At 60.0% G+C, this 56666-nt stretch carries 55 protein-coding genes and 1 pseudogene (1 of these 56 running past the window's edge); 33 read left to right on the top strand and 23 right to left on the bottom strand.

Annotation, left to right across the window (positions count from 1 at the left end; translation table 11 throughout):
• The 6 genes from B5V00_RS10295 to B5V00_RS10270 form a co-directional block, all read right to left on the bottom strand.
• Positions 1–104: the 5' portion of a complex I 24 kDa subunit family protein gene (locus tag B5V00_RS10295; protein WP_085010705.1), read on the bottom strand. Its footprint begins 361 nt before the window's first position; only the first 104 of its 465 coding nucleotides appear in the window; the start codon lies at positions 102–104; the stop codon falls past the left edge of the window.
• A gap of 183 nt (positions 105–287) precedes the next feature.
• Positions 288–1052 (bottom strand): hydrogenase iron-sulfur subunit, encoded by a 765-nt coding sequence (locus tag B5V00_RS10290; protein WP_085010704.1) that lies wholly within the window; start codon positions 1050–1052, stop codon positions 288–290.
• Between the two features lie 408 nt (positions 1053–1460).
• The gene (locus B5V00_RS10285) at positions 1461–4532 is read right to left on the bottom strand and encodes an FAD-dependent oxidoreductase (protein WP_085010703.1); all 3072 of its coding nucleotides are present in this window, start codon (positions 4530–4532) and stop codon (positions 1461–1463) included.
• Between the two features lie 15 nt (positions 4533–4547).
• A complete protein-coding gene (locus B5V00_RS10280) occupies positions 4548–5699 on the bottom strand; it encodes a (Fe-S)-binding protein (protein ID WP_172399707.1) in 1152 nt (383 codons plus the stop codon).
• Between the two features lie 179 nt (positions 5700–5878).
• Entirely contained in the window at positions 5879–6418 is a 540-nt protein-coding gene (locus B5V00_RS10275; protein ID WP_085010701.1) for a 4Fe-4S dicluster domain-containing protein, read from the bottom strand.
• A 17-nt stretch (positions 6419–6435) separates the two neighbouring features.
• Positions 6436–8442 carry an aldehyde ferredoxin oxidoreductase N-terminal domain-containing protein gene (locus B5V00_RS10270; RefSeq protein ID WP_085010780.1) on the bottom strand — a complete coding sequence of 669 codons (2007 nt, stop codon included), beginning with the start codon at positions 8440–8442 and terminating at the stop codon, positions 6436–6438.
• 331 nt (positions 8443–8773) lie between these two features.
• Between B5V00_RS10270 and B5V00_RS10265 the strand changes: the two genes are divergently transcribed.
• The 7 genes from B5V00_RS10265 to B5V00_RS10235 all read left to right on the top strand — a co-directional run bounded on the left by B5V00_RS10265 (position 8774) and on the right by B5V00_RS10235 (position 14910).
• A complete protein-coding gene (locus B5V00_RS10265; RefSeq protein ID WP_085010779.1) occupies positions 8774–9217 on the top strand; it encodes a GNAT family N-acetyltransferase in 444 nt (147 codons plus the stop codon).
• Entirely contained in the window at positions 9214–9675 is a 462-nt protein-coding gene (locus tag B5V00_RS10260) for an Rrf2 family transcriptional regulator (RefSeq protein WP_085010700.1), read from the top strand. The genes B5V00_RS10265 and B5V00_RS10260 overlap by 4 nt, the downstream gene beginning before the upstream one ends.
• Before the next feature lie 8 nt (positions 9676–9683).
• Positions 9684–10100, top strand: a complete 417-nt coding sequence (locus tag B5V00_RS10255) for a hypothetical protein (protein ID WP_085010699.1) — start codon at positions 9684–9686, stop codon at positions 10098–10100.
• Between the two features lie 191 nt (positions 10101–10291).
• Positions 10292–11113 (top strand): nitroreductase family protein, encoded by an 822-nt coding sequence (locus tag B5V00_RS10250; protein ID WP_085010698.1) that lies wholly within the window; start codon positions 10292–10294, stop codon positions 11111–11113.
• A gap of 569 nt (positions 11114–11682) precedes the next feature.
• Positions 11683–12588 carry a nitroreductase family protein gene (locus B5V00_RS10245; protein WP_085010697.1) on the top strand — a complete coding sequence of 302 codons (906 nt, stop codon included), beginning with the start codon at positions 11683–11685 and terminating at the stop codon, positions 12586–12588.
• A gap of 135 nt (positions 12589–12723) precedes the next feature.
• Positions 12724–12978 carry a hypothetical protein gene (locus tag B5V00_RS10240; RefSeq protein WP_085010696.1) on the top strand — a complete coding sequence of 85 codons (255 nt, stop codon included), beginning with the start codon at positions 12724–12726 and terminating at the stop codon, positions 12976–12978.
• A gap of 39 nt (positions 12979–13017) precedes the next feature.
• Positions 13018–14910: a deaminase gene (locus tag B5V00_RS10235; protein WP_139800734.1), complete on the top strand. Its 1893-nt coding sequence runs from the start codon at positions 13018–13020 to the stop codon at positions 14908–14910.
• Positions 14911–15101: 191 nt separating this feature from the next.
• Here the strand turns inward: B5V00_RS10235 and B5V00_RS10230 are convergent.
• Positions 15102–15726 (bottom strand): annotated as a pseudogene (locus B5V00_RS10230) (transposase).
• A gap of 254 nt (positions 15727–15980) precedes the next feature.
• Here B5V00_RS10230 and B5V00_RS10225 point away from each other — a divergent pair.
• Both B5V00_RS10225 and B5V00_RS10220 read left to right on the top strand, forming a co-directional pair.
• The gene (locus B5V00_RS10225; RefSeq protein ID WP_172399706.1) at positions 15981–17336 is read left to right on the top strand and encodes an MBL fold metallo-hydrolase; all 1356 of its coding nucleotides are present in this window, start codon (positions 15981–15983) and stop codon (positions 17334–17336) included.
• A gap of 132 nt (positions 17337–17468) precedes the next feature.
• The gene (locus tag B5V00_RS10220; protein ID WP_085010693.1) at positions 17469–17663 is read left to right on the top strand and encodes a hypothetical protein; all 195 of its coding nucleotides are present in this window, start codon (positions 17469–17471) and stop codon (positions 17661–17663) included.
• Positions 17664–17686: 23 nt separating this feature from the next.
• On the opposite strand, the gene B5V00_RS10215 is transcribed toward B5V00_RS10220, so the two are convergent.
• Together B5V00_RS10215 and B5V00_RS10210 are read right to left on the bottom strand one after the other, a co-directional pair.
• The gene (locus B5V00_RS10215; protein WP_085010692.1) at positions 17687–18271 is read right to left on the bottom strand and encodes a nitroreductase family protein; all 585 of its coding nucleotides are present in this window, start codon (positions 18269–18271) and stop codon (positions 17687–17689) included.
• Between the two features lie 77 nt (positions 18272–18348).
• Positions 18349–18723, bottom strand: coding sequence for an HVO_A0114 family putative DNA-binding protein (locus B5V00_RS10210; RefSeq protein WP_085010691.1), 375 nt, complete (start codon positions 18721–18723; stop codon positions 18349–18351).
• A gap of 150 nt (positions 18724–18873) precedes the next feature.
• Here B5V00_RS10210 and B5V00_RS17665 point away from each other — a divergent pair, with 150 nt between their 5' ends.
• Positions 18874–19098 (top strand): hypothetical protein, encoded by a 225-nt coding sequence (locus B5V00_RS17665; RefSeq protein WP_172399705.1) that lies wholly within the window; start codon positions 18874–18876, stop codon positions 19096–19098.
• A 345-nt stretch (positions 19099–19443) separates the two neighbouring features.
• Here the strand turns inward: B5V00_RS17665 and B5V00_RS10200 are convergent, their stop codons facing one another.
• The 13 genes from B5V00_RS10200 to B5V00_RS10140 all read right to left on the bottom strand — a co-directional run bounded on the left by B5V00_RS10200 (position 19444) and on the right by B5V00_RS10140 (position 33534).
• Positions 19444–20145, bottom strand: a complete 702-nt coding sequence (locus B5V00_RS10200; RefSeq protein ID WP_085010690.1) for a hypothetical protein — start codon at positions 20143–20145, stop codon at positions 19444–19446.
• Positions 20142–20690 carry a hypothetical protein gene (locus B5V00_RS10195; RefSeq protein ID WP_085010689.1) on the bottom strand — a complete coding sequence of 183 codons (549 nt, stop codon included), beginning with the start codon at positions 20688–20690 and terminating at the stop codon, positions 20142–20144. The genes B5V00_RS10200 and B5V00_RS10195 overlap by 4 nt, the downstream gene beginning before the upstream one ends.
• 185 nt (positions 20691–20875) lie before the next feature.
• A complete protein-coding gene (locus B5V00_RS10190) occupies positions 20876–22528 on the bottom strand; it encodes a thiamine pyrophosphate-binding protein (RefSeq protein ID WP_085010688.1) in 1653 nt (550 codons plus the stop codon).
• A complete protein-coding gene (locus B5V00_RS10185) occupies positions 22525–22941 on the bottom strand; it encodes a DUF488 domain-containing protein (RefSeq protein ID WP_085010687.1) in 417 nt (138 codons plus the stop codon). The genes B5V00_RS10190 and B5V00_RS10185 overlap by 4 nt, the downstream gene beginning before the upstream one ends.
• A gap of 46 nt (positions 22942–22987) precedes the next feature.
• Positions 22988–23848: an amidohydrolase family protein gene (locus B5V00_RS10180; protein WP_085010686.1), complete on the bottom strand. Its 861-nt coding sequence runs from the start codon at positions 23846–23848 to the stop codon at positions 22988–22990.
• 81 nt (positions 23849–23929) lie between these two features.
• The gene (locus tag B5V00_RS10175) at positions 23930–24700 is read right to left on the bottom strand and encodes a cyclohexa-1,5-dienecarbonyl-CoA hydratase (protein WP_085010685.1); all 771 of its coding nucleotides are present in this window, start codon (positions 24698–24700) and stop codon (positions 23930–23932) included.
• A 154-nt stretch (positions 24701–24854) separates the two neighbouring features.
• The gene (oah, locus tag B5V00_RS10170; RefSeq protein ID WP_085010684.1) at positions 24855–25994 is read right to left on the bottom strand and encodes a 6-oxocyclohex-1-ene-1-carbonyl-CoA hydratase; all 1140 of its coding nucleotides are present in this window, start codon (positions 25992–25994) and stop codon (positions 24855–24857) included.
• A gap of 129 nt (positions 25995–26123) precedes the next feature.
• Entirely contained in the window at positions 26124–27188 is a 1065-nt protein-coding gene (gene had, locus B5V00_RS10165; RefSeq protein ID WP_085010683.1) for a 6-hydroxycyclohex-1-ene-1-carbonyl-CoA dehydrogenase, read from the bottom strand.
• A 216-nt stretch (positions 27189–27404) separates the two neighbouring features.
• Positions 27405–27809: an acyl-CoA thioesterase gene (locus B5V00_RS10160; protein ID WP_085010682.1), complete on the bottom strand. Its 405-nt coding sequence runs from the start codon at positions 27807–27809 to the stop codon at positions 27405–27407.
• 5 nt (positions 27810–27814) lie between these two features.
• Complete coding sequence (locus B5V00_RS10155; protein ID WP_085010681.1) at positions 27815–28960, bottom strand: thiolase family protein; 1146 nt, start codon at positions 28958–28960, stop codon at positions 27815–27817.
• Positions 28961–29141: 181 nt separating this feature from the next.
• On the bottom strand, positions 29142–29906 hold the full coding sequence (locus B5V00_RS10150) for an SDR family NAD(P)-dependent oxidoreductase (protein WP_085010680.1): 765 nt from the start codon (positions 29904–29906) through the stop codon (positions 29142–29144).
• Positions 29906–31171, bottom strand: a complete 1266-nt coding sequence (locus B5V00_RS10145; protein ID WP_085010679.1) for a thiolase family protein — start codon at positions 31169–31171, stop codon at positions 29906–29908. Before B5V00_RS10145 ends, B5V00_RS10150 begins: the two co-directional genes overlap by 1 nt.
• A 350-nt stretch (positions 31172–31521) precedes the next feature.
• Positions 31522–33534 (bottom strand): 3-hydroxyacyl-CoA dehydrogenase/enoyl-CoA hydratase family protein, encoded by a 2013-nt coding sequence (locus B5V00_RS10140; protein ID WP_085010678.1) that lies wholly within the window; start codon positions 33532–33534, stop codon positions 31522–31524.
• 430 nt (positions 33535–33964) lie between these two features.
• On the opposite strand from B5V00_RS10140, the gene B5V00_RS10135 reads away from it, so the two are divergent.
• From B5V00_RS10135 to B5V00_RS10025, 23 genes are all read left to right on the top strand, one after another.
• Positions 33965–34822, top strand: coding sequence for an IclR family transcriptional regulator (locus B5V00_RS10135; protein WP_085010778.1), 858 nt, complete (start codon positions 33965–33967; stop codon positions 34820–34822).
• Positions 34823–34850: 28 nt separating this feature from the next.
• Positions 34851–35636, top strand: coding sequence for an acyl-CoA dehydratase activase (locus tag B5V00_RS10130; protein ID WP_085010677.1), 786 nt, complete (start codon positions 34851–34853; stop codon positions 35634–35636).
• Positions 35637–35812: 176 nt separating this feature from the next.
• Positions 35813–37069 (top strand): 2-hydroxyacyl-CoA dehydratase subunit D, encoded by a 1257-nt coding sequence (locus tag B5V00_RS10125; protein ID WP_085010676.1) that lies wholly within the window; start codon positions 35813–35815, stop codon positions 37067–37069.
• A complete protein-coding gene (locus B5V00_RS10120) occupies positions 37062–39149 on the top strand; it encodes an acetate--CoA ligase family protein (RefSeq protein ID WP_085010675.1) in 2088 nt (695 codons plus the stop codon). The genes B5V00_RS10125 and B5V00_RS10120 overlap by 8 nt, the downstream gene beginning before the upstream one ends.
• 76 nt (positions 39150–39225) lie before the next feature.
• On the top strand, positions 39226–40560 hold the full coding sequence (locus B5V00_RS10115) for an acetyl-CoA hydrolase/transferase family protein (RefSeq protein WP_139800732.1): 1335 nt from the start codon (positions 39226–39228) through the stop codon (positions 40558–40560).
• Positions 40561–40602: 42 nt separating this feature from the next.
• Positions 40603–41946 carry a phenylacetate--CoA ligase family protein gene (locus B5V00_RS10110; protein WP_085010673.1) on the top strand — a complete coding sequence of 448 codons (1344 nt, stop codon included), beginning with the start codon at positions 40603–40605 and terminating at the stop codon, positions 41944–41946.
• A gap of 190 nt (positions 41947–42136) precedes the next feature.
• Positions 42137–43903 carry an indolepyruvate ferredoxin oxidoreductase subunit alpha gene (iorA, locus tag B5V00_RS10105; RefSeq protein ID WP_085010672.1) on the top strand — a complete coding sequence of 589 codons (1767 nt, stop codon included), beginning with the start codon at positions 42137–42139 and terminating at the stop codon, positions 43901–43903.
• The gene (locus B5V00_RS10100; RefSeq protein WP_085010671.1) at positions 43890–44462 is read left to right on the top strand and encodes an indolepyruvate oxidoreductase subunit beta; all 573 of its coding nucleotides are present in this window, start codon (positions 43890–43892) and stop codon (positions 44460–44462) included. Before iorA ends, B5V00_RS10100 begins: the two co-directional genes overlap by 14 nt.
• 122 nt (positions 44463–44584) lie before the next feature.
• Positions 44585–45031: an amino acid-binding protein gene (locus B5V00_RS10095; RefSeq protein ID WP_085010777.1), complete on the top strand. Its 447-nt coding sequence runs from the start codon at positions 44585–44587 to the stop codon at positions 45029–45031.
• 45 nt (positions 45032–45076) lie between these two features.
• Complete coding sequence (locus tag B5V00_RS10090) at positions 45077–46018, top strand: ketopantoate reductase family protein (RefSeq protein ID WP_085010670.1); 942 nt, start codon at positions 45077–45079, stop codon at positions 46016–46018.
• Between the two features lie 217 nt (positions 46019–46235).
• On the top strand, positions 46236–46682 hold the full coding sequence (locus B5V00_RS10085; RefSeq protein ID WP_085010669.1) for an amino acid-binding protein: 447 nt from the start codon (positions 46236–46238) through the stop codon (positions 46680–46682).
• Positions 46683–46707: 25 nt separating this feature from the next.
• Positions 46708–47655 carry a ketopantoate reductase family protein gene (locus B5V00_RS10080; RefSeq protein WP_085010668.1) on the top strand — a complete coding sequence of 316 codons (948 nt, stop codon included), beginning with the start codon at positions 46708–46710 and terminating at the stop codon, positions 47653–47655.
• Between the two features lie 216 nt (positions 47656–47871).
• The gene (locus B5V00_RS10075; protein ID WP_085010667.1) at positions 47872–48915 is read left to right on the top strand and encodes a TRAP transporter substrate-binding protein; all 1044 of its coding nucleotides are present in this window, start codon (positions 47872–47874) and stop codon (positions 48913–48915) included.
• Between the two features lie 250 nt (positions 48916–49165).
• Positions 49166–49663 carry a TRAP transporter small permease gene (locus B5V00_RS10070; protein ID WP_085010666.1) on the top strand — a complete coding sequence of 166 codons (498 nt, stop codon included), beginning with the start codon at positions 49166–49168 and terminating at the stop codon, positions 49661–49663.
• Positions 49664–49717: 54 nt separating this feature from the next.
• The gene (locus B5V00_RS10065; protein WP_085010776.1) at positions 49718–51004 is read left to right on the top strand and encodes a TRAP transporter large permease; all 1287 of its coding nucleotides are present in this window, start codon (positions 49718–49720) and stop codon (positions 51002–51004) included.
• 54 nt (positions 51005–51058) lie between these two features.
• The gene (locus B5V00_RS10060) at positions 51059–51484 is read left to right on the top strand and encodes a universal stress protein (RefSeq protein WP_085010665.1); all 426 of its coding nucleotides are present in this window, start codon (positions 51059–51061) and stop codon (positions 51482–51484) included.
• A 4-nt stretch (positions 51485–51488) separates the two neighbouring features.
• Positions 51489–52145: a transglutaminase-like domain-containing protein gene (locus tag B5V00_RS10055; RefSeq protein WP_085010664.1), complete on the top strand. Its 657-nt coding sequence runs from the start codon at positions 51489–51491 to the stop codon at positions 52143–52145.
• Positions 52146–52168: 23 nt separating this feature from the next.
• Positions 52169–54493, top strand: a complete 2325-nt coding sequence (locus B5V00_RS10050) for an aldehyde ferredoxin oxidoreductase C-terminal domain-containing protein (protein ID WP_085010663.1) — start codon at positions 52169–52171, stop codon at positions 54491–54493.
• A gap of 6 nt (positions 54494–54499) precedes the next feature.
• Positions 54500–54712 (top strand): cysteine-rich CWC family protein, encoded by a 213-nt coding sequence (locus B5V00_RS10045; RefSeq protein ID WP_085010662.1) that lies wholly within the window; start codon positions 54500–54502, stop codon positions 54710–54712.
• Between the two features lie 83 nt (positions 54713–54795).
• The gene (locus B5V00_RS10040) at positions 54796–55044 is read left to right on the top strand and encodes an AbrB/MazE/SpoVT family DNA-binding domain-containing protein (RefSeq protein WP_085010661.1); all 249 of its coding nucleotides are present in this window, start codon (positions 54796–54798) and stop codon (positions 55042–55044) included.
• Positions 55029–55358: a type II toxin-antitoxin system PemK/MazF family toxin gene (locus tag B5V00_RS10035; protein ID WP_085010660.1), complete on the top strand. Its 330-nt coding sequence runs from the start codon at positions 55029–55031 to the stop codon at positions 55356–55358. The genes B5V00_RS10040 and B5V00_RS10035 overlap by 16 nt, the downstream gene beginning before the upstream one ends.
• Before the next feature lie 191 nt (positions 55359–55549).
• The gene (locus tag B5V00_RS10030) at positions 55550–55777 is read left to right on the top strand and encodes an AbrB/MazE/SpoVT family DNA-binding domain-containing protein (protein ID WP_085010659.1); all 228 of its coding nucleotides are present in this window, start codon (positions 55550–55552) and stop codon (positions 55775–55777) included.
• The gene (locus tag B5V00_RS10025) at positions 55774–56184 is read left to right on the top strand and encodes a type II toxin-antitoxin system VapC family toxin (protein WP_085010658.1); all 411 of its coding nucleotides are present in this window, start codon (positions 55774–55776) and stop codon (positions 56182–56184) included. Before B5V00_RS10030 ends, B5V00_RS10025 begins: the two co-directional genes overlap by 4 nt.
• A 92-nt stretch (positions 56185–56276) precedes the next feature.
• On the opposite strand, the gene B5V00_RS10020 is transcribed toward B5V00_RS10025, so the two are convergent.
• Positions 56277–56624 (bottom strand): hypothetical protein, encoded by a 348-nt coding sequence (locus B5V00_RS10020; RefSeq protein ID WP_085010657.1) that lies wholly within the window; start codon positions 56622–56624, stop codon positions 56277–56279.
• Positions 56625–56666 lie beyond the last annotated feature (42 nt).

The following is a 56666-nucleotide window of genomic DNA, read 5'->3' as shown; positions in this document are numbered from 1 at the left end:
GGCAGCCAGTTGTTCTGGCTCTGGATGTCCAGCAGCACCTGGATCAGCGATCCGGCCTCGCTCTGGTGCTTGTCAATAATCTGATCGACGGTTGCGATATCCATGGAGTTCCTCTTCATTGCGAATAATGATTTTCAGGTTCACCACAGGTATTGAGAACCTTTTCAACGCTGGGGTGCAGAGACGGAGGGGCGCAGAGAAACAGCTTTGATTTCTTGCTCCGCCTTCTTGTTTATCTCTCCGTCTCCGGTTCGTTTTCCTCTCCGCCTCTGCGTTAGGCCGGTTCCTCACGCCAGCGCGAAGCACTTCTGCTCGGCGTCGAAGCGGACCAGCCCCTGGGTGGTCGACTCCTTGAGGTGCCGCGACACGTCACCCGGCTCCAGGTCCAGGGCCCGGGCGATCTCCGCGCTGCTGAGCGGCTTCTGCCGCAGCAGCAGGGTCAGCTGGCTGATGGCCAGCTTGTCGACCAGCAGCTGGTCGAACAGCCGCGCAAAATCCTCGCTGGCGAAATAGTCGGCGTACTCCTCTTCGGTGGCAAACCGTGCTCGCAGCCGTTCCCGCTCCACCAGCTTGATGTAGGGAACCATCTTGTTGAGGGCCTCCAGCTTCAGCTTCAGGGTCTCGGGTTCGATCCCCTCGCCCTTGCCGAGCGGGCCGAAGCCCTTGAGCTGCTTGCCGAAGTCGTTCATCACCTCGGCGTAGCGGGCCCCTTCCGAGGCGGCGATCCATTCCAGCCGCAGGCGCAGCGGGTTGATGCCGATCCGCTGAAGCAGCTTGCGGCAGAGGTGCATGTTGAACAGGGCATCATAATTGCCCTCGGTCACGTAGTGGCATTCGCCCGGCCAGCAGCCGCCGATGAAGACCCCGTCCGCGCCCCTGGAAAAAGCGCGCAGGACAAAGGAGATGTCAACCCGGCCGGTACACATGACCCGGATAATCTTGGTTTCGGTACTATATTGTTGTCTGGAAACTCCAGACAGGTCCGCAGCCCCGTACGCTCACCAGGTGCACAAGAATCCGATGACGCTGGGCTTGTATTCAAATCCTGCCATGGTTTCCTCCTTTCTTATTGGGGCTGAGGAAAAACGCGCATCTGCGGCGTTGGCCTCATCCCTGCCAACGACGTACCTCTCGGTACGCCTTATTCCTCGGGATTTCGGCCGCCTTGCATCTGCACATTTTTACTCAGTCCTTGTCAGTCGTTTGAGGATGATGGTGAAAATCTTTGTCACCACCCGTTCGCTCTGCTCACTCGAGTCACGGAGGACACCGAGAAAATCTTTTATCTTTTTATCTGTTTTCGCTGCCAAGGCGCCAAGTTCGCCAAGAGAATCAAGGTAAAAGCTAAAACTGAATAAGCCTTTTTAAAATTGCCTTTCTTGGCGCTTCTGGCGTCCGCATTGCCTTTGTCTTTTTTCCGTGCCTCTGTGTCCTCTGTGTCTCTGTGGTGAACCCGTTATTCACGAAATCGCCTCGTCGATCTGGGCGAAGATTTCATCGTCGGTGTAGTGCTTCAGGTAGATTGCCCCGGTCGGGCACTTGGCGTTGCAGAGCCCGTCGCCCTTGCAGAGTACCGCTTCGACCCGGGCCTTGCGTCCCTGCGGGGTGTCAACGAAGCTGATCGCGTCGTAGTTGCAGGCGCTGATGCAGGCGCCGCAGGAGATGCAGGCGTATTCATCCACGTCGCAGACCGCGCCCGAGGCGGTGACCGTATCTCCCGAGAGGATGCCGACTGCCCGGCCGGCCGCGCCGTAGGCCTGGTTGATGGTCTCGTGGATATGCTTCGGGTACTGGGCGGTGCCGCAGAGGAAGACGCCGTCGGCGGCGAAGTCGACCGGTCGCAGCTTGACATGGGCCTCCTGGAAGAAACCGTCGGGATTCATCGAAACCTTGAACATTCGTCCCAGCTCCTGGCCGCTTTCGGCCGGGATCACGGCTGCCGACAGGGCCAGCAGGTCGGCTTCCAGCTCCAGCTGCTGACCCAGCACCGGGTCGGGGACGGTAATCTTCAGTCCGCTGCCGACCGCTTCGACCTGTGGTTTCTGTTCCGGCTCGAAGCGGATGAACTTGATGTCCCGCTCGGCGGCCTGGCGGTAGTAATCCTCCTTGAAGCCGTAGGTGCGCATGTCGCGGTAAAGGATGTGGATATCCATCTCCGGGTTGCGTTCCTTGAGCTTGAGGGCGTTCTTGACCGCCTGGCCGCAGCAGATCCGGCTGCAGTAGTTGCGGCCCTCTTCGCGACAGCCGACGCACTGGATCATCACCAGGCTGGAGGCGTTGGCGACCCGCTCGCTGTCGGTGACGATCTCTCCTTCCAGTTCCAGCTGGGTCAGCACCCGTTCGTTCTCGCCGTAGAGGTATTCGTCGGGGCGATGCTGTTCGGCCCCGGTGGCGACGACGGCGATGCCGTGGGCGATCTTCTGCAGTCGCCCGCCGCGATCGACGGTGGTGACGAAGTTGCCGATATAGCCGGAGACCTCGCGGATCTCGGCGTCGGTGGCGACGTGGATCAGCGGATTGCGGTAGACCTTGCGGATCAGCTGCTGCAGGTGGGCCTGGACATCCATTCCTTCGAGGGTGTAGTGGAGCCGGCGGGCCATGCCGCCGAGGTCGGAGTCCTTCTCCACCAGGTAGACCTCGAAACCCTGATCGGCCATGTTCAGGGCGCTGGTCATGCCGGCCAGGCCGCCGCCGATGACCAGCGCCGCCTTGTTGACCGGCAGATCGAACTCCTGCAGCGGTTCCAGGTGCGCGGCCCGCGCCACCGACATGCGGATGATGTCCTTGGCTTTCTGGGTGGCGTTCTCCTTCTCCTTGGAGTGAACCCAGGAACAGTGTTCGCGGATGTTGGCGAACTCGAAGAAGTACTGGTTGAGGCCGGCTTCGCGGCAGGTGTCGCGGAACAGCGGCTCATGGGTGCGCGGGGTACACGCCGCCAGCACCACCCGGTTGAGGCCCTTTTCGACGATGGCGTCGGAGATCTGCTTGGCGTTCTCGGTGGAGCAGGCGAACAGGTTTTCGCCCGCCCAGGAGACGTTCTTCAGGGTCGAGGCGTACTCGACTACCGCCGGGATGTCGACCACCCGGCCGATGTTGGCGCCGCAGTGACAGACCACCACCCCGATCTTCAGTTCTTCCTCGGAGACATCCCGTTCCGGCGGGTAGACCCGTTCGCGGCTCAGTTTGTCGCGGCGGTAGCTGAGTAGCCGGCCGCAGAGGGCATCGGCACCGCTGGCGGTGACCACCGCCTCGGGGATGTCCATCGGGCCCTGGAAGGCGCCGCTGACGAACACTCCCTTGCGGCTGGTCAGGATCGGGTTGGCCGGGTCGGTCTTGCAGAAGCCGTGCTCGTTCAGTTCGATGTCGAAGGTCCGCGCCAGGCGCTCGGCATCGGCCGGGGGATTCAGTCCGACCGAAAGCACCACCAGGTCGAACTCCTCCTCCTTGACCCCGCCGTCGAAGGTCGCGTAGCGGATGGTGACGTTCTTGCTCTCCGGGATCTCCCGGCCGACCGTGACATAGCTGCGGATGAAGCGCACGTCGTCGAGCTTCGCGGCGCGCTGGTAGAAGCGTTCGAAATCCTTGCCGTAGGCGCGGATATCATTGTGGAAGATGGTGGCGTCGAGCCCGCTGTCATGGTCCTTGGCGAGAATCACCTGCTTCTGGGTGTAGGTGCAGCAGACCGCCGAGCAGTAGCTGTTGCCGCCTTCGATCACCTGTCGCGAACCGACGCACTGGATCCAGGCGATCTTCTTCGGGTGAGTATGGTCGGACGGTCGCAGCACCTCGCCTTCGAAGGGGCCGGTGGAGCAGAGCAGCCGCTCGAAATCGAGACTGGTGACGACGTTCTCCATCTGCCCGTAGCCGAAGTCGTTGCGCAGTTTCGGATCGAAGGTGTCGTAGCCGGGTGAGAGCAGGATCGCCCCGACTTCGACCTCGAACTGTTCCGGCCGCTGGTGCAGGTCAATGGCGTTGGTCTTGCAGGCGCCGACGCAGATCTGGCACTTGTCTTCCTTGAGGTAGAGGCAGGTCTCGGGATCGACGTAGGTGACCAGCGGCACCGCCTGGGAGAAGTGGATGTGCACCGCCTTGTTGTTCGACAACCCCTGGTTGAAGGGATCGGGGATTTCGACCGGGCAGTAATCGACACAGATGTTGCAGCCGGTGCATTTCTCCTCGACGATGTAGCGCGGTTTCTTGGTCAGCGTGACCCGGAAATCGCCCGCCTCGCCGTCGACCCGGTCGACCTCGGTGTAGGTCATGATCTCGATGTTGGGATTGCGCGAGCATTCGATGAACTTGGGCGACTCGATGCACATCGAGCAGTCATTGGTGGGGAAGGTCTTGTCCAGCTGCGACATCTTGCCGCCGAGGGCCGGTGACTTGTCGACCAGGAAAACCCGGAATCCCGATTCGGCGAGGTCGAGGGAGGCCTGGATGCCGCTGATGCCGCCGCCGACGATCAGCACGTCGCCCCGGTTTCTGTCCGCGGAATGATTCAAAGCCGGTCTTTCGACTGCAGTGTTTGCCATGATTCTTCCTTTATCTCAGAGCACCGCCTGAATGATTTCGGTGAGGTCCCTGATCTCCAGGGCCTCGCTCTCATCCAGGTCCAGGCTGCTGTCGGTAAAGTTGGTGATGCAGTAGGGGCAGGAGGTGACCAGTACCTCGGCGCCGACCTCGACCGCCTGCCTGACGCGCAGGTCGGAGAAGCGGTCCTCCTTGGGAGTCTCCATCCAGATATGGCCGCCGCCGCCCCCGCAGCAGAGGCTGTTTTCGCGGGAGTCGGCCATCTCGTTCAGCTCCAGTCCGGGGACCTTGCCCAGCACCTCGCGCGGGGCGTCATAGACGCCGTTGTGGCGGCCGAGGTAGCAGGGGTCGTGGTAGGTGATCTTTTTCGGGTACTCGCCGTTGAGCTTGAGCCGCCCGTCGTTGATCAGTTCGGCGATCAGCTCGGAGATGAACACCACCTCGAAGTTGACCATGAACTCGGGATATTCGTTCCTGAAGGTGTGGTAGCAGTGGGGCGAGGAGACCAGTACCCGCTTGACGCCATGGTCGATGAAGGCCTTGATGTTGTCCTTGGCCAGGCGCTTGAACAGGTCTTCGTTGCCGGTCTTGCGGATGCTTTCGCCGCAGCAGTTCTCCGCCGCGCCGAGGATGCCGAAATCGACCCCGGCCTTGTTGAGGATGGCGGCGGTGGCGGTCGCCACCTGGCGCATGCGCGGATCGTAGCTCAGGTAGCAGCCGGTGAAATAGAGGATTTCCATCCCTTCGGCGTAGGGCTTGACCGGCAGCCCTTTGGCCCATTCGGCGCGCTGTTCCCGATCGCCGCCGAGGGAATTGCCCTGGGATGTGAGGTTGGCGATGACGGTCTGCACCGGGGCGACATTGCCCGGGTAGACATCATATTCGGCAGCGAGCTTGCGCAGGGCGACCCCGGCCTCGATCTGGTTCACGCCGCGCGGGCAGCGCTGCGGACAGGTGCCGCAGGTGGTGCAGCGCCACATCTCCTCCTGGTCGATCTCGGTCAGGCCGAAGGTCGCCTGGCGGACGATCTTGCGCATGCTGAAATCGCGCACCCGGTTCCACGGGCAGACCGCGTCGCACAGACCGCACTGATAGCAGTACTTGAATGAGTCACCGCCGTTTTCCTTGATGACCTCGACGATTTCCTGTTCGGGAGCTACTGTTTCCACGCTGTCACCTGTCTGTTTGTTGGTCATGCGGGCAATAATGCCAAGTCGCCTCGCGCCCGTTCGCTTTGCTCACTCAAGACGCAGAGTCGCAGAGAAGGTCAGAGATTTTCTTCAGGTTTTGACCGGTCCGGCGTTTTGGTTTTCTCTGCGCCTCCGCGTCTCCGCGCGAGATCCGGTTTTCAGCTTTTGTCTTTCGCCAGCTGTTCCACCGTGTCGAGGAGCTTGTCGAGGCCGTGTTTGTTGATCAGGGTCTCGAGGCCGATTTCGATTTCATCCGGCGTGTCCTCTTCCTCGACGACGACCTCTTCTTCCCGCTCCTCGTAGGTCAGGGCGTCGACCAGGCACCACTTGACGCACAGCGGTTCGTCCTCCCCTTCGCACATGTCGCACTTCAGCGGCAGGCCGGAGTCGGGCTCCTTGAACTCCTCCCGCGAGGGGCAGGCGGCGCGGCAGAAGGCGCACTCGTCGTATTCCTTGCCGTCGATGACGTACTTGTCGCGTCCGGCGCATTCGGCGACGGCGTATTCCCCGGCGTAGACCGGCACGTAGATGTCCCGCAACGGGTCATGGATCACCCGGATGCGTGAGCGGGCCGGGTTGTTGCTGCTGTATTTCGGCATCGCGTGGAAGGATGAGCAGATCACCTCGCAGGCCCGGCAGCCGTTGCATTTGTCGACGTCGATCTTGATGTTCTTGATGGTCTTCTTTTTGCTGGTCACGGCTTGCGCCCTCCCGTCTACTGTGCCGTTGCGGCTTGCTGGTTCGCGGTCGGATCCGCGGCTTCGTCGTCGCCCAGAATGCCCCGCTGGATGAAGTCCTCACTGACATAATCGAGCCCCAGCTCCCGCAGCGACTCGGCGGTCGGAATACCGTCCCGGTTCCAGCCCTTGAGCTTGTAATAGGCGTCCAGCAGCTGCTCTTCGAGTTCGGGGAAGCGTTTCTTCCAGTGGTTTGCCGGCGGTTTCTCGTCCTTGCGCCGCATGCCGCGGCGGATGTTGATCGCCCGCACCAGGGTCCGATAGCGCTTGGCCGCCGCGGTCAGTTTTTCTTCGTCCATTTCGATGCCGGCCCCGGCGGAGATGAACTTCGGGTAGTTGTGGATGTGGTAGGGCGGTTTCAGCGGGAAGGAGGACAGCCCGGCGCACTGGCCGAGGGCGTCGTCGATGTAGTGCATCCGCTCCTGCCAGTCGACGATGTCGCAGCACATCTCCACGGTCGGGTAGAAGGGCATGGAGTTCTCGCCGCGCAGCTCCCAGTCGACGAAATATTGCTTGAAGCGATCGTCCGGCACCTGGATCCAGTCCTTGACGAACTCCTCGCGGGCTTCCCGGGTCGGGAAGGGCGCCTGCGGGAACTGGCCCTCGATCTGGGTGATGTTGATCTTCTCGCCGGTGGAGTACATCAGGAAGTAGATCGGGTTGAGCATCGACAGCTTGAGCGGCAGCTGCTCGGTCTTCTTGATGTTGTTGTGGGCGAATTCCTCGGCGCCGTTGCCGATTTCCTTCGCCGCCCAGTAGGTGCCGTTGGCGAGCAGGTCGCCGATCCCTTCGCGGCGCACGATCATGTCGAGCAGGTAGAAGAAGCGGCCCTCGTTGTCCTCCGGCATGCCGGGGAAATCGTCCTTGCTGAGGATGCCGTTTTCCAGCAGCTCAATGGCGAAGGCCATCACCTGCGGGGCGGAGAAGCCGTCGACGCCGTACTCGGTGGCCTTCTGGGCGATGCGCAGGCCGAAGTCGAGATCGGAGAAGGCGCCCATGGTGTAGGTGAGCTTGGTGAAGCATTTCATCATGTAGGTCGGCAGGCCCGGCATGGAGATGGTCGCCCCGCATTTCATCGGGCAGTTGAAGCAGCTGATCAGCCGGGTGCGGGCCTTCTCCATGGTTTCGGTCCACTCTTTGGCGATCTCGTCGGTCCAGAAGCCCTTGCGCCGCTCCCGGGAGTTGCCCCACATGAAGTTTTCGGTATGCCACTTCTCGTCGTGGACTTTCATCTCCTGCGGCGAGCCGAGCCCGGCCAGGATCGGCATCACGCCCGGGATCGGGTGCTCCTCGCGGTACTTGATATAGTCCAGCACCTCGTTGCACAGCCCGAGGAATTCCTCCGGCCGGGCGATGTTGAGATCCCTGGTGCCGCGCACCACGATCGCCTTGACGCCCTTGTCGCCCATCACCGCGCCGATGCCGCCGCGGCTGGCGCTGGAGCGGCCCTGTTCGATGGAGGCGTAGTAGACCCGGTTCTCGCCGGCCATGCCGATCGCCGCCACCTGGGCCTTGGGCTGGTTCAGTTCCTGCTTGATCAGTTCCGCGGTCTCGATCGCGCCCTTGCCGCGCAGGTGGGAGGCGTCGCGGATTTCGACCTTGTCGTCGTGGATCCAGATGTAAACCAGATCGGGCGACTTGCCGCGCAGCACCACCTTGTCGTATCCGGCGTACTTCAGCTCCGGGGCCCAGAAGCCGCCCATCATCGAAAAGGCCAGCAGCCGGGTCTGGGGAGAGATGGTCGAGACGATGGTGCGGTTGCAGCCGGTCGCCGGAGTTCCGCAGAGCAGGCCGGCGCCGAAGATCAGCAGATTGTCGGGGGAAAAGGGCTCCACTTCGGGAGGGACCCGGTCCCAGATCAGCTTGGCGTTGGTGCCCAGCCCGCCGAGATAGAGTTCGGTCTCCTTCGGGTCGGTGGCAACCTTTTCGATGTTGCCGCGGGAGAGATCGATTTCGAGATTGTAGCCTGTCTCTGCGTACCTCATGCGCTTGCCCCTTTTCAAATCCCGGATCAGCGGGGTCATTGCCGGCGAACAGCACAAGTCGTTGACCTGCCAGTACTCTTCATCCGCCATGCCCCCCTGAGTCAGGAGAATGTCTCGAACGGCTTTCGGGCCGTCGATTGCGGTCGATCAGATCCTTGAATGTCGAATCGTGTAAAAAGGTACTGCAATACCAAATTTGCGTCAAGAAAATATAACGCCGTTATTCCGATAGCGGGAAATTCCTTGTGATCCAAGTGGTATTTGTGGTACCACAATACCGAGTTTTGCCGCAGCCCGTTCCCGGGCAGGAAGCAGCGATCAGGCCATGAACATGACAGATCACATCACCATCCGCAATGCCAGACCGGCCGACTTCGAGGCCGTCGTGGCGCTGGACCTGGTCGGGGTCGCTGATGAAAAGCCGGCCTACTGGCGCGGTGTCTTCGACCGTTATGTCGGTGCCGAGCGGGATGACCGGATTTTTCTGGTCGCCGAACGGGAGGGTGAGGCTATTGGTTTCATCATTGGCGAGGTGCGCGCCTGGGAATTCGGTTCGCCCCCCTGCGGCTGGGTCTTCGCCCTCAGCGTGTCCCCCCGCACCCGGGAACTGGGTGTCGGGCAGCTGATGTTCGAAGAGATCTGCCGACGGCTGAAAAAAGCCGGGGTCACGACCGTGCGGACCATGGTTGACCGGGAGAACAAGCTGACCCTGTCCTTTTTCCGCAGCCAGGGGCTGCGGACCGGGCGCTACATCGAACTGGAAAAGCCATTATGAAATTGCATAAGGCAAGTCTGTTTGCGCTCTATGCCGTACTGGAGCTGGCCGGCGATCCCGAACGGCAGCTTTCGGCGACCGACATTGCCGACAAATATGCCATTTCTACGCATCACCTGGCCAAGGTACTGCGCACCCTGGTGCGATCAGGCCTGGTGCAGGCGGTACGCGGCGCCGGAGGCGGCTATCGTTTCACCGGGGTTCCCAATCGGACCACGCTGCTCGATGTCATCGAGCTGTTTGAATCTCTGGAGTCGGAACTTGATATTCCCAGTCCAAGGGGGCGGGCCGGGGAGGCGGTGGTCGAGGAACTGCAGAGCATCACCCGCGAGATTGATGATCTCACCAAGGCGGTGCTGGATACCATCACCCTGGAAACAGCTCTCAACAGCGCCCGGATGCGCGTCGAGCGGGAGGAGAGCGGATCGATCTCCCCGGCGGAACCGGGTGGAAGCTGAGGAGAGATTTGCGCCGCGCGGAGGAAAAAAAGACCGGCAACGGTTCTCGGAACAGCGCGCCCACCGGCCGGATCGGTGAGCGCCCCTACTGGGTGCTCTACCTTTCCCTGCTGGTCAGGGCGGTTCATCAGGTCGGGGCGGCGGTCTTCCTGGCGGCTTACCTGCTTGACGCGGTTCCCGGTCCGCCGCTGGTTTATCTGGCGATCTCCCTGGCCAGCGGCATGGTGCTGTTTTTTACCGAATGGCTGCGGCACCGCCAGCTTTACCGGGAACTGTCGGGGCTGACCAGCATGGTGAAGGTGCTGCTGCTGGGAGCGGCCTGGCACGGCTACCTGCCGGGACAGCCGACGGTGCTGCTGGCTTTCGTCATCGCCTCGCTGATGGCTCACGCGCCGAAGCATGTGCGCCATCGGCTGCTGATATAATCTATTTCGGCCGAGAAACGAGGGCAGATTCATTTTCTCTCTTTTGCGGTCATTCCTGTTCCCTCAATGTTATCGACAACTCGCGATTCGGCAGGAGAGTCTGCAGGGGCGCTGGACCCCATCCTCGGGTCAGGGCCCCTGGCTTTCATGCCGTTGATCACCTTTGAATCTTGTTCCAGGGAGTCCCTTTTATGCCGCTGATCACAGTCAACCAACAAACCTGCAACCGGGATGGTCTCTGCAGTTCCGTCTGTCCGATGAAGATCATTGCTTTCGGCAAGGGGGCATACCCGGCTGCCGTTGCCAGGGCGGAGGAATTCTGCATCCGCTGCGGTCATTGTGTTGCCGTCTGCCCGACAGGCAGTCTGCGGCATGCCGAGCTGCCGCTGGAAGGGTTTCCGCCGCTCCGCAAAGACCTGCAGCTGTCCGAAGAACAGAGCCGGCAGTTTCTGCGCGGCCGCCGCTCTGTTCGCAACTATCGTGACCAGCCGGTTTCTCGGGACAGCCTGCAGAAGCTGATCGAAACGGCCCGCTACGCTCCCTCCGGTCATAATTCCCAGGGAGCCGAGTGGCTGGTGGTGGACAACCGTGAGGAATTGAACCGCATGAGCGGCATCGTCGCCGACTGGATGCGCTGGATGCTGGACAACATGGCAGACCTTGCCCGGTCCCTGCACATGGATCGTGTCCTGGAGCGGATCGCCGGGGGCGAGGACGTTATTTTGCGCGGGGCTCCGGCTCTGATCATTGCCCATGCTCCCAAAGATGACCGTCTGGCCTCATCGACCTGCACCATCGCTCTGGCCTACCTGGAACTGGCGGCGTCCGGCATGGCGCTGGGAACCTGCTGGGCCGGGTACTTCAATGCCGCGGCCACCAGCTTTCCGCCACTGCAGGAGGCGCTCGCTCTGCCTGAAGGACACCAGTCTTTCGGGGCGATGATGGTTGGTTATCCGCAGTATCGTTATCACCGTCTGCCCACTCGCAAGGCGCCGGTGATCACCTGGCGTTAGCGGTAAGTGGGGCCCATGGGGTCAGGCCTGGGTGGTGCTGGAGTTGAGCGATGCAATGTTGACTGACCTGGGGGCCTGGGTTAAACGCGATGTCAGTACCCTGAACTCTGCGGCCAGACGATTGAGAGACAAAGCCATAATATGTGCGACGACTGAGGTAGAGATGGAAATGATCCGGTCGAAGCTGGAGAACCTTACCATCTTGCAATCCTGACCCAGCAGGTATTAATGCATGGCTTTTCCGACTCGCCGATGGTGTCGCTGCCTCCTGCCCAGGGGCAGCTGAAAGGGTTTGACAGCCCGGGCATCAGGCTTTAAGGTGAGGTTTGCTTAACATGGACGACGGAGGGGATAACGGTGAATGGACGCACCAACATCACTGCACGCTATTGAGCCGCTGTTTCGGTGTCTGCCGAAGAGCGGCTTTTTTGTTTGCAGGTGTCGGGGGTAAGGGTTGAGGGTTGAATCAGGCCTATATCCTTGATGGGCAAGAAGGAGTCGATCGGGTTCAAGGTCGAAGAAGAGGCTGAGGCTTACAAGTTGGCTTTGCAAGAGAAGGGCAGGTCGACATGGCGGTCAAACACAGCTTGTACCATGAAACGGGGCAGGTCAGGGTCGACAGGGAGCGCTGCACGCTTTGCCGGCGCTGCGTCGAGACCTGTCCGGTCGAGGTACTCACCATCGAAGCGGATGCGGTGCAGCAGCGGGAGATCAGCTTCGGCTGTATCGCCTGCGGTCACTGCATGATGGTCTGCCCGCATGCGTGCATCAGCGTCACCGGTCGCAACCTCGACCCAGCGGATCTCCGGTCGCTGCCTGAGCCTGATGCGCGCGCCGACGCTGAGGCGTTGCAGACGCTGTTCACCTCGCGGCGCAGCGTGCGCCGGTATCGCGACGAGCCGGTCCCGGCCGAGCTGCTCGAGCAGGTGGTCGCCATGGCCTCGACCGCGCCGATGGGGATCCCGCCCTCCGATGTCGGGGTCGCAACCGTGAACGGGTTCGAGCAGGTGCGCGAGCTCTCCGCCGAGGTGGTCGCGGGATATCGCCGCATGATGAAAGTCATGCGCCCCGGCCTGCTCAAGCTGCTGTGGCCGCTGCTCGGCCAGGCCCGCTACGAGCGGTTCAACGATTTCATCCTGCCGTTGGGGGCAGACTACATCCAGGGCTGGGACGAAGGGCGCGACACGGTCCACTGGGGTGCGCCGGCGCTGCTGGTGTTCAGCCACTCGCCCTACGCCGGTGCCGAGGACGCGGCGATCGCCTGCACCTACGCGATGCTCACCGCCGAAGCGCTCGGGCTCGGCAGCTGCATGATAGGTGGTTCGCCGCCTATTCTCCAGCGCAACAAGGCGCTCTGCGCAAGGCTGAAGATTCCGGAGGGACACAAACCGTCGCTGGTGTTGATTGTGGGTTACTCAGCGGTGCCGTTCGTGCGGACGATCAAGCGGCGGTTTCGGCATGAGCAGGGTGGGTAAGCCTTTGGGGTTTCACGCCCGTTCGCTTGCGCTTACTCGAGTTCGCAGCGTTCGCAGAGAAAGAATTTAAGCTTAAAGGTTTTGGTTTTCTTAGCGCCTCATGCGGCTCTGCGCGAGACAAAGAAAGGTGTTCACATGTCTGAAGCATTCAACAAAGGCAAGGCGATGCTCGAAGAGGTCGCGTTGCGTTATGCCGGTGGTCACGGCCTGCAACCCGAGATCGAGTGGGATGACCAGGGTTACCAGTGGCTGCTCAGGTTGAACACTCCCGAGCACACGGTGCGGGTGGTCTTCTCGGCGGATGAGATCGAGATGTTTGCCGAGGATTTGCCGGAGAACCGGGAGACGAAGGTGAAGATTCGGAATGCGTTTGCGGGGTTGTCGATGTGAGGGAAGAATAAATTTTCTCACAGTTCATTTTAGAAGATCGTGGATGAATTATTTTGGGAGTTAGTTATGGATAGTAGGCATCCGTTAAATATGAATAGAGGTTTTTTGATCCTTGGATTGACTGGCCCGCTTAGGAGTGGATGTACAACTGCAGCAAATATGTTTTGTGGTAGTTTCCAAGAAAAGGTTGGAGAAATAGCAACCAAAACGGAGCAGGTGGAAATAGAGGCCTGTTACAGGCAGTTAAAAGAGTACATGGAAAGTTGTGATGGGGAAGAGTACAAAATAGAGAAAGAAAAGCGCAAATTATATAAACATCTCAAAAAAAGAGAAATAGCTGGCTGTCTGTCTAGGTTGATAAAAAACAACGAAGTAAAGAATTTTTATAAAATCTCAATGAGTAATATGCTCTTTAAATTTACAGTTGAATATTATTTAGAAAAAAAACCAAAACATTATGAAGCAAGGCTAGAAAACTTCATTAAAGCTATTGAGGAGAGGTCCTTTGATTTTGAAAAGATAAAGTCTGTTGTTGAAATAATAAAAAATAAAAGATTCAGAGATCTTGAGAATGATGATTATTCTTTGTGTAAATTCTACGATGATTATATAAAAAAGCTGGATGATTTAAATAGTGAAATACGATCATCTTATGGGAATGAAGAGGTATACGGGACCATAATGCAGGATTTAGGTGACAATATCCGCAAGAATGGTAATCCATTCCAGAGTTTTGATCGCCTTGATGAGACATGCTGTCAGTTAATTGCCGAAGAAGCAAATTTTATAATAAAGTATTTTAGAAATAGACCCGACAGGGAGAATAGAAAGAAACATTTTGTAATAGAAAGTTTTAGAAATCCGTACGAGGTTTTATATTTTAGATATAGATACTACGAATTTTATTTAATGTCTATTTATACAGACAAGGAAATAAGGCAAAGTGAAAGAGGCGTATTTTCAGTAGATAGAGATGAGAGAGACCAGGGCGAAAAGAACAGAGCAGACGAAATTTATGCACAAAATGTCTCAGCATGTGTAGATATTTCAGATATTGCTATTAACAATAATGGAACTTTAGATGAATATTTTGCGAAGCTAGTAAAGTATTATGCGATAATTATGCAGCCAGGTGTGATTAACCCTGAATCAGATGAAATGTTTATGAATCAGGCTTATTCACTTAGCCTGAAGTCAAGCTGTATTTCAAGACAGGTGGGTGCAGTTATTATCGGTGCAAATGGTTATGTTGTGGGGGCAGGCTGGAACGATGCAGGAGAAGGACAAGTCGGGTGTGGGTATAGGCATGGTCAAGAGTTTAATAATTTAGATAATAGTGTTTTAGTAAGTAATCCGGATAATGAATCAAGCTTTAGGGAAAAACTAAAAAATAACCCTAAGGAGTTCCCTTTTTGTTATAAAGATAATTATTCGAGCTTTGTGAGCTCAAAAAAAATCAAAAAACTATTAAACAATAAAAGGTATGAATTGAAAAAAATTGGCGTCACAGAAGAAGGCCAAGAAAAATTGTTTGCCATTTTAACAAATGGTCTAAGTATTAAGAGGCTTGAATATTGTCGAGCCTTACATGCGGAGGAAAATGCACTTTTGCAAACGTCTAAAAATGGTGGGATGGGCGTTCGTGGTGGAACTATTTACACAACATCCTTCCCTTGTGAATTATGTGCAAAAAAAATATATCAATCTGGCATAAGGGAAATAGTTTTTACTGAGCCATATCCGGACAGCATTTCAAAAGAAGTCATTTTAAGGGATGGAGTTAAAAAGGTCACCCTTCGCCAATTTGAAGGTGTAAAATCACACAGTTATTTCCGCCTATACAAGCCAGGCATGGACAAGAAAGAGTTAATAAGTATTTTGACAAGGCCAAAACCAGAGCCTGAACTCCCATTGTTCTCAAGGTTAGAATAGAAAATTTTCGGTTCTATCCACCAAACAAAGGTGGTTTGTGACGTATTTTGACACAAAGACAGTGGGTCATGCTCCCCAAAGGAGGATGATCCATGAATCTCAATCAGTTCCGCAAACGATTTCCCACGGAGGCAGTGGCCCGCAGGTAGTGTAAAGAATCTTTCGCTTTTTTCTGGCAGTGCCCCAGTCCGTCAGATTGCTTCGCCTGTTTCCATCAGCTGTTCAAAATCCTGATCCTTGAGCAAATCCATATTCAGGTAACGCTTCTGCCCCCATTTGGTTCCGGCAATGTGGCGCAGTCGGGCCGCGCAGAGCATCAAGGCCGAATGCCCGTCAGGAAAGGCGCCGACCACTCTGGTTCGCCGTCGGATTTCCTTCATGATGCGTTCAAGGGCATTGTTGGTGCGTATCCGACTGCGATGCCCTCGCGGAAAATCGTAATAGGTCAGGGTCTCTTCGTACCGAAACACCGGCCAGGTACATTTCAATCAGAGCTTCCTCAACCGAGGATTCCCGGCGCTTGTAGCGTTCAATGATGGCGGTCTCGAAGGTCTGTCGTCTGAGTTTCGGAATATTCAGCTCAACCTCTCCAACCCGGGTTTGCAGTTTGCGCTGATAATGCCCGGCCCGGGTGTCGATGCGGGCTTCATGACGCTGGTATTTCTCGGCATTGCACAGGCGATCGGCTTCGGCGTCGAGCATGTCGTTCAGGGTCTGCTCGACGGTACTGCGAACAATTTTTCCCAGGTGGTCCCTGACGACGTTTTCATTCAGCTGGATAATTTTGTCCTGTTTTGAGGTACAATCGTTTTCCACGGCAGTGTTCTCCTTTCGGTTAGGGATGATGTTGGCAAGCACAATTCTAACCTTAAGGGGCACTGCCGTGCCTTCTCAAAAAAGCGAAAATATTTTACGTTATCTGCATAATGACCTGCGCACAACAATGATCTACACTCATACTGTTCAGGATCGAACCCGCAAAGAGGCGCGGAGCCCGCTCGATTTGTGATGCCTGGATTTTTATGAGCTCATGAGCAAATAAAACCTGCGGAGATATGGAAAGACCTGCCATGCCCCCAGCTAAAATCATCGAATCGGTTGCCGCCGTGTTCTGTTACCAGGGCGAGATCTTCGCCTTGCGGAGACAGCCTTACCTGCAGGCTTTTCCAGGCTATGAATCCTTTCCCGGGGGGAAGATTGACCGGGACGATCCGGACCTGCCTCATCCCTCCCCGCTGCTTCGCGAGTGGGACGGCAAACGGATGCACGCGCTGGTCCGGGAAGTTCGGGAGGAACTCGGTTATGATCTCCCGGCCGGGATCGCCTCCGGGCAGGTAAAAGCTGTCCACTACCTGGCAAAAGCTCTGGCGCCGCCGGTTGTCGCGGCGCGCTTCTTCCTGCATGTGTTCCGCATCGACCTGGAAACAAGACCGGTTTTCAGCGCCGATCCCGGGGAGATCGCCGATTGTTTCTGGAAGACCCCGCGGCAGCTGCTTGACAGCTTTGAACGCGGGGACGCGCTGATGGTTCCGCCTTTGCGCTGGGTGCTGCAGGCTTTGGAGCGCGACCCGCAGGGGGTCGCTTTCGGCGATCTGTCGCCGCGCTTTGATGAGGACAGGTTTGTCATCAGCTTTGAGCAGTTGAGCGACGTGCGGATTCTCCCGGTTCCGTCCAATACCTTCCCGCCGGTCAAGCGGACCAATGCTTTTCTGCTCGGAGATCCGGGCGCACCGCGCATCCTGGTTGACCCGTCCCCCGAGTCGCCGCAGGTGCTGGAGAAGCTGTTGCGCACCCTGGAACCGGAAACGCTCAGCGCCCTATTCCTGACCCATCACCACCACGATCATCATGAGCATGTTCCGCAGCTGGCAAGGCGACTTGGTGTTCCGGTCTGGATGAGTGACGATACCCGTGAGCGTATTCTGAAGAAGTATGGCAGTGACTATTTCACCGAGGTGCGGCTTGAAATCAGGCGGGAAGGCGATGAACTGACCCGCTGGAAGGGTGAAACCGTCAGGGTTTTCGAGATTCCCGGCCATGATGCCGGGCAGCTCGCCCTGGCGCCGGAGTCGTTGCGCTGGTTCCTGGTCGGGGATCTCATCCAGGGGGCCGGCACGGTGGTGATTGCCGCGCCGGAAGGTGACATGGCGGCCTATTTCGGAACCCTGGAACGCATTATCGCGCTTGACCCTGCCGTGATCCTGCCCTCGCACGGCGCACCGATGCGCGGCACCCATCGCCTGCGGGAGACCCTGCGACATCGCCGTGAACGGGAAGAGGCGATCCACAGGTTATTCGTCAGCGGCAAAACAAAAGCCGAGATTCTCGACACCGTCTACCAGGGGGTCGATCAGCAGTTGCTGCCCTTCGCCCTGCTGAACATCGAATCGCACCTGGTCAAGCTGCGCCGGGAGGGGCGGATCTGAGACCGGGGTCAGCGGGGTGTTATACTTAAAACCTGAATCAATGAGTTTCTGCTGGATGACGCGTGCAGTCCGCCGCCAGGGGACTCACTGCTTCAGGGTAAGCATCGACCACAACAGTTCACGGGAGGCCCCATGTCTGACTCGAAGAAAGTTGAATGCAAGGACCCGGCGGGACACTGGCTGCATATCTGTCAATTGCGCAAAGAAGGTCGCGACGAAGACGTGGCGGCATTGATGAAAGACCCGGGACACATCTGCCTGAACTGCAACGCCGTTGCCAAAGAAGCAAAAAATCTCTGCAATCCGAGCCCGTTCTCCAAGGCTTAGGCCCTGGGTCAGGTCGTGGAGGGTCAGACATCCTCTCCGAGGGAGAGGATGATCTCCTCCAGGGCCCGTTTCGGCACGTGGTGGGTCCCCTTTTCATCCCGCCAGTATTTCACATTTCCATCTGCCGGCACGGGTTCGATGACCACCTCTTCCACCGGTTTGCCGAGGGCGAGAACCAGCAGGATTTCGAACTGTTCCGGGATGTTGAGAGCCTTGCGCAGGGCGTCCCGGTTGATGGCCCCCATGATGCATCCGCCCCAGCCCTTTTCAACAGCACCCAGCAGAATGGTCTGGGCGGCGATGCCGTGGTCGCAGCCGAAGCCCCTGGCGATGCTGGTGTCGCCGAGGATGACGATATAGGCGGACGGGCGTTCCCCTGCCGCCGGCCCCGGCCAGTCCTGCAGATAGCCCGCCCAGTGCAGGTGGGGGAAGATCCTGCCGTTTTTTTCCGGCGTATTCGAAAGCAGGTATTTCAGGGGTTGACGATTGGCTCCCGAGGCGGTCAGCCGGGCCAGGTTGACCAGCTCCCGCAGGTCCTGCTCTTCGATGGTTGCATCTTCCCGGAAGCGTCTGTAGCTCCTGTTTTTCAATACGATGTCTTTGAACATTTCGCTGTCCTCGCTGAGGGTGAGGCAAGCAGCTGATTTTGTCGGCCGCCCCGCTGAATGCATAAATCCAAAAATCGTCAATGAGATTGTTGTCTGATGCCAAATTCGACTCGAAAGTCGGACGTTTTAACCTTTGGCACAAGACGTCGCTTATGTTTTTCAAGCTCGACAATCCCGTAATGAGCCATGGTCTTCAGAGTCCGGGAGAGATTGCTGGAGGTTCTTCCCGTCAGTTCTTCAAGTTCTTTAAGGGACTGGGGATGTTCATCCATGATCAGTCGCAGCAGGCGTTGATTTTCGCTGCTCAAAACCTGTGCCATTGACTGGAGAGATTCGAACCAGATCTTCGGCTCGTTGCGTTTGGGAGTATATGTACCCCGGGCAATCGCAATGGTCCGCTGTTTGTAATCTTCTCTGGACATGATGCCGATTTTCAGGACATTTTCAGACATGCTTTTCTCCCAGGCAGGTCTCAACGGCTTCCCAGAAATCTTCGAGCAGCTGCCCTGCCGTTTTGAATTCGTACCAGAACACCCTCTCTTGCTGGTGTTTGTGGTCCCAGGTTATTTTTCGGGCCCCGTTTTTCTTCTCGATTTGATCGCGTGAGCATTGTCGAAGCCGATTATCCGTCGGTTGGTTCTGTCGTGGAGCGTCAGGCTGTAACTGCTCCCGTGGGGGATATGCTCATTGACCGTGACCCGCCTGGCTTCAAATTTGACCCAGTAGCCGTTTGCCATGGGCAAAATTTCTCCATTCAAATTCAAGAGATTTTCAAGGTCGAAGCTGTTCAAATGAAAATGTCCCCTCCTGCCATATTTATCACCTGATGATAATAACGGATATTTGTATCGCCGGCAAGGAATCTTCCGCCCATTGTCAATGACTATTACCCTAATGACTATTTGACCCTATGTCCTGACAATCTTTGATAAAAGCCAAAGGCAGATTTGCCCCCATGTCTCCTTGTATGTAGAGGGGAGGCCATATATGTGTTAACGGACATTTTGGAGGGGACAAAGGTACGCCCATGCAGTTATGCTATTCCTTCATCCTGAAGAACAATATCAACCTCATCCACAATTCCTCGGCTCCGTTCCACCGCCCAGAGAACAAACAAGAGGGTCTGCAATGTTGCAACTCCCAGAGCTTATGGTTTGCCTTTAAGTTCAGCCCTATTCTAAATCCCGAACCCTTTCCAGTCGCTCATAAATGAGATCTTCTCGGGCCTTGTCTCCCCTGGCCGCAGTCTGCACCGCATAGTCGAAATCGTTGTTCTTAAGAAGTAGATCAATCTGTCGAGCGATGTAGCTTCTGACGGCTTCTTTTTCTTCAGCAATCACTTCAACAATATCGTCACGGCCATCGAATAGGTTGAGAATGTCTTCCATGTCATGGCTGCCTTGCGGGTCATCATTGCCGCGTCCCAGGTAGGCTTCAAGTTTTGTGGCAATAAAATAGGGAGGTGTGAGCAACTTTATGGTTATTGCTTCGGTCAGGCGGTAGGGCTGCGCAGACGCGAAAGCCTCTGAATACCAGCGATTACTGTAGCCCAGTATTCTTTCGTCATCTGGCATAAAATCGACTTTCAGACCATCGAGCCGCATGCGGCAATTGACTTTGTCTTCAGCGGATTCCTTGAATCCTTTGTCCCTCAACCGCTCCTGGAAACTGGCCCACTTCGGGTAACCGACAACATTGATGATCAGGTCGACATCATCGGTATAGCGAACCGCTTCCCTGCTGAATTCATCGGTCAGCAGGAATCCGGTCGTACAGCCGCCGACAAAAGCAACTTCGTCCAGCATTTCTTCGCCCAAAGCCCTGGCAACTGTTGTGATCATCTCCCTGAGCAGATTGTAAGTGTTGTTTCTCATGCTTCAAGACTTTCAGCGAGAAGTTGTTCGGCAAGGTGCGCTTCCCTTGGGCCACCGAGACGAATAGCGTCAACCAGAGCGAGGGATGTGTAAAGTCTGGAGTCGCGTTTGATCGCATAGGGGACAGTTTTAAAAAGTGGCGTAACCGATTGGCCCTTGTCTCTACCCTTGGCGTCTGGCCAGACATAAATCATTTCGCCTGCTGTCATCAGTTGTCCTTTGAGCATGGGCGCTGCAAAGGCCGTCGGTATTCCTCGGGTTATTTCAGAAGGTTTGGCCGGAAAAACATATTTGAGGCCGTAAACAATGAACTCTCTGAGGGCTTTCAGGTTTGGCCGTGGCAAATTATTTTTACGGTCTCTTTTGAGCAGGCCGACAGAAATACTGCGATTGATGGAGTTATTGATCTCGGATTTTCCGACACCCAATTCTTCAGCAAGCCCCCTGACCGTGTAAAGAGCGGCATCGACCGACGACAGATCTTTGTTCTCCTGAGCTTGCAGGCTGGCCAACTTTAACAGGATGAAAATATCTTGACTTTTCATTGTGTCACCCCCCCCTCTCTTTCCCTCTTGTCCTTTGTCCGTGGACTATGGACGTGATAGCGTGGTTTGTCAAGTGGTTTTGATGTAGGTTCGGACAGTCTCGCGGAAGATAGTCAAAGAGTCGAGATTGCTCCCCTGAGGCAGATTCTTCTTTTCTGCCGGACTGGATTTCACGTCAGGAATGGCTAGCTTTGCTCCAGTCTTTCGTCGGGAGTGATCGCCCGGGGATCGGTGCGCAGTTCGATCAGTGCCGGTCCGTCCAGTGTCAGGGCTCGCTCGAAAGCGGCGACGAAGGTTTCGTGATTGTCGACCGTTTCGCCGTGGGCGCCGTAGGCCCGGGCCAGGGCGGCGAAGTCCGGGTTGGCCAGGTCGGTGCCGCAGACCCGGCCGGGATAGCGCCGTTCCTGGTGCATGCGGATGGTGCCGTACATGCCGTTGTTGCAGACCAGGAAGATAATCGCCAGCCGGTGCCGGACGGCGGTGGCCAACTCCTGGCCGTTCATCTGGAAGCAACCGTCGCCGGCCAGGCAGACCACCGGCCGTTCCGGGTGGGCCAGCTTGGCCGCGACCGCCGCGGGGACGCCATAGCCCATGGCCCCGCTGGTGGGAGCCAGCTGGGTGCGGAAACCGCGATACTGGTAGAAGCGGTGCAGCCAGGCGGAGTAGTTGCCGGCGCCGTTGGTGAGGATCGCCTCTGCCGGCAGCCGTCGGTTGAGAAATGCGATAACGGCGGCCAGGTCCAGTTCCCCGCGCGCGGTCGGCGGCTGCAGGTGGCTCAGGTAGTCTTCCCGCGCCTGTGTCAGCCAGTCCTGCCAGGCCGGTGCTTCGACGGTCGGCAGGGTGCTGACGGCGGCGGCGAATTCCGCCATGCCGGCATTGATCGGCAGGTCGGCCCGGTAGACGCGTCCCAGTTCCTCGGCGCCGGCATGGACATGGATCAGGGTCTGCCGGGGGCGCGGGATATCGAGCAGTTGGTAGCCGCCGGTGGTCGTTTCGCCGAGGCGCGGGCCGACGGCGAGCAACAGGTCCGCCTGCCGGACCCGTTCGGCCAGGCGGGGGTTGACGCCGAGCCCCAGATCCCCGACATAGTTGGGCAGCCGGTTGTCGTACAGATCCTGTCGTCGGAAAGTGCAGAGGGTCGGCAGCCGGTTGGCCTCACTGAAGCGGCGGATGGCGGCGCAGGCCTCGGCGGACCAGCCGCCGCCACCGAGAATCAGCAGGGGACGTTGCGCGGCGGCCAGTCTCTCCCGCAGTTCCCGCAGGGCATCCGGTCCCGGATGGGCCTGGACGGGACGGTAGCGGTCGCAGTCGGGCACCGCGGCCACGGCGGACAGCACGTCTTCCGGCAGCGCCAGCACCACCGGTCCGGGGCGACCGGATACCGCCAGGTGAAAGGCGTGACTGACCATTTCCGGAATACGCTCGACCCGATCGATCTGGGCGACCCACTTGGCCATCTGGCCGAACATGCGGCGGTAGTCGATTTCCTGAAAAGCCTCACGCTCAACCATTCGGCCGCCGACCTGGCCGACGAAGAGCACCAGCGGGGTCGAGTCCTGCCGGGCGGTGTGGACGCCGATGCCGGCGTTGGTCGCGCCGGGGCCGCGGGTGACGAAGCAGACCCCCGGCCGGCCGGTCAGCTTGCCGTAGGCCTCGGCCATGAAGGCGGCTCCCCCTTCCTGCCGGCAGACGATCAGGCGCAGCCGCTCCTGCTCATCGTACAGGGCGTCGAGTACCGGCAGGTAGCTTTCGCCCGGCACGCAGAAAACGGTATCGACCTGATGGATTTTCAGGGCGTCGACAAGAATCCTGCCCCCCTCGCGCTGGGGAATTGTCATGGTTCCACCTCGTCTGTCTGCAACGAAATCTCCAGGACGGCGCCCCGCTCCGCCAGCAGGTCGCGCAGCACCGAGCGATGACAGCGCACCTCGTTCTCGCAGTAGCAGCCGACCGAGAAATTTGTGTCCCGGGATAGCGCCGCAAGCAGATCAAGGACCCTGCTTTTTTCGGGATCCGCCATTTCGGAACGGTATTTCCTGAGAAAAAGCTCCCATTCCTTTTCCGATTCGGCAGCTTTGGCCAGTTTCATGAGTCCCGCTGACGGCGCCAGGTTCGGAAGCCAGACATCATACCAGTTCCGCGCCGCGTATTCACTCTTTGGAACGCCGCGGGGAGGACGCCTGACCGTCCCGATGCGCAGTCCTTCGTCACTTTTCCGTTCGGTTCCGAGACGTACGATGCGGATTGTCATGAGTTGTCTCTCCTTGAGAGCCGGCGTCGCTTTGAAAATCGTTGTCTCAGGTATTCAATCCCAGAAAACGCCGCGGGTTCCCTGAAAAAACCGTGTGTTCAAGCTCCTCCGGAAGATTCAGCGACTTCACCAGGTCGATGTAGTCCAGGATAATCCCGGGTTGATGGAGCAGGGCGTCGGTACCGAAGCAGACCTGGGCAGGGTAGTGGCGGATGAAGTCGGCGTAGCTCGCGGGGTTGCGCCGGATATGCGGCCGCAGGTAGGCGATATCGGTGAAGACGTTGGGGGAGCGGTCGAGGATGGAGGCGAAGGCCCGGCGGCCGATGCCGAAATGGGGAAAGTTGATGCGCAGCCGCGGGAAATCGTCGACGATGGCGCGCATCACGTCGCCATAGCGGCCGGCATCCATGTGATAGACGACCGGCAGGCCATGGGCTTCGGCAAAAGCGAAGATCTCCCATTCCTGTTCGCGATACTGCCCGGGACTGATGCCGAAGGTCTCCGGGATGCCGGCGATGCCCAGGTCGTTGGCGTTGTCGGGCAGGTAGAGGCCCTTGATGCCGCGGAAGCCCCGCCGGAACAGCTTTTCGATTCCCGCCTGCGCCTGTCCGTGCAGCATCCGCGTGTCAAGCATGGGGAACAGCATGCGGTCGCTCTGCCGGGTCAGTTCCAGCAGGAGATCGGCCTCGTTGAAAAGCGGGTCTCCCAGGTTGTCAAAGCCTTCCGGAATAAGTTTCCAGACCTCCCTCTCATCCAGGTCGGGATTGACCAGGCCCATGACCGCCATCTGCCTGACGCCTGCCTGACGCAGACCGGCCAGGCCGCGATGAATCCTCTCGGCCTGGCCGGTCCCGACAAAGCAGTGAACGTGGACGTCAATGATGTCTTGATCAGCAACCCTTTCCATGGCTTACCTCTGGGCCTGTCCCCGCTTCCGGGAACGGGCCCTTTTGCCGGAGACTGTTCCTCAAGAACGGGGACTGCCCCTTCAGCAGTTTTTCCACTGTGCCGGACGCTTTTCGACAAAGGCGGTCAGGCCCTCGACGGCGTCATGGGTCTGCATCAGTTCGGCCAGGTAGAGGGTTTCCACCCGCTCCAGCTTGGCGGTGACCCGCTGGCGGTATTCCTCCCGTGCGGCGCGCACCGCGAAGCGCAGGGTGCTGGCACTGCTCGGCGCCAGAGCCTTGTCGAAATACGCCAGGGCCGCCGTTTCCGGATCGTCGGAGAGGTTGTCGATCAGGCCGGTTGCCAGGGCTTCCTCGGCGGCCATGCTGCGGCCGGAGAAGAGCAGGTCCTCGGCTTTGGCCTGGCCGATCCGCTCGGGCAGCAGGCAGCTGGCCGCGGGTGCGAAGACCGCCAGCTTGATTTCCGGCTGGCCGAGTTTGGCGTCGGGCGCGGCGAACAGCATGCTGCCGGCGGCGGCGACCTCCAGTCCGCCGCCGAGACACTGGCCCTTGATCGCCACCAGCAGCGGCAGCGGGAAGTCGAGCATGTCGCGGATCAGGGCGTGCAGTGACTTGAGCATGTCGGCGCACTGGTCCGGCATGTGCTCATCAACGCTGGCGCCGAAGCTGAAGTGCGGGCCTTCGTGGTCGAGCAGCGCGGCGCGCAGTTCGGGGATGCCCCGGTGTTCGGCCAGCGCCTGCCGCAAAGCGGCGATCATCGCCGCGTCGACGATATTGGCTTTCGGCCGCGCCAGGCGCAGGCGCAGCAGGGTTCCGTCACGGTCGAGCCAGACTTTCAACGGGCTATCGCTCATCGGTTTGTCCTTTCGTAAAAAAATCAGCCACCAAGGCACCAAGATCACCAAGAAAACCTTAAAGACTTAGAAGCACTTGGAAAAATCGTTTTGGTGTTTGGTTTTAAGCCTTTGTCTCTCTTGGTGTTCTTGGTGCCTTGGTGGCAATCAGAATTTATTTCCCCGGCATCAGGCTCTCGATCAACTCCTCGGTCCAGGGCACGCCCTTGGCGAGACCCTGGCGCAGCTTGACGAAGTCGATCTCGCGGCCGGTTTCCTTGTTGCCCTCGTTGAAGGCGCGGAAGCCGGTGCGGGCCTCGTTCATCATGTTCAGTGCCAGCCAGGCGCGGGAATTCTCCTTGTTCTTGTTCCAGGCTTCCAGTTTCGGTTTGCGCAGTTCTTCGAGGCTCTTGGTCATGCACTCGGGGAAGGTCTCGATCAGCTTGGCGCAGAGTTCCTCGACCTTCTCATCGAGCATGGAGAGGTCCACTTCGCCCTGTTTGAGCAGATCCCGCCCGGCCTTGAAGTCGGCGCCGGTCTTGAATTCGCCGTGGATGACGCGCCCGAACTCATCGAGATAGCGGTCGGTGATCACGGTCGGGTTGGGGACGAATCTGCCGTCGATTTTCAGGGCCGGGACCACCTCGGCGATGATGCCCAGCCGGGCCGCCTTGTGGGCCGAGAAGGGTTCGCAGAGGGTGCCGGAGACCATCGCCTGTTCGCAGCCGATCATCACCGGCAGAAAGTCGGTGGCGCCGCCGATGGCCGCCGAACCGTGCTTGGGACCGGCCTGGCCGAAGTTGGCGAGATCCTGGGCGATGGTGAAATCGCAGGCCATGCCGATCTCCTGACCGCCGCCGATGCGCATACCGTTGACCCGGCAGACGACCGGCTTGTCGCAGCCGAGGATGGCCGACACCATATCATTGAACAGCCGCATGTACTGGCGGTACTCCTGCGGGTTGCCGGCATAGTACTCGGCGTATTCCTTGGTGTTGCCGCCGGTGCAGAAGGCTTTGTCGCCGACCGCGGTGAAGACCACGGCGTTGACCTCGCGGTCGACCGAGGCGCGGCGGAAGGCGAGGATGGTGGCCTTGACCATGTCGGTGGTGTAGGAGTTGTACTGCTTCGGATTGTTGAAGATGATCCAGGCGTTGTAGAGCCCTTCGGCCACCGAGCCGTCGCGGCGCCGGGCCGGACGTTTTTCATACTGCACCATGCCGTCACAGAGACTCTCGACATCCTTGTCGATCAGGTTGTGATCGATCAGTTCGGCCGGAGCGTTGCGAGCAATGATTTCGTCGGTTGTTGCCATCTGTCGTATCTCCTTTACGAAATGGATTGAATTCGTGGGGGCGAACCTTGTGTTCGCCCGGGTTTCGTTGGTGCCGACATGGGCGAACACAAGGTTCGCCCCTACCGATGACCGGATACCGATGACCTGTCAGGGTACCAGGATCGCCCGTTTGCTCATCTTCCGGTCATGGACCGCGGCGAAGACCTCGTTGATCTGCTCCAGCGGGCGCTGTTCGACAAAGGGGGCGAGTTCCACCTTGCCCGCCAGCACCAGGTCGAGGGCCGCCGGGTAGTGTTCCGGCAGGCAGCCCCAGTTGCCCAGCGCCCGGGCGTGGAAGGCCATCAGGTTGGAGAGGCGGATGTCGACCTTGTCCATGGTGAAGCCGACCACGCTCAGGGTGGAGCCGTGGACCATGAGTCCGTAGGCGGTCTCCTGCCCCGGCTTGCTGCCGGAACATTCGAAGATGAACCACTCGGTGCGGCGCAGGCCCTGCTCCTTGGCGAAGGCCGAGATCGCCTTCTTCAGGTCGCGGCCGCCGATCTCCATGGCATTGAAGGTCGCGGCCGCGCCGTGTTCGGCGATGGCGTCGAGCTTGGCCTGGTCGATGTCGATGGCGATGACGGTGGCGCCGAAGGCCCGGGCCATCTGCACGCAGTAGCCGCCGACGCCGCCGACGCCGATGACGATTGCCAGGTCGCCGTTGCCGACCCCGGCCTGGTGGACGGCCTGATAGGGCGTGGTCACCGCGTCGGCCACCACCGAGATATCGGCCAGCTGCAGCCCGGAAGCGGCCAGTTTGGTCTCGTCGACCGGGCAGAGGTCGCGGGCCGGAACCACGATGTGGCTGGCGAAGCCGCCCTGGATGTCGTTGCCGGGCATCTTCTGGGCGCGGCAGATGGTGCCCTTGCCGCGCTTGCAGAGGTCGCACTCGCCGCAGGGCATCACTGCCGGAATGATCACCGCCTTGTCCATCCAGTCGGCGACGCCTTCCCCGGCGGCGACCACCCGGCCGCTGATTTCATGGCCGAGGGCCAGCGGCAGTTCGGAATTGGTGCGCACGCCGTCGTAATAGAAGCCGAGGTCGGTATGGCAGACCCCGCAGCCGGCGACGGCCACCACCACTTCACCCGGTCCCGCCGTGGCGGTGAATTCCTGCTTGACCAGCGGTTCCTTGACACCTTTCATCATCCAGCGATAAGCGTTGATCGACATTGTTGTTCTCCTGTTGGTTGGAATGGATCATTGGGCCACCAAGACACCAAGGACACCAAGCACCAAGAAGGACTCTGTTGTCTTGGGAAGAAAAAGCGCAAACCTGCCTTGAGGTAACTTCAAAAACTCCGCATTTCGAATCTTCTTTTTAATCCTTTTTTGTCCCGACGTTAACTCTAGATTTTCTTGGTGGACTTTGTGCCTTGGTGGCAGAATTTATTTGTCCCTGTCGGTGAATTTCTCCTGCAGTTCCCCCGGCAGACTGCAGGGCTGCAGGCTGTCCTTCTTCACCCAGATGTGCCGGGTGCTGCCGGTGGTCAGCAGCTCATCGCCCCGTTCGATCCGGTAGTTGAACTGCAGGCCGCGCCTGCTGATCCGGTCGAGCCGGCAGCTCGCCCTGATGGTGTCGCCGTAGCGGGCCGCCCGGCGGTAGTCCTGTTCGGCCCGGGTGATGATCATCAGGTAGCCGCGGGCCTCGATCTCCGGGTAGGGCAGCCCGGCCTCGGCACAGTAGCGGGTCCGGGCCAGTTCGAACCAGACCAGGTAGTTGGCGTGATGGACCACGCCCATCTGGTCGGTTTCGGCGTAGCGGACCTCGAACTCGACGGCGGCCTGCGGCATGGCTCTCAGAGCCTCTCGATCAGGGTCGCCATTCCCTGACCGTGGCCGATGCAGAGCGAGGCGATGCCGAACCGGCCGCCGCTCTCTTCCAGGCCGTTGAGCAGGGTGGTGATCAGCCGGGTGCCGGTGCAGCCGAGGGGATGACCGAGGGCGATGGCGCCGCCCCAGGGGTTGACCTTGTCCGGATCCAGTTCCAGCTCGCGGATGCAGGCCAGCGCCTGGCTGGCGAAGGCCTCATTGAGTTCGAAGCGGTCGATCCGGTCGAGACCGAGGCCGGTTTTCCGCAGCAGGGCGCGGATCGCCGGGACCGGACCCATGCCCATGGTGCAGGGATCGAGGCCGACGACGGCGAAATCGACCACCCGCGCCCGCGGTTTCAGGCCGAAGCGCTCACAGGCGGCTTCGGAGGCGAGCAGGGTCAGGCTGGCGCCGTCGTTGAGGGGCGAGCTGTTTCCGGCGGTGACCGAACCGTCGGCGGCGAAGATGGTCTTCAGCCCGGCCAGGGCTTCGAGGCTGGTTCCCGGGCGCGGTGACTGGTCGTCACGGGCGGGGCCGGCGGGGGTGTCGATCGGCAGGATCTCGCGGGCGAAATGTCCGGCGTTGCGGGCCGCCAGGGCCCGGCGGTGGCTTTCCACCGCGAAGGCGTCCTGGTCGTGGCGGCTGACGGCATAGTCGCGGGCGACCTTCTCTGCGGTCAGTCCCATGTTGTTGAACGGAAAGGGGTAGCGGTCCAGCAGCCCCTGGTGGTAATCGGTGGCCGCCTGCATCGGCACGTGGGTCATGTGCTCCACGCCCCCGGCGAGCAGCAGCCCGGCGTGTCCTGCGGCGATGGTCGAGGCGGCGAAATTGAAGGCCTGCAGGCTGGAAGCGCAGAGCCGGTTGACGGTGGTGCCGGGCAGGGTTTCGGGAAGCCCGGCCAGCAGCAGCGCCAGGCGGGCGATGTTCTTGCCCTGCTCGAGGTGCTGGCCGACGCAGCCGATGTAGACGTCGTCGATGGCGGCGGTCAGTTCTTCACCGGCCTCCATTTCCGCCAGCGTCTTCCGCATCAACTCCGCCAGCAGGACATCGGCGCGAACCTCGCGGTACAGGCCCTTGTCCGGGTGGGCCCGGCCGATGGCGGTGCGTCCGGCTTCGATCAGGTAGGCGTTCATCTAAGAATCCCTTTTAAGGCTTTTGCCACCAAGACACCAAGAGCACCAAGGAAGAATTCAAGACGGGAAGCAAGGAAAAGGTTAAAGCATCAGAAGGTGGGAATTTGCAATAACCGGAGCCCTCTTTGCTTTTGCTTGCTTGGTGTCCTTGGTGTCTTGGTGGCCCAACGACTTGTTTTTCTTACAGTGACAACAACCCGCAGCTCTTGCCGCCGTCGACATGCAGCACCTGGCCGGTGATGAAGACGGCGTCGTCGGAGGCGAGGAAGGCGACCGCGGCGGCGATGTCCTCGACTTTGCCCATCTTGCCGGTCGGCTGCATGCGGATCAGCCTTGCCCGCGCCTCTTCCGGCATGCTCTGGCTCATCGGGGTGTCGATCAGGCCCGGCGCCACGGCGTTGACATTGATCTGGAAGCGGGCGAACTCCAGGGCCAGGGTGCGGGTCAGGCTGACCAGCCCACCCTTGCTGGCTGAGTAGTTGGCCTGGCCGATATTGCCGAGCCAGGCGCGCGAGACGATATTGACGATCTTGCCGTACTGCTGGGCCTTCAGGGTCGGGAAGGCCGCCTGGCAGCAGAGGAAGGCGCCCTTGAGATTGACGTCGATGACCTGGTCCCAGTCCTGTTCGGAAATCTTGCTGATGAAGCCGTCGCGAATGATGCCGGCATTGTTGACCAGCACGTCGAGCCGCCCGAAGTGACCGGTCACCTCGGCCATCAGTTGTTCGACCCGGGCCTTGTCGGTGATGTCGGCACTGATCGGCAGCACCTGGCAGCCGTCCGCCTCCAGTTCGGCGGCGAAGGACTGCAGCTGCCCGGCGTTGACATCCACCAGCGCCAGGCGTGCTCCCTCGGCGGCGAAGCGTCGGGCGATGGCGGCGCCGATGCCCCGGCCGGCGCCGGTGATCAGCACCACCCGCGCGCCCTTTTCCGCGGCCGCCGTCATCAGCAGGCCTCCACGGCCAGGGCGATTCCCTGGCCGCCGCCGATGCAGGCCGAGGCGATGCCGAACTGCTTGCCGTCGCGTTGCAGGGTTTTCAGGCAGGTCAGGGTGAGACGCACGCCGGTGGCGCCGAGGGGATGGCCGATGGCGATGGCGCCGCCGTTGATGTTGAGCTTGTCCTCGTCGAGCTGCAGTTCCCGAGCAACGGCCAGGCACTGGGCGGCGAAGGCCTCGTTGATTTCAAAGCGATCGATGTCTCCCAGCTGCATGCCAAGTTGTTTCAGCAGCAGGCGGATCGAGGGTGCCGGGCCGATGCCCATGATGTCGGGGCGCACGCCGCTGGCGGCGAAGCCGCGGATTTTGCCCAGCGGTTTCAGGCCGTGGGCGCGGACGTAGTCGCCGGAGGCGACCATCATCGCCGCTGCGCCGTCGACGATGCCGGAGGCGCTGCCGGCGGTGGTCGGCCCCTCCTTGCTGAAAACGAAGGGCAGCCTGGCCAGCTGTTCCAGGGTGGTGCGGCGCGGATGCTCGTCGGCTCCGCACTCTTCGCGGCTGTTCAGGCGGTACTTGCGGGGTTTGTAATCCCCCATCTCCAGCACCCCCTTGGGAGCGATCGGGGCGATTTCTCCCTCGAAGAAGCCGTTCTGCTGCGCGGTCGCGTAGCGTTCCTGGCTGCGCATGGCAAAGGCGTCGACCTCTTCCCGGCTGAGATTGTATTCCCGTGCCAGGTTGTCGGCGGTGCAGCCCATGGGAACGGCGGCGGTGTCATTGAGGGCCTCCCAGAGCAGGTCGACAAATTCCGGCCGCCCCAGCGGGAAACCCTGGCGGGCGGAGTAGGAGGCGAGGGGGAAGCGGCTCATGGTGTCAGTGCCGCAGCCGAGGACCAGCTGCGCCTTGCCGAGGGCGATCTGTTCCGCCGCCTGGCCCAGCAGTTCCATTCCCGAGCCGCAGATCCGCTGGGTCAGAAGGGCGGTACTCTGCAACGGCGCGCCGCTGTAGAGGGCGATGTGCCGGGGGAGGAAAAAGCAGTCGGCGCTGGCCTGGCCGATGTTGGCGACGATGGTCTGGTCGATCTCCGCAGCCGGTACCCCGGCCGCCTCGATCGCCGCCCGGCCGGCGAGAATGCCGAGGTCGGTCGGTGACATGCTGGAGAGGCTGCCGGTGTACTTGCCGAACGGGGTCCGCTTGCCGTCGATCAGGTAGACATCCTCGAACAGGGCGCCGCTGCCGCTCTGACTGTCCCGAAATCCCTTTACACTTGCGCTCATGGAAGCTCCTTTGCTTTGTCCTGAATCAGTGAGCACCTTGTCGGCGGATAGCACAAGTCATTGACCTGCCTGAACTTTCCAAAAATCACCAGCGAACCTGTGGGTGCGCTTCAGATTTTTGGAAATCTCATTCAGACCAAGCACTTGCACTCTCCATCCAACAGGAACTCACTGATTCAGGTTTGTTTTAAATCGTTGGTCGCCAAGACACCTGAAGAAGTGAAGACGGCGAAGGGTAAGGGGCTAAAGGTTTTAACGAAAAAACTTCGCCACTGGCCTTTGGCCCTTCTCCTTTAGCCGATTTTCAGGTTCATTCAGATTTTTCTGGCGTCTTGGCGGCATGTTTTCGTTTATTTGCCGGTAAAGACCGGCTTCTGACCGCTGATGATGCTGCTCAGGCCGATTTTCGCATCCTGGGAGGCGAAGATGGTCTGCAGGCCGTCCAACTCCAGTTGCAGGGCCGCGGCCAGGTCGAGATCCCGGCCTTTGTCGATCAGTTCCATGGCTGTTTTCAATGCCCCGGGAGCCTTGCGGCGGATGCCCTTGGCCTGTTTCTCGAAGCCTTCGCGGTCGAGCAGCGGATTGCTCAGGTCACCGTCGAAAGCGGCAAAGGCGGCTTCTTCCGGGGTTTCCTCGGTACGTCCGGCCTGGGGTTTGTCGATGTTGAAGTCCGCCAGTTCCCGCCAGTCGAAGGGAGGATCGATAACCGCGTCGACCAGCCCGTAGGCGAAGGCCTGTTTGGCGTTGATGAACTGGCCGGTGGCGATCAGCAGCTTGGCGCGGCCGACGCCGATCAGGCGCGGGGTCCGTTGGGTGCCGCCGAGCCCCGGGTAGATGCCGATGCCGGTTTCGGGAAAGGCGAGCACCGATTTGCGGGTGCCGATGCGGTAGTCGCAGGCCAGCGCCAGTTCCAGTCCGCCGCCCAGGGTCAGGCCGTCAAGGAAGGCACAGGTCGCCTTGCTGGAAGAGCTGATCTTGTTCAGAACCTGCTGGCCGAAATCGGTGAAGGTCTGGATGCGCTGCAGATCGTCGGCCGCCATGGCATCGAGGAAGAACTTGATGTCGGCGCCGGCGATAAAGGCCTTGCCCTTGCCGTGGATGATGATCTTGTCGATATCGTCGCGGGCGTTGAGTTCATCGACGCAGCGGTCGAGCTGGTTCATCACCTGTTCGCCGAGGGGATTCATCCGGTCGGGGAGGTTGAAGATGATGAAGCCGGTTCTGCCGACCACTTCGCTGGTCACCCAGTCGAGGGTCAGGGCCCCGGCGCCGGCAGCGGTGAGGCAGCCCGGCAGGGGCAGCTGCCAGCTGGAGAAGACGCTTTCGACCATGTCCCGGACATTGTCCGGGCCGAGTTTGGCGAGCAGTTCGAAGGGGCCGACCGGCCAGCGCAGGCCGGCCCGGGCGCCGAGATCGGCGGAGGTCGCGTCGACCACGCCCTCGTCGACCATCTGCGCGGCAACCCCGAGGCTGGCGCCGACCAGCCGGCGGGTGACGACATCTTCACGGTCGGAACCGTTGTTCAGCAGGCTGTTGTCCTCGACATTCCAGTCCTGTTTCGACGCGACCTGCCGGCAGAGAATTTCCGCAGGAGCGTAGAAGGGACCGAGTTCGCCGGCCAGGCCGTCGGCGGCGTGCATGGCGATCGGCACCCCGGTGGCGTTCATCAGCGCGAAGGGGCCCATGCCAACGCCGAAAACCTCGCAGGCGACCCGGTCGATGAAGGCGATGCTGCCGAAACCCTCTTCGTAGAGCCGGGCGGCTTCGTTGAGCCAGGGGACGAAGAAGCGGTTGACGGCGAAGCCGGGCGCGTCCTTGACCAGAATCGGGGTCTTGTCGTAGTAGCTGTAGAAGTTTTCCAGCGCGGTGACGATGGCGCTGTCGGTCTTCTCGCCGGGGATGATCTCCACCAGCTTGTTCTTGGCCGCGTGGTAGAAGTAGTGAACGCCGAGCACCCGTTCGGGGGTCTTCAGGTCGGCGGCGATTTCACTGATCAGGAAAGAGGAGGTATTGCTGGCGAGGATGCAGTCGGCACCGACGACCTGCTCCAGTTCGGCGAACAGCTGCTTCTTGACCGCCAGATTTTCGAAGATGGCTTCCACCACCAGGTCGGCTTTCGCCAGTTCTCCCTGATCGGTGGTGCAGTGCAGACGGCCGAGGATCTGCTCGAAACCGGCCTGGTCGATCAGCCTGCGCTGCAGGGCTTCTTCCAGGGAAGAGCGGATATGGCCGACACCCTTTTCCAGGAAAGCGTCCTGCTGGTCGACAAGAATGACCGGCAGACCCTTCATGATGAAGTGTTGTGCAATCGCCGACCCCATGGTTCCGGCGCCGACGACGCCGACGGTTGTAATCGGTTTCATAGGTGTGCCCTCTCTGTTGGTTCCAGGTCGTTTAAAGATTGGATGATACTGTCGTGTGAATACTGGCGATACTGTGCATGCCGAGATTGGTTGCCCCGGTTTTGTGTTTCGCAGTGCGAAACTAAATTCCAATTTGTGTAAATCCTACCTGACAACACAACGTTTGTAAACAGTAATTTTCCGCGAAATTCAGGGTTCCGTCATGTCCCATGAAACACAGGCTGTTAGGGCTTGTTCGGCCTGCATCGATGGGATATTGAGTTGTTTTAAAGGCATTTAAAAGAAAGCCCATGGGGTTACTCTATTTTGCAGTGCGAAACTGATTTTCAAAAAACATCGTTTTATTGCCTTGACATGATTCGCCCTTTTCGGTAGAGATGAGGCACGGCAAGAGCTGTTTTTCGCCCCTTCTACCAGAATGGCTTTGCGGATGAGTGACCAGGCGGCAGACAATTTGAAGAATGGTCGGGACGAGCTGCTGGAACGCGACTACGCGTTCAGTGTCGAACCTGGCGGCAACAGCCAGGACCGGCAGTTCGTCACCGCTCTGGCACGAGGTCTGGAAGTGCTGCGCTGCTTCCGTCCGCACGATCGGCACCTGGGGAATCAGGACATCGCCCGGCGCACCGGGTTGCCGAAGCCGACCGTTTCCCGGCTTACCTATACCCTGACCCGGATGGGTTACCTGTACCATGACGAACGGCTGGGCAAGTACCAGCTCGGCACCTCGGTCCTTTCCCTCGGGTATTCCCTGCTCACCAATATGGATGTGTTGAAGATCGCCCGCCCGCTGATGCAGGAGCTGGCTGATTATTCGCACACCGTTGTTTCGGTCGGCACCCGCGACCGGCTCGGGATGATCTATCTCGACGGCCGTCACAGCACCGCCGCCACGGTTTCCCTGCGGCGGGAGCCCGGCACCCGGGTGCCGATTGCGACCACCGCCATGGGACGGGCGCTGCTCTGCGGACTGCCGGAGCCGGAGCGGGAGCAGCTGCTTGATCATATCCGCAAGCGCGACGAGGCCTCCTGGCCGCAGCATAAGGCGGGGATTGAGCAGGCGCTGCGTGATTACCGCGAACGCGGATTCTGTTTCTCCATCGGTGACTGGCGCAGTGACGTCAACGCCGTCGGCGTACCGATGCTGCCGGTTGCCGGTTGCCGGCTGCTGACCTTCAACTGCGCGGCCCCCTCTTTCGTGCTGCGCAGGCACATGCTGGAAGATGATATCGGCCCGCGCCTGGTCAACCTGGTGCGGACCATCGAGTCGGAGGCGGCCCGGTACTGACCGGGGCGACCGAGACTGAGGACAGTTTATGACCCGGCCGGTTTTTATCGGGCTCGACATGGGAGCCTCGCGGACCAAGGTTGTCGTGATTGACGATCAGGGAGCCCTGCTCGGTCACGCGGTCAAGAAGTCCGGGATCGACTTTGCCGCCACTGCGGCAATCTGCCTCGATGACGCGCTGCTCAGGGCCGGGGCCGGGCGGAGCGATATCGGCGGCGCCATGGCCACCGGTTACGGACGCAGCAACGTCACCTTTGTCACCAGTCGCAGCAAGACCGAGATCAGTTGTCACGCCCGGGGCTGCTTTCACAGTTTTCCCGAGGCGCAGACCATTATCGATATCGGCGGCCAGGACAACAAGATTATCAAGCTCGACGCCGCCGGGCGGCGCCAGGGGTTCAAGATGAACCGCAAGTGTGCCGCCGGCACCGGCGCGTTCCTGGAAGAGATGTCGGCCCGGCTCGATATCCCGCTGCAGGAGATGAACAACCTGGCGCGGCGGGCAACGGAGATGATCAAGATCGGCAGCTACTGTACCGTTTTCTCCGCCACCGAGGTGCTGGAGAGTATCCGTCACGGCAAACCGGTGGCCGACATCATCAAGGGAATCTTCTACTCGATGATCCAGCGGGTGCTGGAGATGGATTCCCTGACCGAAAAAGTGGTGCTGTGCGGCGGGGTGGTGGCTCACAACCCCTACCTGGTGGAGATGACCGAAGAGATGATCGGTCGGTCGGTGCTGCTGCCGGAGTATCCCCAGCTGACCGGTGCCATCGGCGCGGCGCTGTTCGCGCGGGAGGACGCGGAAAACTGAAGACCTGGAGCCACCAAGACACCAAGGACGCCAAGACAGCAGAAAACAATTAACCAGACAGAACATACAGAAAACAGAAAAACAGAAAAGATTTTCTTGGTGAGCTTGGTGTCTTGAGCGAGCGAAGCGAGCGGGTGGCAACCTTGATGGAACCCATTTTTTGCGGGAGTTGATTCATGGCAGCGGAGAAACAACCGGCACGGAAGAAGATCGAATCCACCGGGCAGATGATGAAAATCATGTCCGAGTATTTCTACGACCTCAACGATGCGGCCGCGGCTTCCGATCGCAAAGTCGCCTGGTGTACCAGCGTCGGCCCGGCCGAACTGCTGCGGGCGATGGGGTTTGCGGTTCATTTCCCCGAGAATCACGCCGCCATGCTCGGTGCGACGCGCATGGCCACCGAACTGATTCCCGAAGCCAACACCATCGGCTACTCGCCCGATATCTGTTCCTACCTGACCGCCGACATCGGCGCCCATCTCAAGGGGATCTCCCCGCTCGCCAGGGCCTATCCCGGCATCGAGGCACCGCCGCGTCCCGACGTGCTGGTCTACAACACCAACCAGTGCCGTGACGTCCAGGACTGGTTCTCCTGGTACGCCCGCGAGTTTGACGTGCCCTGCATCGGTATTACCTCGCCGAAGAATTTCACGGATGTCAGCGAGATCCTGGTCGATGATGTCACGCGCCAGATCGAGGCGCTGATCCCGACCCTTGAAGAGGTCAGCGGACAGTCCCTCGACATGGCGCGGCTGCGTGAGACCGTGGCCCTCTCCCGCGAATGCACCGAACTCTGGCGCCAGGTGCTGGAGACGGCGATGGCGGTTCCGGCGCCGCTGACCTTCTTCGACGGCACCATCCATATGGGCCCGGCGGTGGTGCTGCGCGGCACCCGGCAGGCGGTCGACTACTACCGGCAGCTGCTGGCCGAACTGCAGCAGCGCATTGCCGACGGCAGCGGGGCGGTTGATGACGAGCAGTACCGCATCTACTGGGAAGGGATGCCGGTCTGGGGGAGGCTTCGCCAGCACTCCGAACTGTTCGCCCGGCTCAATGTCAGCGTCCTGGTCTCCACCTACTGCAGCAGCTGGATTTTTCCCGACTTCGATCCCGAAGAGCCGATCCGCAGCATGGCCAGGGCCTACCTGGGGCTGTTCATTGTCCGTTCCGACGCCTACAAGGAGCAGTACATCAAGCAGATGCTGGAAAAATTCCGCATCGACGGCATCATCTACCACGACGCCAAGACCTGCCCCTGCAATTCCAACAGTCGCTACGGCATGCCTCAGCGCCTGGAGCGGGAGACCGGCATTCCCAGCCTGGTGATCTCCGGCGATCTCAACGACCTGCGCTGTGTTTCCGATGAACAGACCGTGACCAATGTCGAAGCTTTCATTGAACAGCTGGAGGAGAGAAAAGATCATGCTTGAAGCCCTGTTTGAACCCAAAGCGGTTGCCCTGGTCGGCGCCTCCACCAAGGAGCTCTCGATCGGCAATGTCATTATCCGCAACCTGCAGCGCTACGACTACAAGGGGAAGATCTATCCGATCAATCCCAGGGCGTCGGAGGTCTGCGGGCTCAAGGCCTATCCTGCGCTGGCCGACGTGCCGGGCGAGATCGACCTGGCGCATATTATCGTTCCCAGTCCGTTTGTTCCCCAGGCGATGAAGGAGTGCGGTGAAAAGGGAGTCAAGGCGGTGATCATCAACACCGCCGGTTTCAGCGAGATGGGGGAAGAGGGGGCCAGGCTGCAGGCGGAGTTTCTCGGCTATGCCCGCGAATACGGCATCCGTGTGTTCGGGCCCAACTGCCAGGGGATCATCAATTCCGATCCGGAGCTGAATGCCTACTGCAACTTCACCTTCACCTTTCCCAAGCCGGGCAGCATCTCGGTGGTCGCCCTCTCCGGCGGGGTCGGGGCGCTGATCATGCAGGCGCTGGATGATCTCGAAATCGGCCAGCGGCTCTATGCCAGCAATGGCAACGCCTGCGATGTCTCGATCCCGGAAATTCTCCAGTACTACGGACAGGACGAGGGGACCCGGGCGATCATTCTCTACACCGAGGGCTTCGACAAACCGCGCGAATTTCTCGAAATCGCCCGCGACGTGGCGAGCCGCAAGCCGATCCTGGCGATGAAGGCCGGCCGCACCGAGCAGGGCGCCAAAGCCGCCTCCTCGCATACCGGCTCGCTGGCCGGGGTCGATATCGCCACCGAGCTGATTTTCGAGAAGATTGGTATCCTGCCCTTCCGCGACGAGGGGGAGATGGTGCGCGCGGCGATGGCCTTCTCCAGCCAGCCGATTCCGAAGGGCAACCGCATCGGCATCATCACCAACACCGGCGGCCCGGCGGTGATCGCCACCGACGTGCTGGTCGACTTCGACCTCGAAGTTCCCAAGCTCTGTGAAGCTTCCATCGCCCGGTTGCGGGAGACCCAGTTCCCCGAAGCGGCGCTGGAGAACCCGATCGATGTCGTCGCCACCGCCGGCGGACCGCAGTTCCGGGCCGCTCTCGACGTGCTGATGGACGATGACCAGATCGACTGCGTGTTCATGAATTTCGTCACCGCGCCCTTCACCGACACCGACGAGGTGGCGCGGCAGATCGTCGAGGTCAGCCGCCAGGGGCGCAAGCCGCTGGTCTGCAACTTCATGACCAACCTCAAGCTGGAGCGCTACCGGAAGACTGAGGCGATTCTCCGCGAGGGCGGGGTGCCCTTCTATGCCAACCCGGGGGATGCCGCCCGCGCGCTGGGGGCGCTGGTGCGCTACGGGCGGATCAGGCAGCGCGATATCGGTCAGCCGGAGGTTTTCTCCGGTACCGACGCTTCCCGCGCCCGGGCGGTCATCGACCAGGCCCGCGAGGACGGTCGCGCGGTGCTCTCGGCCGAGGAGGTCTATTCCATTTTCGAGGCCTACGGCATCCCGGTCGCTCCCTGGGCGGTGACGGATGACGCCGCACAGGCGGTCGCCGCCGCCGATCGCATCGGCTACCCGGTGGTGGTCAAGGTCGACTGTGCCGCCATTGATCACAAGAGCGACATGGGCGGCGTCGCCGTCAACCTGGCGGACGGGGCCGCGGTGCGCGCCGCCGTGGAGGAGATGCAGGCCCGTCTCGGCGGGCACGGCGAACTGAGGTTCCTGGTGCAGAAATTCCTGCCCGGCGGCCGCGAGTTGATCATCGGCGCCAGTGCCGAGCGGGAACTGGGGCACCTGGTGATGTTCGGCCTCGGCGGCATCTATGTCGAGGTCCTCAAGGACGTGGTGTTCAAGATCGCCCCGGTCACCCGGGTCGAGGCCGAGGAGATGCTCTCCGGCATCAAGACCGCCGCCCTGCTTGACGGGGTTCGCGGCGAGGCCGGAATCGACAAGCAGGCGGTGATCGAACTGATTCAGCGGGTGTCACAGCTGCTGACCGACCTGCCGATGATTCAGGAGATGGATCTCAACCCGATCATGGCGTTTGCCGATCGGGCCTTCGCGGTCGACGGCCGCATCCGCATTTGAAGAAACATGCTGCCGGGGCGGTCCTTGTGATCGCCCGGGGTGCGGCACCCAGGGAACCAGGGCAAAGGAGTTGATGATGCAGAGCGGAACCTCGGAGCAGGCCAACTGGCGACAGATCTACCAGGAGCGGACCACCACCCCGGACGAGGCGGTCAAGGCCATCAAGTCGGGCGATCGGGTCTTTCTGACCGGCAACGCCTCGGTGCCGCTGCCGCTGCTTGACGCCCTGGTGCGGCGGGCGCCGGAATTGCGCGATGTCGAGGTCTGCCACCCGCTGACCATCTGCCCGGCCGACTATGTCGCCCCGGAGATGGAGGGCCACCTGCGCATCAACTCGATGTTCATCAGCGCCAACGTGCGCAAGGCGATCAATCAGGGACGGGCCGATTTCACCCCGGTGATGCTGTCTGAATTCCCGTTGCTGTTCAAGGACGGCCACCTGCCGGTGGATGTCGCCCTGATCCATGTTTCAACGCCGGATGAAAACGGTTTCTGCTCCATGGGGGCGGAATCGGGGCTCACCATCTCGGCGGCGGAGGTTTCAAAGATCGTCATCGCCCAGGTCAACGAGCAGATGCCGCGCACCCTCGGCGATACCGCCATGCACATCGACAAGATGGACTACATCATCCCCAGCGACACGCCGCTGTTCGAGATGCCGATGGGGGATGACGCCGACGGCGAGGTGGTCGAGGGGATCGCCGCGCACATCGCCGAGCTGATCCCCGACGGCGCGACCATGCAGATGGGGATCGGGGCGATTCCCAACGCGGTGCTCAAGTTCCTCAAGGACAAGAAGGACCTCGGTGTCCATTCCGAACTGATCTCCGACGGGGTGATCGACCTGGTCGAGGCGGGGGTGCTCAACGGCGCCCGCAAGACCCTCCACCCGGGCAAGATCATCTGCGGTTTCCTGCTCGGCACCCGACGCCTCTACGACTGGGTGGACAACAACCCGCTGGTGGAGCTGCACCGCACCGAGTATGTCAACGATCCCTTCGTGGTGGCGCAGAACGAGCGCATGGTGGCGATCAACTCGGCGATCGAGGTCGATCTCACCGGCCAGGTCTGTGCCGACAGCATCGGTCCCCGCTTCCACTCGGCGGTCGGCGGCCAGCTCGATTTCATTTACGGCGCCTCCCGCTCGAAGGGCGGGGTGCCGATCATCGCCCTGCCGAGCACCTCGACCCTGCGGGACGGTACGGTGCTCAGTCGTATCGTGCCCCTGCTCAAGCATGGGGCCGGGGTGGTCACCAGCCGTAATCACGTCCATTACGTGGTGACCGAGTACGGCATTGCCGACCTCTACGGCAAAACCGTCCGGCAGCGTACCGCGGCCCTGATCAAGATCGCTCATCCGCGCTTCCGTGATGAGATCAGGGAGCAGGCGCGGGAATTGAATTATCTGTAATCGTCTGTCATCGACCCGGCTATCGAACAAGGAGAGAGAACCATGGCATGGAGCAAAGAGGAAACCCTCAGTCGTGACGAAATGCGGGCCATCCAGCTTGCCGGTCTGCAGAGGACCGTCGCCTACGTCTATGAGCGCAACGCCCATTACCGGAAGAAGCTGGATGACCTGGGAGTGACCCCGGACGACATCCGCTCGCTTGATGATATCCGCCGGCTGCCCTTTACCACCAAGCAGGATCTGCGCGACAACTATCCGTTCAAGATGTTCAGCGCGTCGCCGGAAGAGATTGTCGAGTACCATGCCACTTCCGGCACCACCGGCAAGCCGATCGCCGTCGGCTATACCCGCCAGGACCTCGAGGTCTGGTCCGAGTCGATGGCCCGCACCTGCACCGGCGCCGGCATCGGCAAGAATGACGTGGTGCAGAATATTTTCGGTTACGGCCTCTTCACCGGCGGCCTGGGAGCTCATTACGGCGCCCTGAAGGTCGGCGCGGGGGTGATTCCGATCTCCGGCGGCAACACCCAGAAGCAGATTATGCTGATGGAGGACTTCGGTTCCACCGCCCTGACCTCGACTCCCTCCTTCCTGATGCACATCTACGAGGTCGGCGAGCAGATGGGGGTCGACTTCAAGAGCCTCAACCTGAAGAGCGCGCTCTGCGGCGCCGAGCCCTGGAGCGAGTCGATGCGCCATTCGATCCAGGACAAGTTCGGGATCACGGTCTGCGACATCTACGGCCTTTCCGAGATCACCGGTCCCGGCGTCTCTTTCGAGTGTCGGGAAGAGCAGAGCGGTCTGCACGTCAACGAGGATTTCTTCTACCCGGAGATCATCGACCCCGACAGCGGCGAAGTGCTGCCGGAAGGGGAAGAGGGAGAGCTGGTCTTCACCACCATCAACAAATACGGTCAGCCGCTGCTGCGTTACCGGACCCGGGACATCTCCCGCCTGACCTACGGCACCTGTTCCTGTGGTCGTACCCTGGTGAAGATGGCGCGGGTCAGCGGCCGCAGCGACGACATGCTGATCATCCGCGGTGTCAACGTCTTCCCGTCGCAGATCGAGGCGGTGATCATGAAGCGCGAAGGGGTTTCGCCGCACTACATGGTGATCGTCGAGCGCAAGGGGGTGATGGATTCGCTGCGGGTCAAGGTCGAGGTGACCGAGGAGTTCATGATCAAGGCGGCGGCCGATGTTCTCAAGGGGGCCGAGTTCGATATTCTCGAAGATGTCGCCGCGGTGCGCAGCAAGGTCCGCCACCTGCAGCAGGATATCAAGGATGTCATCGGCATCAGCGTCGAGGTCAACCTGGTGCCGCCGGGCAGTATCCCGCGCAGCCAGGGCAAGGCCCAGCGGATCGAGGACCGGCGGCCGAAATAGAACCTGAACGCACTGATTCAGGCAGGTCCCATGTCTCGGGGCCGGCGTGCTGGTCGATTGGGCTGGAAAGACGGTTTTGTTTCGTCTAGACTGCCCGTTCGGTTGATGTTGTCTAATGAAGGCTGCCCGGACTATCCGGTCAGGAGTCAATTAACGCCTGAACAAGGTACAGACAAGGGATGGATTGTTGATGAAAAAAATCATTTCCGGCAATGAAGCCATAGCGCTCGGGTTTACCGACGGTGGCGGGGTTTTCGCCTCCGGTTATCCCGGCACGCCCAGCACCGAAACCCTGGAGGAAGTCGCCCGCCTGGGCGAGGTTTACTGCGAGTGGGCGGCCAACGAAAAGGTCGCCCTCGAAGCGGCGATCGGCGGCAGCATCGCCGGCGGCAGGTCGCTGGCGACGATGAAGCACGTCGGCGTCAATGTCGCCGCCGATCCGCTGATGACCCTGACCTATACCGGGGTCAATGCCGGGCTGATCCTGATGGTGGCCGACGATCCGGGGATGCACTCGTCACAGAACGAGCAGGACAGCCGCCACTACGCGCGCTTCGCCAAGATCCCGATGCTCGACCCGGCCGATTCCCAGGATGCCTACGACATGGTGCGGACGGCGTTCGAGATCTCCGAGCAGTTCGATACTCCGGTGATGCTGCGTACCACCACCCGGATTTCCCATGCCAAGGGGGTGGTTGTCCCGCGGGAGAAAATCACCCCGCAGGTCGGCGAATGGGTCAAGGATGTCCCCAAGTACGTGATGCTGCCCAATTTCGGCAAGATCAAGCATGTCGAGGTTGAGGCGCGGCTGCTGAAACTGCAGGAATATGCCGAGACCACGCCTCTGAACCGGGTTGAGATGGGTGATACCGAGCTCGGCATCATCACTTCCGGTGTTTCCTATCAGCACGTCCGCGAGGCCTTCCCGAACGCGTCGGTCCTCAAGCTCGGGCTGGTGCATCCCCTGCCGGAACGCAAGATCCGCGAGTTTGCCGGCAGCGTCAAACGGTTGATGGTGGTCGAGGAGATGGACGCGATCTTCGAGGAGCAGATTCGCGCCATGGGCATCGCGGTCGAGATCGGCAAGAACAGGCTGCCGCTGTGCGGCGAGATCAACGCCGACCTGATTCGCGCCGCTCTCGGCGACCCGGTGGCCGAGGCCGCCGCCCCGGTCGAAGGGTTGCCGCAGCGCCCGCCGGTCTTCTGTCCCAGCTGCGCTCACCGCGGCCTGTTCACCATCCTCAGCAAGCTGAAGACCTTTGTCTCCGGCGACATCGGCTGCTACACCCTCGGCGCCCTGCCGCCGATGGGCGCCATGCACTCGGTGATCGACATGGGCGCCAGCATCAGCGCCGCCCACGGCATGGCCCGGGTCAACGCGATTGCCGGCCGCGATGAAAAACCGGTGGCGGTGATCGGCGATTCGACCTTCTTCCATTCCGGGATGACCGGCCTGCTGAGTCTGGCCTTCAACGGCGGCAACGCGCTGGTCATCATCATGGACAACCGCGCCACCGGCATGACCGGCGGCCAGGAGAATCCCGGCACCGGCAAGACCCTGCAGGGCAATCCGACCCGCCAGGTCGATATGGTGCCGCTGGTCAAGGCGCTCGGCATTGACAACGTTGTCGAACTCAACACCTACGATCTCGCCGCCACCGAGGCGGCAATCAGGAAGGGCCTGGAAACACCCGGTCCCTACGTGCTGATCGACCGCAACCCCTGTGTGCTGCGCTACAAGATCCGCAAACCGGCGATGACTGTCGATCAGGACAAGTGCACCGGTTGTCGCGCCTGCCTGAAGGTCGCCTGCATGGCGCTCGGCCTGACCGCTTCGGGAGAGAAGCCGAAGGTCCAGGTTGATCCCAACGTCTGCAACGGCTGCGGGGTCTGCAGGCAGATGTGTAAATTCGACGCGATGCATGAAATCGAGGGAGAGAACAATGCCAATCTTTAATATCGTCATTGCCGGGGTCGGTGGCCAGGGAGTGCTGATGGCTTCGAAGGTGCTGGCCGAGAGTGCTCTGGCCGGCGGCCTGGATGTCAAGCAGAATGAAGTTCACGGCATGGCCCAGCGCGGCGGCAGCGTCATCAGCTTCGTGCGTATGGGGGAGAAGGTCGCGTCGCCGGTGGTGATGCCCGGCACGGCTGATCTGCTGATCTCATTTGAACCGCTGGAGGCGCTGCGCTACCTTCACTATCTCAAGCCCGGGGGACGGCTGGTCTACAACCAGGTTTCGATCAATCCGAGCACCGTGGCCGCCGGACTGGCGGTCTATCCGGATGATGTGGAAGAGCAGATTGCCGCCGCCTGCGACAACGCTCTCGGAGTTGACGCCCTTGCTATCGCCCGCGAAGCCGGCAACGGCAAGGCGGTCAACATGGTGATGGTCGGCACGGTGCTGAAAGATCTGCCCGTCACGGAAGAGGTCATCACCGAAGTCGTGAAGCAGGTTTCGAAGGAGAAGGGGGTCGAGGTCAACCTCAGGGCGCTGGCGGGCGGCGCGGCGGCCTGAATCGGATCGCCATGCCGCCGTCGGGTGAATTTTGAATTTGCCCGGGGCGCAGGGATCGTACAACTCCGGGCGGGCATAAGGATCATCCCGGAGGAAGCGTGGTACCGACAGGGGAGATGGTCATGAAGAAACTGAAACAGATTTCGATCTTTCTCGAAAACGCCCCGGGGCGGCTCTACGAAGCGACCGAGGCTCTCGGCGCGGCCGGGCTCAACCTGAGATCACTGTCGATTTCCGACATTTCCGGCTTCGGGGTGCTGCGCATCCTGGTTTCCGATGTCGCCACCGCGCGGCGGGTGATCATGGAAAAGCAGTTCCCGGCCCGGGTTGACGAGGTGGTGGCGGCGGAGATCGTCGACACCCCCGGCAGTCTGGCCAAGGTGCTGAAGCTGTTGATGGAGAACAAGGTCAACGTCGATTACATGTATGCCCTGGCGGGGACCTCATCCGGCAGGGCGGTGATGGTGTTCTGCTTCAGTGACAATGACCTGGCGATCAGGCTGCTGCAGGAGAACGGGATCAGGATCCTGGACGCCGAATCGTTCGGCATTCTCGAAAGTCCCGCTTGACCGTTATCAGGCCTGAATCAGTGACTCAGGTCAGGGAGAGAACAGATGGGTGAAACCAGCTACTGTCCGAAAAAATTCGCCGTGATCGGTGCCGGTCCGGTCGGTGGCATCGTTGCCGCCTTCCTGGCCAAAGGCGGCTATGATGTCACGTTGTGCGACATCGTTCCGGAGCTGCTGGCGCCGGCTTTGGAGCCGGGGATTCTGCTGGAGGGCGTCGACAGTTTTCAGGCCCGGGTGACACGCACCACCACCCGGGTGGATGACCTGCTCGAGGATCCCCCCGATGTGGTCTTTATCGCCGTCAAGGCCACCGCGCTGCCGTTGATCGCCTCGGCCCTCGAAGGCTTTGCCGGTGAGGGCCGCTATGTGGTCAGCTGGCAGAACGGCATCGATACCGAGCTGGAGCTGGCCCAGGTGCTGGGCCCGCAGGCGGTGCTGCGCGGGGTGGTCAATTTCGGTTGCGTGCCGCTCAGCCCGGGGCATATCCGTCTCGCCTTCCACCATCGGCCTCACTACCTGCAGGAACTCGACCCGCAGGCGAAGGAGGCCGCTCTCGGCATCAGCCGGGTGCTGACCGACTGCGGTCTCGATACGCAGCATACCGACCAGATCGCCGACATGGTCTGGCGCAAGTCGGTGATGAATGCCTGCATGAACCCGATGTGCGCGGTGACCGGCATGACGATGGTCGAAATCATCAACGATCCGATCACCTTCAACCTGGTCGACGCACTGATCAAGGAGGGGATCGCGGTGGCCCGCGCCAACGAGTTCTCACTCGGATCGGGCTATTATCCCTACGCCATCAATTACATCAAGAACGCCGGCAACCACAAGCCGTCGATGCTGCAGGATGTCGAGGCCAAACGGCGCACCGAGGTCGATTACATCAACGGCAAGATTGTCGAATACGGCAAGCAGGCCGGGATACCGACCCCGTACAACAGCATGATCCGCGGGCTCGTCAAGGCGCTGGAGCCGAAGTGAGATCCTGGCGATCGAATGCCGCCAAGATCAAGACTTATTCAACGCAGAGGCGGTGAGGAGCAGAGATGGAGAGAAAATCTTTTGGGTTTAAAACCAAAAACTGCTTTTGGTTTTCTCTGCGTTCTCTCCCTCTCTGCGGCTCTCCGTTGAAAAAGGTTTTCTTGGTGCTCTTGGTGTCTTGGTGGCCTGATTCCAGATCATTGCAAAGGATATTCGCATGAAACTGAAACAACTCTCCATTCCACTGGAAAACTCCCCCGGTCGCCTGCACGAGGTGACCCGCGCGCTGGGTGATGCCGGCATCAACCTGCGTGCCCATTGCATCTGCGATTCGACCCACGATTTCGGCGTGCTGCGGATCCTGGTGTCCGACCTGGCCGCCGCCCGGGCGGTGGTCATGGAGCGACTGATTCCGGCTCGGGTCGATGACGTGGTGGCGGTCGAGATCGAGGATACCCCCGGCAGCCTGGCGGATCTGCTCAGCCTGTTCCTCGGGACCGGTATCAACGTCGATTACATGTACGCGGTGGCCGGGGCCAACCTGCAGAAAGCGGTGATGGTGTTCCATTTCAGCGCTATCGACCAGGCGCTCAAGGTCCTGGAAAAAAGCGGTGCCAGGCTGCTTGATGCGGAATCGTTCGGCATTCTGGTGGGGCAGGACTAAACAAGCAGCAAGTCAGGGAGTGGCTATGCCGGAGAAGAGTAGTTTCAACCCAAAAAAGTTTGCCGTCATCGGCGCCGGTCCGGTCGGCTGTATTGTCGCCGCTTTTCTGGCCCGCGGCGGCTGTGACGTGACCCTCTGTGATGTCCAGGCGCCGTTGCTGGAGGCGGCCATGGAGCCGGGCATCATCCTCTCCGGAGCGGAAGACTTTTCCGCGCCGGTAGCGAAAACCACCACCCGAATTGATCTGCTGGCCGAGGACCCGCCCGACGTGGTGATCGTCACCGTCAAGGCGACGGCGCTGCCGATCATCGCTTCGGCCCTGGAAGGTTTCATCGCCGGGGAGCGGTACGTGGTCAGCTGGCAGAACGGCATCGATACCGAGCTGGTGCTGGCCGAACGGCTGGGAAAAAAGCAGGTGATGCGCGCCGTGGTCAATTACGGCTGCATCCTGGACGGTCCGGCCCGGGTCCGGCTGGCTTTTCACCACCGCCCGCATTACCTGCAGGAGCTTGATCCGCAGTCCAGGGACGCGGCCGTTGGCATCTGCCGGGCCCTGACCGAAGCCGGTCTCGATACCCGTCATACCGAGCAGATCCGTAACATGGTCTGGACCAAGGCGGTCAACAACTCCTGCATGAATCCGGTCTGCGCGGTGACCGGCAAGACCATGTTCGAGGTGATCAACGATCCGATCGTCTACAGCCTGGTCGACGCCCTGCTGAAGGAAGGTGTCATGGTGGCGCGGGCCAACGAGTTGCTGCTGGGCCCCGATTTCTACCTTGAATGCCTCGATTACATCAAGGGCGCCGGGCATCATAAACCATCGATGCTGCAGGATATCGAGGCCGGTCGGCAGACCGAGATCGACTATCTGAACGGCAAAATCGTCGAATACGGCGAACGGGCCGGGGTGATGACCCCTCATCACCGCACCCTGCGTACCCTGGTCAAGGCGCTGGAAGCCAGAGGGTGAATTCGCCGACACGGGTTCGGTTCAATCGGTTAAAAAGAAAACAAGTTTTGTTTGATCAATGTCTCAGCCGAAATTGTTGAGAAAAGGGTAAAAATTACTGGAAATTATGGAGTAAAACAGCGTATTATTTTATCTATTGTTTTGTTGTCGGGTTCATTCATTGTCTGCCGCCAGATCGCTGGTGTCGGGCCCATTCCAACCAATTGGAGGTGTCTGATGAAAAGAACGTCCGTTCTGATTGCCCTGCTGGTCGTGGTTCTGCTCGCTGCCCCAAGTTTCGCCGCCGGAAAGAAGAAGGATCCCCTGGCCGCCTGGAAGCCGAAGTTTGACCCTTCCGGTGCCAAGTACACCTACATTCTTTCCAACATTTCGCACCCGGTTATCGAGGGTATCGCCGTCGGCTACCGGATTCGTGACGCGGTCTGGAAGAAGTCGGGCGGTCGTCTCTACGTTGATTTCCGTCCGCTGGCCCAGCTCGGCGGGGAGAAGGACGTTATCGCCAAGCTCAAGCTCGGCGCCGTGCAGGGGATGATGGCCTCGTCGGTCGCGGCGGCCAACATTTCCGACCGTCTCGGGATCGTCAACCTGCCCTACGTGGTCGATACCTTCGACAAGCTGGAAAAGTTCCGCAATGATCCGGATCTCTGGGTCCCCTACTCCAACAGCGCCCAGAACCAGGGGCTGCTGGTTGCCGACATCACCGGTTACGGTACCTACGGCTGGGCCACCACCACCCCGGTGCGCAACCTCGCCGACGCCAAGAAGGTCAACTTCCGTATCGCCCAGGCGCCGGTCAACGCCGATATTTACAAGGCCTGGGGCCTGAAATTCACTGTGCTGCCCTGGCCGGATGTTCCGCAGGCGCTGCAGACCGGCGTTATCAACGGCCTCGACCACACCGCCATCGTCTGCAACATCACCAAGAAATTCACCATTGCCAAGTACTTCACCGAGTTGAATTACGCCCAGGGGCTGTTCATTCACCTGATCAACAAGCGCTGGTTCAACAAGCTGCCGAAGGACCTGCAGACCATCCTGCTCGACACCATCAAGGAGGAGAGCGCCAAGACCCGTGAGCTGACCCGCAAGCAGCAGGCCGACCAGATTGCCAAGGCCAAGGCCGCCGGCATCGAGTTCATCACCCTGTCGGCTGCCGACAAGGCCGAACTGATCAAGAAGGCCCAGCCGGTTTACGCCAAGTGGGGCAAGAAGATCGGCATCGACTATCTGGCCAAGGTGCGCAGTACCCTCGGGGACTGAGCCGCATATCTGTTGATTCAATCCAGAGTTGAGCGGGGTCGGAGAGCTCGGTTCTCCGACCCCTTTTTTAACCCCTGAATCAGTGAGCTTGTCACCGGCGAATAGCGCAAGTCATTGACCTGCCTGCGCTTCCAAAAAATCACCGGCGAACCTATGGGTGCGCCTCAGATTTTTGGAAACCACATTCAGGCCAAGCACTTACACTCTTCATCCGGCACAAACCCACGGATTCAGGTAATCGAGGTGGACGATGTTGAAAAAAACCTTTCAGACTGTCGACCGGGTTTTCCGATGGTTTGAAGAATGGTCCCTTTTCATGGCGGTGATGGTCGCCCTGCTGGTGGCGCTGGCCAACGTGATCCTGCGCAAGGCGACCGCCGATGTCAATCTCTACTGGTCGGATGAGGTGGTGCGCAAGACCATCTACTTCTCGACCTATATCGGCTGCATTGCCGCGGTGCGGAGCCGGTCGCTGATCCGGATTGACGCCCTGCCGCAGATGCTGCCGAAACTGAAATTGCCGCTGACCATGTTTGCCAACCTGGCGGTGCTGGTTTTTTCAGCCCTGATGGTCCGGCTCGGTTGGCAGATGACGGTGATGATGTACGAGGACGAGTTCGCCCGCACCGCCAGCCTGCAGATTCCGGAGTGGATCTTCTACGCGGTGCTGCCGCTGATGGGCGCGATGATGTTTTTTCGCACCCTGCTTGTCATGGTTGAAGACTGGAAGGAGTCGAAGGCAGGCTAGCGCTTTTCGGGGTTGTCACCCGAACGGCTGCTGACGCGTCTGCCCGTTACCGATATGGACAGTAATGACCTGATTATCCTGTTTCTGCTGCTCGGCCTGCTCGGTTCGACGGTGCCGGTATTTCTGGCGCTGTTCTTTACCGGCCTGGTCGGATTGGTGCTGATCGTCGGTATTGATCCGCAGATCGCCATTGAAGTGCTCTACCGGAGCATGGACAAGTTCGCCCTGGCGGTGGTCTTGTTCTTTATCCTCTGCGGCAATGTCATGACCACCGGCAGCATTGTCCAGAAGCTGATCAAGACCGCCAATACCCTGGTCGGCTTTCTGCCCGGCGGGCTGGCCATGGCCGGCGTCCTCGCCTGCGGTTTCTTCGGCGCCATCTCCGGCTCGACCGTCGCCACGGTGGTGGCGATCGGCGGTTTCATGATTCCGGCGCTGATCGAGAACGGCTACGACGAGGAATTTTCGGTCGGCATCATGACCACCGCACCAATCCTCGGCATCATCATCCCGCCGTCGATTTCGATGATCCTCTACTCGATGATCAGCAACGATCGGCTGGAGGCGCTGTTTCTGACCGGTTTCATCCCCGGGGTGATGATCATCCTGGCGATGAGCCTCTACGCCTACTTCTTCTGCCGCCGCAAGGGGACCAAGACCATGCCCCGGCCGAGCTTCAAGGAGGCGATGGCCACCCTGCGGGAGAGCGCCTGGGCGCTGTTCCTGCCGGTGCTGATCTTCGGCGGCATCTATTCCGGCATCTTCACCGCCAACGAGGCGGCGGTGGTTGCCTGCTTCTACGCCTTCTTCGTCGAGATCTTCATTCACAAGGACATGAAGCTGAGTGACGTCAAGCAGGTGGTGGTCTCCTCCGCAGTGACCTCCGCGACCCTGCTGGTGATCGTCGCCGGGGCGTCGGTGTTCGGTGAATTTCTCACCTTCGAGCAGATCCCGAACCAGATTGCCGAAGCGGTGGTCAGTCACATCCAGTCGCCCTGGGTGTTCCTGCTGGCGGTCAATATCCTGCTGCTGATTGTCGGCATGTTCATGGATATCATTTCGGCGACCCTGATCCTGACCCCGATTTTTCTGCCGCTGCTGTCGCAGTTCGGTATCGACACCATGCATTTCGGGCTGCTGATGACCATCAACCTCGGCATCGGCTACTGCACCCCGCCGCTGGGCGTCAGCCTTTACATTTCCGGGGCTACTGTCGATCGCAACCTGCTCTATGTCTCCCGCTCGGTCATTCCCTTTCTGGTGATCCAGATCGCGATCCTCATGGTGTTGACCTACTGGTCGGACCTGGTGCTGTTCCTGCCGCGGCTGGTGTACGGTTGACCGTTCGGTTGAACCGGGTCCAGGTGGTATAATGACCTACTTGAGGAGGTAGCTATGAACGCACGGATTCTTATTCCGGTCGACGACTCGGAAACCACGGAAAAAGCGATCAGCGGATTTCTCGGCAACCGCACCCGGTTCCCCGACCGGATCACCCTGCTGCACGTGCTGGAGGACAAGCTTTCCTACCGGGCGATCCCGGAACCGCAGCTGGCCAGCATCCGCGAGCGGGCCCGCGAGGCCGGGTACAAGTTCCTGGAGAAGTTCGCCGAGCGTTTTCGCGAGGCCGGATTCAACCCTGAACTGCGGCTGGAAGAGGGTGACCCGATCGCCGTGATCAAGAAGATCGATGCTGAAGAGGAGATTTTCCTGCTGGTGATGGCGCGCCACGAGGGGGGCGGCGAGGTCAGCGACATCCTGTTCGGTTCGATCACCAACGCGGCGATGCACAAGGTGAACTGCCCGATGCTGCTGTTCTGAAAAGATGGAACGTTCGACCTTTCTTCAGCCGGGCGAATTTGTTGACTCGGACAGTCATGCGGTCCGGGACTTTGCCCATATCATTGCCGGCGACGCCGCCAGCCCCATTGACCAGGCCGTAAACCTCTATTACGCAGTGCGGGACGGAATCCGCTACACCCCCTATCTTGATTTCACCGATGTGGAAAACTATCGGGCCAGCAGTGTCCTCGGCAGGGGCTTCGGATTCTGCATCTCCAAGGCGTCCCTGTTGGCGGCCTGCTGTCGCGTCATGGGGCTCCCGGCCCGTCTCGGGTTTGCCGATGTCAGAAATCACCTCACCACGCCACGACTGAGGGAGCTTAACGGCGGCGACCTGATGCGTTGGCATGCCTTTACGGAAATTCTGCTGGATGGGCGCTGGGTCAAGGCGACCCCGGCCTTCAATCTCGAGCTCTGTACCCGCTTCCGGGTCAAACCGCTGGAGTTCGATGGCCGCGAGGATTCGATTTTTCATCCTTACGACGTTGATCAGCGCAGGCACCTGGAATATGTCCACGATCGGGGCGTGTATGCAGATGTGCCCTTTGAGGAGATTCTGACCACCTTTCGTCGTCATAGCCCGAAACTGCTGGGTGGCCCTGTCGATGGAGATTTTGCCGCCGAGGCTGAACAGAACTAGGATTTTTCAGATGCGAGGACCTCATGGATATCAGAGCGCGGGTTGATCGACTTGTTGAACGGATGCAGGAACAACCGCAGTACCCGACCCAGGGTGCGGTGCTGTTCGTCGACCTGGAACGCCGCGAGAGTCGGCGCGCCTACCTGCCGGTGGAGGTGGTCAAGACCTTCCTCGGCGGGCGCGGCGGCAATATGTTCCTGCTCTACAATCTGCTGGATGCGGGGCTCGATCCCCTCGACCCCGGGGTGCCGCTGATCTTCGGCGCCGGGATCCTGACCGCCAATATGCCGAGCGCCACCCGCGGCAATGTCACCAGCCGCTCACCGGAAAGCCGGGCGATTCTCGACAGCAATGCCGGCGACTACTTTCCCGCCTTTCTCAAGCGCCACGGCTATGACCACCTGGTACTTTACGGGCGCAATTCGCAGTGGACGCTGCTGAAGATTGACCGGGACCAGGTCGACTTCGTCGATGCCACCCGCTATCGCGGCATGAACAATATCGCGTTCACGGCGGCGATCGAATGCGATTTTGCCTGCACAGAACAGAAGGATATGGCCATGGCGCGCATCAGCAGCGCCGGGGAGAACCGGGTGCTGTGCAGCGGTATCATGGCCGGGCAGAAATCGATCTGGGCGCGCGGCGGCGGCGGCGCCAAGATGGGGAGCCTCAACCTCAAGGCGATCCTGCTGCTCGGCAAGCCGCCCGAGTTCGATCTCACGGCCGACTACAAGCGGCAAAACCGCGAGATCGGCAAGAAGATCCTCTCCGCCAGCGTGGTGCAGAACGCCCTGAAGAAGGTCGGCACGCCGTTCCTCTACAAGCCGAGCCGGGTCCTCGGCGCCATGGGCACCAAGAACAACCAGGAGACCACCTGGCACGACAGCCTCGACGCCGACAATTTCGATCCCTACCGACCGAACATGAGCGGCTGCTACAAGTGTCCGGTCTGCTGCCGGGCCAACAACGACATGCTGCCCGGCGGCAAGGGGGGCTGGGGCGCCAGCGCCCTGACCGGCATCGCCGGCAACGCCAGCTACGACAAAGACCAGAGCACGCTGGAGCATCACAAGCAGCGGACCTACAACGGCATCAACAACGACGGGGTCTTCGACCAGTACGACAAGGGAGAAGGGCCGGAATACATTATCGTCGGCAAGTTCGGTCCCAACATCGGCATCAAGGAGCCGGAACAGGTCTTGAGGCTCAACAACATCATCAATGATCTCGCCCTCGACGCCTCCAGCTGCGGCAGCGCCATCGCCTGGGCGATGGAACTCTACCAGCGCGGCATCATCGATCAGGAAGATACCGGTGGCCTGGAACTGACCTGGGGCAATTATCCGGTCATCGAGCAGCTGCTGTTCATGACCGCGAAGCGGGAAGGTTTCGGCGACACCATCGCCTGCTCCAGTCGGGCGGTGGAGCAGGGCAGGTACCCGGCCGAGGCACTTGACTACTGCATGGCTTCCAAGGGGCTGTTCCAGTCCGATCCCCACGACGCCCGCATTCTCAAGGCCTTCGCCCTCGGTCTGGCGGTTGCCACCCGCGGCATGGATCACCTGCGCAACCGCGCCACCCTGGAGATCAATGCCCGCATCAACGACGATGCCGCCTTCAAGACCGCCCTCTACGGCGGCGTGGTGGCACCGCAGCCGACCTCCTACGAGGGCAAGGAATACGCCGTGCGGCGCTGCGAGAATACCTTCGCTGCCGGCGACGCGGTCGGCATGTGCCGCTTCAACACCAAGCTGTTCAATTCGCCGTCAACCCCCGACCTGGAACTCTTCGCCGGGCAGATCAGGGGATTGACCGGAATGACCCTGAGCGGGGACGACCTGGACGAGATCGGCCGCAACATCATCGGACTGGAGCGGATGCTCAACTTCAGCTTCGGCCTGCGGGCGCAGGATGATACCCTGCCGCGGCGCTGGTTCGAGGAGCCGATCACGGTCGGTCCGTTCAAGGGGGAGAAGGTCGACCGGGAGCGGTTCGAAGAGCTGAAGCAGCGTTTCTACCGGCTCACCGGACTCAATTCAGAAGGGCTCCCGGCTCCCGACTGGCACGCGAAACTCTCCCGGGTTGCAACCGGTTTCTGCGTTCAGGTCAAACTGCCGCAGCCGCTGCCCGGGGCGCCGGAAGGGGTGGTGATCATCGATCAGCCGGTCAGCGACCTCGGCCAGTTGCGGGCCGAACTGCAGCGCCGGCTCCCGGAGGCCGCGGAGCAGTTGCAGGATCGTTCCTGGAATATCGCCATCAACGGCAACATGGTCCTCTCCGACGAAGACCAGGCTCCGGTGCCGGACGGCAGCGAGGTGACCTTGCTGCCGATCATTGCCGGGGGGTGAGGGGGCATGACCGCCAAAACCTGTCCCATCTGCAAGCAGGACAACAATTGCGGGCTGCACGCCGATGCCGGTCCCTGCTGGTGTGTCGAGGTGGAGGTTCCGGGCGCGTTGATTGACCTGGTTCCGCCGGAGCTGCAGCGCAAGGCCTGTATCTGTCTTTCTTGTATCGAGGCGTTTACGGAGGATCCGAAGCTGTTTGCCGCGCGTTACGCGGGATAGTTCGGGATGACGGAGAAATAAAATTGACACTCGCTGCCGTCGTAATTACAATATAGCCACGACTCTAGCGGTGAGGTGGCGAAATGAAGGCGTCCATAATCCGTATCGGCAATTCTCAGGGGGTTAGAATCCCCAAGCCGATTTTAAAACAATGTGGTTTTCAGGGGGAAGTCGAGCTTGAGGTCCACGACCGGAAACTCATCATCAAAGCGGCGACACAGCCCCGTGAGAATTGGGGGGAAGCGTTCAAGTCAATGGCGCAAAATGGGGATGACCGGCTGATTGATTTTCCGCCGAGTTCATGGGACGAGGAAGAATGGGAATGGAAATAAACCGTTTCGAAGTCTTCCTTGTCAACCTCGATCCAACCCTTGGTCACGAGATAAAAAAGACCCGGCCCTGTCTCGTTATTTCTCCCAACGAAATCAATCATAATATATCCACCGTCATTGTCGCGCCGATGACCTCCAGGGGAAAAAACTACCCGACCAGAGTTGCCTGTACCTTCCAGGGCAAAACCGGCCAGATCGTGCTTGACCAGATACGCACGGTTGATCGAAGAAGGCTGGTGAAGAAGCTGGGAGTGATCAGCAAGGTTGCGCAGATGAAAACGATCGGCCTGCTCCAGGAGATGTTTGCTCTGTAGTTGGGAGTGACCCTGTACCAGTTGTGACTTGACGGAAATCGAAATCTACACCCGCCTGGCCCTGCAAATAAGTGGACAGTTTTCAACGCGATACGACCCGCAAAGTCACCAGATCACTAAAGATCTTTGCGGAGCTTGACGTCCACCGAATACCTGGCTATCCTTACAAAAAGTATTACTTTGAGGGAGCCATGAAAGTCACTATAAAAGGACAGGTCACCATTCCCAAACATGTGCGGGAAAAACTTGGCATCCAGCCGCTCGGCGAGGTCGATTTCATCGAAGAGCGAGGCCGAATCTTTCTCGTCAAAAGTGAACCCGGGTCCGACCGGAAAGGTCGGTTCAGCAGGATGCGTGGCACAGCCACAACCAAAATGAGCACAGATGAGATCATGCGCCTGACCCGGGGGGATGTGTGACTGGCATCCTGATCGACTCCAACGTCATTCTCGACCTGGTGACCGATGATCCCCGTTGGGCAGGTTGGTCGGAGGGGATGTTGAACCACTACGACCGGGAAGGGCGTCTGTTCATCAATGACATCGTTTTCGCCGAAGTCTCGATTGGCTTTGAACGGATCGAAGAGTGTGACGAGATGATGGCCCGAGGAGGCTTCCGCACTCTGCCCATCCCCCGGGAAGCCCTCTTTCTTGCCGGGAAAGTCTACCTGCAATACAGGCGTTCCGGCGGCAACCGCACCGCCCCCTTGCCTGATTTCTTCATCGGCGCCCATGCAGCCGTCTCCCGACTGCCCCTTCTTTCCCGTGACCGAGCCAGGTTTCAGACGTATTTCCCGACCGTCGAGCTCATCGCGCCTGATAGCTGATAAATTGGTATTATGTCCCCGGAATTCCCCAGCCCACCGCACCGCCTCAGGCTGATTGAAAACTCAGGGAGTGCGACTGTCCGGGAGCTCGTTCAACAGTGTCTATGGCATGGAAGATGGTAAGTTCGTTTGGCTGTGCCGTGCGTGAAGAACTGCACCCGGGCAGTGATATCGATTGCCATTGAAGCGGCGGACTCCCGCAAGACCTGCACCATTTCCTGGCCTTCAAGCGTCAACTGGAAGAAGTTTTCAAGTGTCCCGCCAATCTGGAAATCGAAAGCGTCCTCAAACCCGAAGTCAAAAAGACCATTGCCGGCGATATCCTCTATGTCTGGATCCCCTGCGGATTTATAAACGATTTGATCCCCCGGACAGGCTTGCTCTGCCCGGGGGATCGCGCGTTCAGCCGCTAGTACCATGTAACCCTTAATCTTTCGCATCTTGCTGGTTATTTTCCGCGTCAGCTGCGTTGCGCTTCACCG

The sequence above is a fragment of the Geothermobacter hydrogeniphilus genome, assembly GCF_002093115.1.
Classification (GTDB): Bacteria; Desulfobacterota; Desulfuromonadia; order Desulfuromonadales; family Geothermobacteraceae; genus Geothermobacter_A; species Geothermobacter_A hydrogeniphilus.
This window is presented reverse-complemented; position numbering and strand designations above follow the sequence as displayed.

Coding starts and splice junctions, on each gene's coding strand:
- B5V00_RS10195 (WP_085010689.1), bottom strand. CDS start 20,690: ATGAAAAGTCAAGATATTTTCATCCTGTTAAAGTTGGCCAGCCTGCAA.
- B5V00_RS10270 (WP_085010780.1), bottom strand. CDS start 8,442: ATGAGGTACGCAGAGACAGGCTACAATCTCGAAATCGATCTCTCCCGC.
- B5V00_RS10075 (WP_085010667.1), top strand. CDS start 47,872: ATGAAAAGAACGTCCGTTCTGATTGCCCTGCTGGTCGTGGTTCTGCTC.
- B5V00_RS10120 (WP_085010675.1), top strand. CDS start 37,062: ATGCTTGAAGCCCTGTTTGAACCCAAAGCGGTTGCCCTGGTCGGCGCC.
- B5V00_RS10240 (WP_085010696.1), top strand. CDS start 12,724: ATGTCTGAAGCATTCAACAAAGGCAAGGCGATGCTCGAAGAGGTCGCG.
- B5V00_RS10185 (WP_085010687.1), bottom strand. CDS start 22,941: ATGACAATCCGCATCGTACGTCTCGGAACCGAACGGAAAAGTGACGAA.
- B5V00_RS10175 (WP_085010685.1), bottom strand. CDS start 24,700: ATGAGCGATAGCCCGTTGAAAGTCTGGCTCGACCGTGACGGAACCCTG.
- B5V00_RS10095 (WP_085010777.1), top strand. CDS start 44,585: ATGAAGAAACTGAAACAGATTTCGATCTTTCTCGAAAACGCCCCGGGG.
- B5V00_RS10190 (WP_085010688.1), bottom strand. CDS start 22,528: ATGACAATTCCCCAGCGCGAGGGGGGCAGGATTCTTGTCGACGCCCTG.
- B5V00_RS10035 (WP_085010660.1), top strand. CDS start 55,029: ATGGGAATGGAAATAAACCGTTTCGAAGTCTTCCTTGTCAACCTCGAT.
- B5V00_RS10145 (WP_085010679.1), bottom strand. CDS start 31,171: ATGAGCGCAAGTGTAAAGGGATTTCGGGACAGTCAGAGCGGCAGCGGC.
- B5V00_RS10260 (WP_085010700.1), top strand. CDS start 9,214: ATGAAATTGCATAAGGCAAGTCTGTTTGCGCTCTATGCCGTACTGGAG.
- B5V00_RS10265 (WP_085010779.1), top strand. CDS start 8,774: ATGACAGATCACATCACCATCCGCAATGCCAGACCGGCCGACTTCGAG.
- oah (WP_085010684.1), bottom strand. CDS start 25,994: ATGGCAACAACCGACGAAATCATTGCTCGCAACGCTCCGGCCGAACTG.
- B5V00_RS10080 (WP_085010668.1), top strand. CDS start 46,708: ATGCCGGAGAAGAGTAGTTTCAACCCAAAAAAGTTTGCCGTCATCGGC.
- B5V00_RS10090 (WP_085010670.1), top strand. CDS start 45,077: ATGGGTGAAACCAGCTACTGTCCGAAAAAATTCGCCGTGATCGGTGCC.
- B5V00_RS10220 (WP_085010693.1), top strand. CDS start 17,469: ATGTCTGACTCGAAGAAAGTTGAATGCAAGGACCCGGCGGGACACTGG.
- B5V00_RS10085 (WP_085010669.1), top strand. CDS start 46,236: ATGAAACTGAAACAACTCTCCATTCCACTGGAAAACTCCCCCGGTCGC.
- B5V00_RS10285 (WP_085010703.1), bottom strand. CDS start 4,532: ATGGCAAACACTGCAGTCGAAAGACCGGCTTTGAATCATTCCGCGGAC.
- B5V00_RS10125 (WP_085010676.1), top strand. CDS start 35,813: ATGGCAGCGGAGAAACAACCGGCACGGAAGAAGATCGAATCCACCGGG.
- B5V00_RS10135 (WP_085010778.1), top strand. CDS start 33,965: ATGAGTGACCAGGCGGCAGACAATTTGAAGAATGGTCGGGACGAGCTG.
- had (WP_085010683.1), bottom strand. CDS start 27,188: ATGTCGATCAACGCTTATCGCTGGATGATGAAAGGTGTCAAGGAACCG.
- B5V00_RS10210 (WP_085010691.1), bottom strand. CDS start 18,723: ATGTCTGAAAATGTCCTGAAAATCGGCATCATGTCCAGAGAAGATTAC.
- B5V00_RS10060 (WP_085010665.1), top strand. CDS start 51,059: ATGAACGCACGGATTCTTATTCCGGTCGACGACTCGGAAACCACGGAA.
- B5V00_RS10110 (WP_085010673.1), top strand. CDS start 40,603: ATGGCATGGAGCAAAGAGGAAACCCTCAGTCGTGACGAAATGCGGGCC.
- B5V00_RS10160 (WP_085010682.1), bottom strand. CDS start 27,809: ATGCCGCAGGCCGCCGTCGAGTTCGAGGTCCGCTACGCCGAAACCGAC.
- B5V00_RS10050 (WP_085010663.1), top strand. CDS start 52,169: ATGGATATCAGAGCGCGGGTTGATCGACTTGTTGAACGGATGCAGGAA.
- B5V00_RS10030 (WP_085010659.1), top strand. CDS start 55,550: ATGAAAGTCACTATAAAAGGACAGGTCACCATTCCCAAACATGTGCGG.
- B5V00_RS10245 (WP_085010697.1), top strand. CDS start 11,683: ATGGCGGTCAAACACAGCTTGTACCATGAAACGGGGCAGGTCAGGGTC.
- B5V00_RS10155 (WP_085010681.1), bottom strand. CDS start 28,960: ATGAACGCCTACCTGATCGAAGCCGGACGCACCGCCATCGGCCGGGCC.
- B5V00_RS10045 (WP_085010662.1), top strand. CDS start 54,500: ATGACCGCCAAAACCTGTCCCATCTGCAAGCAGGACAACAATTGCGGG.
- B5V00_RS10040 (WP_085010661.1), top strand. CDS start 54,796: ATGAAGGCGTCCATAATCCGTATCGGCAATTCTCAGGGGGTTAGAATC.
- B5V00_RS10100 (WP_085010671.1), top strand. CDS start 43,890: ATGCCAATCTTTAATATCGTCATTGCCGGGGTCGGTGGCCAGGGAGTG.
- B5V00_RS10070 (WP_085010666.1), top strand. CDS start 49,166: ATGTTGAAAAAAACCTTTCAGACTGTCGACCGGGTTTTCCGATGGTTT.
- B5V00_RS10180 (WP_085010686.1), bottom strand. CDS start 23,848: ATGGAAAGGGTTGCTGATCAAGACATCATTGACGTCCACGTTCACTGC.
- B5V00_RS10215 (WP_085010692.1), bottom strand. CDS start 18,271: ATGTTCAAAGACATCGTATTGAAAAACAGGAGCTACAGACGCTTCCGG.
- B5V00_RS10130 (WP_085010677.1), top strand. CDS start 34,851: ATGACCCGGCCGGTTTTTATCGGGCTCGACATGGGAGCCTCGCGGACC.
- iorA (WP_085010672.1), top strand. CDS start 42,137: ATGAAAAAAATCATTTCCGGCAATGAAGCCATAGCGCTCGGGTTTACC.
- B5V00_RS10200 (WP_085010690.1), bottom strand. CDS start 20,145: ATGAGAAACAACACTTACAATCTGCTCAGGGAGATGATCACAACAGTT.
- B5V00_RS10150 (WP_085010680.1), bottom strand. CDS start 29,906: ATGACGGCGGCCGCGGAAAAGGGCGCGCGGGTGGTGCTGATCACCGGC.
- B5V00_RS10065 (WP_085010776.1), top strand. CDS start 49,718: ATGGACAGTAATGACCTGATTATCCTGTTTCTGCTGCTCGGCCTGCTC.
- B5V00_RS10250 (WP_085010698.1), top strand. CDS start 10,292: ATGCCGCTGATCACAGTCAACCAACAAACCTGCAACCGGGATGGTCTC.
- B5V00_RS10225 (WP_172399706.1), top strand. CDS start 15,981: ATGCCCCCAGCTAAAATCATCGAATCGGTTGCCGCCGTGTTCTGTTAC.
- B5V00_RS10055 (WP_085010664.1), top strand. CDS start 51,489: ATGGAACGTTCGACCTTTCTTCAGCCGGGCGAATTTGTTGACTCGGAC.
- B5V00_RS10115 (WP_139800732.1), top strand. CDS start 39,226: ATGCAGAGCGGAACCTCGGAGCAGGCCAACTGGCGACAGATCTACCAG.
- B5V00_RS10020 (WP_085010657.1), bottom strand. CDS start 56,624: ATGCGAAAGATTAAGGGTTACATGGTACTAGCGGCTGAACGCGCGATC.
- B5V00_RS10140 (WP_085010678.1), bottom strand. CDS start 33,534: ATGAAACCGATTACAACCGTCGGCGTCGTCGGCGCCGGAACCATGGGG.